We start from the raw sequence: 57,671 nt of genomic DNA, 5'->3' as shown, positions 1-57,671 counted from the left end.
GTGTATTGGATTTAACGATTTTATTCAGATAAAAAGGCATGTCCGAACGGAATCGGGCATAGATCGGCTCCAATAATTGAATGGCCTCTTCACGATCCTCGCAGAGGGTGGATCCCGTTGCCGTATCGATGAGTATTTTCCCGCTTTCCACTCCCGTGACGGTGATGTTCTCATGCGAAATGGGATCCACAATGCTTCTCTTCAAATGATGCCGAATGAGTATTTTCAGTGCACTTCTCATTCCCACTCTCTCCTTGACAATATTTTTATTTAAAATAGAAATAATAACAATATACCAAATTTTTATCACAATTATATTATAATCCTAAGTTATGAAAAAACGAACCATTTAATTCTTTTCAGTAAGAAAATATGCCCGTGCATCTCACCCCGCACGGGCATTCATAAGCATTTCACATGATTTTAAGCTTCCGGTGATTCCAACCCCTCCTGCGCCACCACTCCGTTCATGCGATCGGCGACATACCGGCGCACGTTTGGGTTTTGGTGTGCGATACGGGCGGAAGCCGCCGCCGCGATGCCTGCGACAATGTCATCTAAAAAAACGTGAATCTGTTCGCCATGATTGTTTAACTTTTTCATCAACCCGATTTTGTTTTTATCCAAGTAACCGAAACTCGTAAGACCTATTGTACCATACACATTTGTTATGCTTAAAGCGAGGATTTCATCAATTCCATAGAGGGGTTCGTCTACTTCCATGATCGTTTGAAACGGCTCCGGCAACATCTTTTTTTCGGCCAACATGTCAAGGGAAATGCCTGTGATGATGGCATGTTGCACTTCCCGTTTGCGAAGGACCGCATGCACATTTTTCACACATTCCTCCAGCGTCAATTCTTTATTATAGGGTGCTTGCAACTGATAAACAATATGGGCAATCCCTTCAATCGTCACACCTCGATCGGTTAGCAACTGGACGACGTGATCGTAAAACACGATTCTCACCTTCTTTGGAATTCAACTTGCCGCAGGGTTGTCGAACGGGAGGAGTCTTAGAAGATATGCTTCCTTTCGTTCACCTATGTCATTTTTGCACAACCCGAAAAGTGTTGGCCCCCATAATGGATTCCACTCGTTTCAAGCACTCCGTTGTCGGCGTGATGCGATACCGTTCTTCGGATAAGGCCAACACACGTTTCGTTCGTTCGTAATAAAGGTAAACAGGCGTCTCCCCGCGATGAAGCAACAGCACATCTTGTAAGCGCTTTAACGCATCTTGAGTCTCTCGATCTGCCGGGATGCGTATATAGACTTTTTGCTGGGAACGAGCGGAAGGCTGGCGTCGGGATAGAACCTTTGCGCCCGACAAATCTGACACGGCTTGGGCGATAAGCTTTATCCCTTCATCTTGCACTTGCACCGTCGCTTGAATCAGGACTGGCTTTTCCGCCTGCAAAAAAGTACGAACCGTGCGAAACACTTTCGGGAACACCACCACTTCGCATTGTCCACTGCGATCTTCAATCTTGACAAAGGCCATGGGTTCCCCTTTTTTGGTTTGAATCATTTTGACATCCGTAACCCATCCACCCACCTTCACCTGCTCTTGATCTTGGCATTCGGCTAAGGCGTGCAAACGATGGGTGGCGCGCTCTTGGATCACTGGCCCAAACTGATCCAGCGGATGACCAGATAAAAATAAGCCCAATAATTCACGTTCCCGCTCCAATTGTTCGCGCTTTGTGAACGTTTGGGCCGGTGATTTTTCCAACATCTGCGCAAAGTCAAGCTCTTCATCCACCAAGCCAAGGCTCAGTTGTTCTTTGCCCGCCCGCTTGCGAGAAGCGGATACGTTCTCCAACACTTCATCCAATAAAAACAGATTTTGAGGGCGATCGCCCGGCAAGGAATCACACGCGCCGCATTCGATCAACGATTCCAGCACACGCCGGTTGCACACGCGCAAGTCCACGCGGGTGCATAAATCGAACAAATCTTCAAAAGGCCCGTTCTGCCGCGCCTTGATCAATTCACGAATGGCCAATGTGCCGACGTTTTTAATCGCGGCAAGGCCGAATCGGATCGCCCCGTTTTCCACCGTAAAGGCTTCTTCACTCTTTTGCACATCGGGCAGACGAACCTCAATCCCCATCCGCCGTGCCTCTTCTATATACTCAGCCAGCTTGCCTTGACTCCCCATCACCGATGTCATCAATGCGGCCATAAACTCGACGGGATAATTCGCTTTCAAGAAAGCCGTTTGATAGGCCAGCACCCCGTAGGCCGCCGAATGGCTGCGGTTGAAGCCATAATCGGCGAACCGCACGATCAAATCATAAATCTGGTGTCCCGTTTGCTCGTCATATCCCTTGCCCACACAACCTTCCACAAAAGCGTTTCGTTGTTCATGCAAAAGTTCCTTCTTCTTTTTTCCAACCGCCCGTCGCAACAAGTCGGCTTGACCCAAAGAGAACCCGGCGATTTTCGCCGCGATTTGCATGATTTGCTCTTGATACACAATGATCCCATAGGTATTCGCCAAGATCCCCTCAAGATCAGGATGAGGATACGTCACTTTCTCCAATCCGTGTTTCGCGCGAATGTATCGTGGGATTTGCTCCATTGGACCCGGCCGGTACAGGGCAAGCACCGCAATAATATCTTCAAAATGCGTCGGCTTCAGTTCTTTGAGCACTTTGCGCATGCCTTGAGATTCCATTTGAAACACACCCGTGGTATCCCCTTTGGACAAAAGGGCATAGGTGGCCGGATCATCAAATTCCAACCCGTCCAATGAGAGTTCTTTACCATGCTTCTTCCGCACGAGTTCACATGTTTTCTCAATGACGGTCAAGTTGCGCAGTCCAAGGAAATCCGCTTTCAACAAGCCGATTTCCTCAAGTACCTCCATTGGGTATTGCGTCAAGGGAATCCCTTCATTGCCCGCTTGTAATGGCACATGGGCCGTCAGTGGGGAACTGGCGATGACCACTCCGGCGGCATGGGTGGAAGCATGGCGGGGCATCCCCTCGATTTTGGCCACCGTCCGCATCAACTGTGCCAGCTGGGGATCTCTCATCAACTGCTTCAACTCCGGCTCCAGTTGGAAGGCCTTGGCAAGAGTCATGCCCGGACTGCCCGGAATTATTTTCGCCGCCCGGTCCACTTCCTTATAAGGGAGTCCCATCACCCTGCCCACATCCCGCACCGCCGCCCGCGGCGCCATCGTTCCAAACGTAATAATTTGCGCCACTTGCTCATTTCCATATTTGTCCACCACATACCGGATCACTTCATCCCGCCGCTCATAATTAAAATCAATATCGATATCCGGCATGCTGATCCGCTCAGGGTTGAGAAACCGTTCAAACAACAAATTGTACCTTAATGGGTCAATATTGGTGATGCGCAGAACATAAGAGACCAAACTCCCCGCTGCCGAACCCCGTCCCGGCCCCACCGCAATCCCTTGTTCATGGGCAAAGCGGACAAAATCCCATACGACCAAAAAATAGTCATTAAAACCCATCCGATCGATGACCGACAACTCATAATCCAGCCGCTCCGTCACTTCGGGAGTCAATTCGCCATACCGTTCGAGCGCCCCCTGATAACAGAGGTCCTTCAGGTAAACGCCGGCTTCCGTTCCGCTCGGCACCGGAAACTTGGGCAGGAGACGGCCACCCAAAGGGATCTCCACCCGGCACCGTTCAGCGAGATGCACCGTATTTGCCAAGGCCTCCGGTACGTGGGCAAAACGGCGGCGCATTTCTTCCGCCGACTTCAGATAAAATTCCGCTGTGGGAAAGCGCAGCCGATCCGCATCGGCCAGTTTGCTTCCCGTTTGTATGCAAAGAAGGCAATCATGCACTTCATGATCATCCTGATGCGTGTAATGCACGTCATTTGTCGCAATCATGGGAATGCCCAGCTCTTTCGACCACGAAATCAACTGGCGGTTCACCCGTTCCTGTTCCGGAAGTTGGTGATCTTGCAATTCAAAAAAGAAGTGATCCCGGCCAAAGATGTCCAAATACTCCATGACCAACCGTTTCGCCTCCGCCAGATCCCCTTCAAGTATCGCTTGCGGAATCTCCCCCGCCAAACACGAACTCGTGGCGATCAAGCCCTCCCGATACCGGCGCAGAAGCGCTTTATCAATGCGCGGTTTATAATGAAACCCTTGTAGGTGGGCCTTCGTAGACAGGCGCATCAAATTCCTGTATCCGGCATCATTCTCCGCCAGCAGCAGCAAGTGGTAATTCTTTTGTTCCCTAAGTGGTCGCTTTTCCCGCAATTCCCCTTTCGCCATGTACATCTCACACCCGATAATGGGTTTGATGCCTGCTTCCTTGCATGCTTTATAGAAAGGCACAACGCCGTACATCGCCCCATGATCGGTGATCGCGAGCGCCTTCATGCCCTGCTGTTTGGCCATTTGCACCAATTCTTCTATTCGACTTGCCCCATCGAGCAAACTATATTCCGTATGCACATGGAGATGAACAAAATCTTCTCTCCGATCCACGCCGACCGACCTCCTTTACCCTTTTATTATAACGAAATCACGCATTGCGAACACCCTTTCCCCTCCATCTTTGTCCACATATTTCTTCTTTTCCTTTCATATCCATTAGCAAGATCAACCAACCTTTACCAAATTCCACTCCAAGATGAAGGCGGTTATGGGCTATGGGACAACAGTTTTGGACGACGACCATCCTGGATTTCCTGATTGCGCTGGGCGTTGTGTTGGGTGGGGTGATGCTGGGCGGTCTCGGGGCTTTTCTCACCGATGACTATCCCATGTTTAAAATGCTGCGCCTTGCAGAACAATTAAAGATATGGGCGATGGTCGCGGCAATCGGCGGTACCATTGACATGATCAAAAACATTGAGATCACGATCATGGGTGGCCAAATCAACCTCGCTTTGCAACAACTCAGCTTTATCATCAGCGCTTTCCTCGGGGCGCATACCGGCACGGTCCTGATTCGTTGGCTGATCCAAGGAGATTACTGATGATGATGCGCGGTGTCGTGCAGGGCCTAAAGAAAAATCGACGCGCGCTGGTGATGTTCCTCCTTGGCTTTCTGATCGGCAATGGCCTGTTCCTCCTGATTTATGGCGAGAAAATCGACGGAATGTTATCTGAGCGCAATGCGATGTATTATGCCAACAATCAAAAATACAAAGAAATCCTGAAGCTTCAAGAAGAGATCGTGCGGTTGGCCCGAAAAGGGGAACGTTACCGAGAAAACCAAGACCGCATCCAGAAGATCGTAGTCGAAGTGGACAGTGAGCAATCCGTGATTACCGATTTGGTGAAAGAGCAAATTGAAAAAAAATTGACCCCTTTTCTCGGAAAATCGATGCAATGGATCAGCAATAACCCTGATCTCATTGAAGTAATTTTAGAGAAAGAACAAATCGTTATAGATGAATCACAAAAATTAAAAGTGGAAGTACACTTGAAATATGTATCTTTTTACGACGAAACATTAAAAATATGGATTCAAACGAAAGACATCTCTAGTGATGATGTATCGAATATAGTAAAATAGTCGTATGTAATTACCACTTGACACCATTTCAGGGGAAGGGGGAACCACCATGATTATCAATCGCAAAGAAATGGCTCGTGCCAAATTGGAGAAACTGAAAAACGGGTACTCCGCCTTTGCTGAAACGAAGGAAGTTGCCGATATCATCGAGAAAGAATTGAAGAAGTTGGATATTCCGGTCCATATTGACCGCACAGAGCACGGATGTTGGTTCATCCCGCAAGAGCCCAAGGCGTAATCTTTGTATTTTGGCGCCTCCATCCTCTTGGATAGAGGCGCTTACTTTCAGGAGGTTTTGGAAGCATGCAAGCCATCGGCATCATCTTGGTTTCTGTCATTTGCGTTTCCATCTTTGGCACCTTTTTCAACAGTGTACTCTCACGCAGAAACGAAGGGATATTCAAGCGGATTTATCAAGCGCGGATGAACATGCATATGGGCCTGATGTTCTTGGCGATCGGGTCATTGCAATTCCTGATGCCAAGCGGATCGGGACTGCGCTTGTTCTTCATTTGCCTTATTCTCGCAGTGGGCCTGTTTAACCTTTATTATGGATTGAAACATCATCGTTTTTACAGCAATCAAGTGAAACAAAACAAAGAACAAACCTCCCCCGTCTCATGAAAAAAGCCGATGGACAACCTGTCCTCGGCTTTTTTCATGCGTTTAGCGCTCCATCGTGTAAGCGGTCACCAATGCTTTGGCCACCACGTGTTGGTCAATCAACATCTCCACATCCATCTTGGCTTGTTTTCTTCCGAGATCGAGGATGCGTGGATAGATCTCCACAGCGGTATCAATCTGAATTGGCTTCAGAAAGTATAAGGTGAAATTTTGAATCGCCAGATCCCCGCGCCGTTGCCGCCGCAACATCCGCATCGCCGTCTCGGTGATCAACGTCGTGCACACCCCGGTGCTGAGCCGTCCCAACGCATCCGTCATCTGCGGTGTGATACGCCCGCGGAACATGGTTTGCCCCGCTTTGTCAATCTCCTGAAAACCGCGGAAACTCAGCTCTTGAATCGTTTCCCCTATCTGTGGCTGTTTTTGCATGTATTGCAGCGATTTGATCACATCTTGCCGACTGATCACCCCGATGAGTTTGCGGTGATCATTGACGACGGGCAACAATTCAATTCCTTCCCACACCATTTCATGCGCGGCCGAGGCCAGGGAGGTTTTGGGTGTCACCATAATCGGATTTTTGGTCATCGCCCGCTCGATCGGCTCATTTGACTCATACCCCATCACATCTTTCGCCGTCACCATCCCCACCACCCGTTCATGGTCATCCACTACCGGATAGCGGCTGTGCGCCGTTTCGCGCACGAATTGGTGAAAGCGGGCGATCGTGTCGTTTTGGTGAAGATAAGTGGGCTGATGGTTTTTGGGCAGGACATCTTCCACCATCAAGATCTCTTTTTTGATCAAGCGATCATAGATGGCCCGGTTGATCATGGACGCGACGGTGAAACTGTCGTAACTGCTGGAAATCACGGGTAATTCCAACTCATTGGCTAACTTTTTCACATTGTCCGTGGCATCAAATCCTCCCGTGATCAAGACCGCCGCTCCATTTTCCAATGCGATGCGATGCACATTGTCCCGATTCCCCACAATCAGCAGGTTTCCAGGTTCTATGTATCTCATCATGGCTTCCAGTTTCATCGCCCCGATGACAAATCGGTTCAACGTCTTATGTAGTCCTGCTTTCCCCCCCAATACCGTACCGTCCACAATATTCACCACTTCGGCATATGTGAGCCGCTCGATATCCGATCGTTGCTTTTTCTCCACCCTGACTGTCCCCACGCGCTCGATCGTATGAACAAGCCCTTGCGCTTCCGCGTCTTTGATCGCTCGATATGCGGTTCCATCGCTCACGTTCAAATCCCGCGCAATTTGCCGAACAGATATTTTGTGGCCGATTTCCAGCTTTTCGATATACTGCAAGATCTGTTCGTGCTTCGTTAACAAGTACTTTCCCTTCTTTCTTCCCTATTAGTCTTCAATCATATATTACAATAATTTCCGCTCAAAACCTATCTGTTCACAAAAAACAAGCCAAAGCTTCCCATGCCGGAATGCTTTGGCTTGCACTGGATTGATACTCGCGCATGTCGCTCTTATCTCTGATAAACGGCCAGGCGCCGCTGCCGTTTCCACTGCCGTTCGGCCTCCAGCCACTGCCGTCGGCGCTCCGCTTCTTTTCTCCGCTGTTCGAGACGAATTTGCCTTATCAGGTCATTCAGGTTGGCGATCAGGAAGAATCCCATCATCACCAACCACAACGCCACAAACAGGGAAACGATCCCAGATTGGAAGTGGAGGGGCAATTTGGCCAGTCCCAAGCAAAAGCAAGCCGCCCCGCACAATATGGATAACCCGCGTTGTTGCATCATTGTCACCCCTTCTTAAGACTATCTCTATGAAAAGGGATGTTTGATCATGCGCGGAAAAGTATACCCGCCCGCCGCCGTGAAGGAATAAGTGGAAATCACGGTTCCCCACGGTTTCCGCTCCCGCTCAATCCATCTCTCTAAACATAGCCAATTCCATGTTTTTCTCTCTGATCCAGGCGTTAAGCCGTGAATCAGTCAGGATCGGCTCATCCAAGTATGCCGGATGATACATGATTTCCACCGTTTCATGCGACTCCGCGGCATCAAGGAGGTTTCTGAACAGCTCATGCGTTACCTGGTCATCTTGTCCTAGCGACTTCTAGAAAAGAAAGTTTGTTCGATATCCCCATCTTGGCGATACCGAACAAGTGTCATTCATCCAACCACTTTAGAATCGGGTCATTTATCGCGTAAGTCTGTTAAATTGAATTTTCATCATTTCGCCCCCGCCAGTTCCCTGATTCGCTTCACGATGACTTGTTCTTGACCCGGCAACAAGGGGCGCGGATCAATCTGAAGAATCCCCATATTGGCATAATGATGGCGGGTATAGATAGCTGGATCTCCCCCTTCCAACCGCTTCATCAATTCCGTCGCGCTCCAGCCCAATCTTTGCGCGTCGATTCGCAGCTCGGCCCGGTATATTTCCCTGCCCGCTTCATCCCGCGCCAATCGGCACTCCAGCCCGTTGATGTCGGTTAATTGGTCTATCAGCCAACCCATGCGCTGTTTTTGTGCCTGTGCTGTCTCTTCTCTTGTGCCGTAGCGCTGCAGTGCTGTCAATAGCCCGATGATCGCTTCTTTTCCCACCTTCATGGCTCGGCCAATGCCTTTGTACTGTGCGCGACAAGCTTCAATCAAGTCCGCCCGGCCACAAATCAAGCCGGAGGTGGGACCTTCTATCGCTTTTCCGCCACTGTAAATCACCAAATCCGCTCCCATCGCGGTATACCGCCGCAGATCCGCTTCCGCCGCCGCATCGACAATCAGGGGAATCTTATGTTCTTGGGCTACGGAAAGCATCGTTTCCAACGATTGCATCCCCTTTTGCACGGCATGGTGTGACTTCACATACATTAGGGCGGCCGTGCGGTCGGTGATCGCTTCCATCAGGTGGCGTTTTTCCACATGATTGGCATGTCCCGCTTCCATGGCTTTCCCTCCCCCCAAAGCGATCATCTGCGTGATCGAAGCACCAAAATGAACGGCATGCCCCTTTTGCAGGACAATTTCATTATGAAGTCCCTCCGAATCTGGCAACCTTTCAATGCGGGTCAACTGGGTTCCCGCAATGACGGCCGCAACTGATCGCGATGCCACTGGCCGCTCCCGACGTCACGCAACCATCCTCAGCGCCTGTAACGCCCGCAATCGCCTTGCCCACCGCAACCATGAGTTCTTGCATGTCCACATAATCCATCGAGGCTGCCGACATGGCTTGGGCGATCTCGGGATGAATCGCACTCGCGCCCAACGCTGTCATCTTTCCACTCGCATTGATGATTTGCTTCAAACCAAACTGCTGATAAATCCCCATCACGACCACCTCTTTTGGCAAAGGCTCATTCAGCCCCGGTTATTTTGCGACGATGGGAAAAATCGCCCCCATCACCATCGCGCCTAAAATCGCTCCACCCGCAATCGGCTTTTTATAAGCATAAAAAACAGCGGCTCCCACCGTTGCGCCAATCCCGACCGGAATCGAGGCCATGATGGCGGCAATGACAATCAGCGGGCCCAGGTAGCGCCCGGCGGCATTCCCCGCTCCCATCATGATATCCGCCCCATAGGTGAAGTTGGCTGAGTGGATCGTCACCTTGCGGATGAGAATGATGACAAGGCCAATCACCGCACCGATGAACGCGCCTGTTGCCAGCGAAAGCGGAAAGGAGGTGAGCGGCGCAGTGATTCCCACGGCCAGCATAAGGGCGGGAATCCCGATGCCTACACCTGTTTGCAGGGCGCCACCAATATCCAGAATCCCTACCAACGGACCTTTCAACACACGGGCAAACAAGAAGCTGGCACCAAATGCCGCCGCCGCCCCATAACCGCCTCCCTTCATACCCGCTTCCAACATGGCCACCACGGCAATCTCATTAAATGCGCCAATATGGTAAACATAGTACAGATGAGTTCCCGCAAATATCCTCGCCGACAGGCAAGCGGCAAATAAAATGAACGCCTTCTCCGAATACCAAAATCCTTGGTTCCGCTCATCCAACTCACTTCACCTCCAAGCCAAACAATTGATGCAAATCGATGAGTCCTTGGGGAATTTCCAACTGCATGCTCTCCAGCAACTTCACATCAAACCCACGGAAGAACCCACTGAGAATAAACAGCATGATCACCGCAATCACAAGGGCTTTGGTAATTTTGTTCCAACCGCTGTCATCTACCCCTTTACCGATGAGAATGCCCAAGACGATGCCCGGCACCGCATTCCCCATAATCAAATGGGCCATCCCGCCCAGCACCGTCCCCCAGATGCCTGTCCGTTTGCCGGCATCCATCGCCGCCGTCCAGAATACGATCGGCATGATCGGATTAATCAACCAATCCGCCGCGGGAATGAGAACCGCCGTAGCCACCTTTTGCATCGATTCAGGGATCGAGGCCGCGGTGGAATTGAGCACAGTCACGACGATCACTCCGACAATCGCACCGGCAACCGCCATCTTTTTGGGATGATGCAAGGTTTCTTCAACCTTTCTGTTTCTCCACAATAAGACAGCCGCCGCCCAGTTCGGAATAATCCGGTGCTCCACATCTTGCGTAAAAGCCCCAGCCCCCACAACGGAAGCCCATGAATTGAACAAAAAACCCAACCCGAATGAAAAGTGCGAAATCGGTTCCCCTTCGCAAGCATTCAATTCCCCAAACGTCCGGAACGCACCCATCCCTTGTATGCGTGGCGCATGAAACATCCTGGCCGCCCCGGCCCCCACGCCAAAGCCGACGAGCGCCCCGATAACCATGGATTCCAAGATAACGATCAACGTCTCCATATGCTCTCCCCTTCGATCAGTGGCTTTATTCCATCCGGATCAGATGTTGGACCCGAGTCAGCTGTTCTTCTTCTGTATCAAAGTCAATCTTTGCCACATCAATCACTCGCAATTGAACCGTAAGGTTCACCGTAATCTCATAACGGTTCCGCTTTCTGGGAAACAAGAATCCCAGAAAGCGTTCCGTATGGATGGTTTTCTTGGCATGAACGATGTCCATGCGCTCAGGTTCAATGCGGATGGCCAATCCCTCGATTTCTTGCGCAACCTTGCTTTTCACCTGGGCAAAGATTTGGTTAAAGGCACTTTCCTTTGTTTCTCCCGCTCCCGTCAATGTGAAAGTATGGGTCAAAACTCGCAGCATCGGTTACCCTCCTGTGATGTTGATATACTCTTCAGTCAGCCTCCGCCCCAGCTCATCCGTATCCATAAATCCAAATCCCACCACTTTTTTGCCCTTGCGCAGCGCGGTGATTCCCGCTTCAATCGAACGCAATCCATACTCAACCGGAACCTTGTATTTCGTTTGGGCCGTGATGGCGCCAGCGCCGCCGCTGCCGCAGAAACATATGCCAAAATCGGCATCTTCTTTTTTCATCACATCCCCCACCTTCATGTCCGCCCCCACGCCGGGAATCAAGATGGGAAAACCGCCGGCCTGCTCAACACCCCGCGCCACCTTCTGCCCCTTGCCCAATCGGTCACCAATGACCACTTTCACTGTTCGAGTCACTTCGTATCCTCCTGTTGTTCCAGTTTTGCCGCAGCAAAATGCAAGGCCAGCAATAATATCTCAATATTGGTAATGTTCAAGTTTTTATCCCGGCCATAGGCTTCAAGAACCTTCCGGCTGAGCCCTTTCATTTCCTCGCTTACTTGGTCCCACAATTCTTGCTCGACTGGCGGGAGGCATTCCCCTTCCTCCATCCGCCTCATAAAAGCTAACACATGAACGGCTAGCGCCATCCAACGATCATGCGACAGAGACAACGCCATCTTCTCAGTCTGTTCTTTGATCCGGACAAGCAATGTCTGCAATTCCGTTTTTTCCTGTGGAAGGAGCGGCTTGTGTGTGGCAATCTCTTGAATCAGCTGCTCAATCATGTCTCCATACCTTTCCTGATTTAATCGTGTTTACAGCCCGCAAATAAGGGTTTCCCACCATTTGCTCGGCTTCGGAATCAACCAGCGTGATCGGCTCGGCGATCCATTTTAATATCGTGAGATCAGCCACCGTATCTTTTTTTAGCGTGCCCAATTCATCAGCCAGCCCCAAGATGCGGGCAGGCCTCCAAGTGACCGCCGCGATGACGTCCTCCAAAGGGTAGCCCATGGCCAAGTATTTGTTCATCGTCGTAATCAAGCTGTGTACAGGACCCCGAATGTTTTCGCAGTAGATATCTGTGCTGATCGAAAAAGGAGACAGGCCCAGTTCTTTGATGCGCTTCATTGTTTGAAAGCTGAAACTGGAACTGCCATGGCCCACATCCCACAACACCCCACGCTCCATTGCGCAAACCGCTTCGGGAATCAACTGTCCATTCTCATCCAGAAGCCCACCCTGCTTTCCATGAAACGCATGTGTCACCACATCCCCGCTGTCGAGCAGATCCAATATCTCCCCCAGTTTTGGTGGCGCGTTTCCAATATGAACCATGACCGGCAATCCCACTCTCTGGGCAAGGCGCTTGGCCATGACCAACGGTTGCAAACCGCTATCTTTCACCACTGATCGACTCATGCGCGCTTTGATCCCCCGTATCAGCGGAAATTGCTTGATGAGCCGTTCGGTTTCGTCCGGTTTCAACAGACTGAGATCAGCCAGTTCAGACCGACCATCACACAACCCTTGCGATGCGATATTGATCCACAACAGCACTTGCGTCTGATTAAGCTCCACGACTTCCCTCAGGAAGGCCGGAAAATCGCGGGAACCTGTGCTCCCCGCATCCACAAGCGTGGTTACGCCTTGTCGGATGCCAACCTTATCCGCCTTGATGCCCAATGCGGTCCGCCGTTCAAAAACATGGGTGTGCAGATCGATCAGTCCCGGCACCACAAAACAACCCGCCGCATCCACCACTTCTGTCGCCAACCCCGCCTGAACCGTCCCCGGCGCAAACCAATCGGCTATTTTGCCTTCCGTTACGCCGACATCAAACGGACCACAGATGCCCTGAGACGGGTCCAACACGATTCCATTCACAATGAGCAGATCCATCCGCCTTCTCCTCTTCTCAGACAAAGTAACAAAGGATCGCATCCAGTTCGCTCTCAGGCACAACCAACTTTTTCTCTTGCATGATCCGCACCAATTTGGCGCGAATCGTGGCCAATGGTTCCATTTCCCACTCCGGTTCAACGCGCGGGCTCTCATACGTCAATCCAAACGCCAAGCGATTCACCATCAGCATCAGATGCAGCGTTAACCCTTCCGCCCGTTGCTCACTCAACCCCTCGCCCATTTCGGACAAAACGGTTCGACTCAGCTCAAATCCTTTACAGATCACTTCCTGCATCATTTGCTCCATGGCAGGCCGATCCCCATTTAACGAATCCGCAGTGAGCGAAACAGGCTGATTCATGCGCAATTCCGCAATCACTTGTTCGATCGAAGCAAAGTCTTGCTTGGTGGGGAACCTGTTCACCACCACCGCGGGAACCGTTACTTTGACATTGACGACACTGATCACCAAATCGGGTTCTTGGGACTGGATCTGGTGTTCGAGACCGATGGCTGAACAACACCCGATCACATGTAGGTGCCGAATCTCTTGCTCAAGAATCGTCTTTAGAAATTGTGCGGTTCCCCTGCCCGTCCCACAGACAACCAAAGCCTTGATCCGTTTCATCTCCTGCTTTCGCTTGAGCGACGCGAGAAAATGCAACACGATATAGCCGATATCAGCATCTGCGAGATGCATCTCCCGATTTCCAAACATGCGCCGGCACACCTGTTTGACCACCTTGAACATATCCGGATACAGACGGGTAATCTCCGACATCAAGGGATTGGGTTCGACCACTCCGCGTTGGCGCTTAAGCAATTTATCCGTCATATGGGCTAATAAATGTTCAAGCAAGCGAACATCTTGGCGAAAATCTATCTCCATCTGCTGACTTACTTGGGTGATAAGCTCTAAGGTTAAAGCATAAACATCGACTTGTCCCTGTTTGGTCAGGGAAGCGATTCCCCCCATGGCTGGTCGACTGATAAACAAGACTTCATGTTCGGATATCGCCAAACCGATGGCAGCGGACAACGAGGTGAGCGTCTGTTGAAAAAGGCGAAATACCTCGCCTTTCTTCATGTCAAGCAGTTCGCTCGCCTCATAGGCCACTTCATGATCCGAGCGCAAGCGGTGAATCACGATACAGAGGCGAATAAAGATGCCAATCACGGCGCGATCTGTAAACTCCATGCCCATCGCTTTTTCGCATTGTTCCGCAATCTGCCTGACGGCGTGAAAGACCGATGCAAGATCATCCCGCGATAAGCGGAACTTTTCCATCACGCTGCTCACCCACAGTGGTATCTCACTTTCCTGAATGATGGCTTGCACAATATCAAACATGTCACTGCCACTCAGCATCTCCTGAACCGTATGCTCCAGGGCCAAGCGCCGATTGATTTCCGTGCACTCCAACCGAATGCCCAAGCGACTTCGTTCCACCCGCACATTCCAGTTTTCCAGGACGCTTTCCGCCACGGACAAATCGGAGACGAGTGTATTCCGACTCACATTCAGCTTCTTGGCCAACCCATCGATTTTGAAATAACCGTCATGGGGCAATAACTCCATCATCAAATATCTGACCCGTTCTTGAGGAGGAAGAACCACATCCGTCAGTTCCCTTTTTTCCAACAGGTCCGTTAAACGACTCCGGAGAGTTGACTCTTGATCGATCCAAATCCCTTTGTTCGGTTTTGAGTGCAACTCCACTTGCTGATCCTGCAACCAATATCGAACAGATTCAAGATCGTATTTCACCGTGCGCTCGCTCACTTGCAACTCCCGGGCCATATCTTTGATTCGTATCGGTTCGGGTGAATTTAAAATCATGCACAACAGTTTAACCGAGCGAGATGTTAATAGCATGCTTTTCCTCCTGAATCATTTGCTCGCAAGTGTGTTGATTTATCAGATTTGGGTTGTTGGATTAATGCATAATCAACACTGCTGATTCGCTTGTTTACAGAAATTATATTATAAGTCCCTATATTCCAAAAAGTATGAATTCATTCACCGTGGATTAGTGCAATTTTTGATGGGACCCTATAACCATTCAAAGTTTAAAGCGTTTTTCAAATAAAAAACCTGATTCCCTTCATTTAGGCAAAGGAAATCAGGTTTTGCTTTTGAACAAACATCCTTATGTTGGTTCGCAACTGCCGTCAATTATTTGAAGAATTTCACGCGTTCTTCCAGCGGTTTGAATGTCTTCTCCCCCGCCGGTGCCGTCGGTTTGCCAAATGGCATTTGGGCGATCAACTTCCAACTGTCCGGAATGTTCCATTTTTGTTTCACTTCATCATCGATGAGCGGATTATAGTGTTGCAAGGTGGCTCCGAATCCCTCAAGTTCCAAGGAGGTCCAGATCACAAATTGAAGCATGCCGGAAGACTGCTCAGACCATACGGGAAAATTCTCTTTGTATAAAGCGAATTGTTCTTGCAGGGATTTAATCACTTCCTGATCTTCAAAAAATAAGACGGTGCCGTAGCCGTTGCGGAAGGCGTTCATTTTCTCCTCTGTTGAGCCAAATTGGTCTGCCGGCACGATTTTCCTCAATGTTTCCTTTGTGATGTCCCATAATTGATCATGGTGTTCCCCCAATAAAACGACCACTCTGGCACTTTGGGAATTAAAGGAGGAAGGTGTGTGCTTGACAGCATGATTCACCACTTCTTGAATCCGTTCATCCGAAACGACCGCCTCTTTGCTGATTCCGTAGATGGACCGTCTCTCCGCCACAGCCGTATAGAAATCTTTCACGGTATCTGCCATATGCTTCGTCTCCTTATCAGATGGATTTCCGAATATTTTGTCCAAAAAACCCATTCCAAACCCCACCTTCATTTGATTTCAGTAAAACGTTGTTTTTCAACGCCACTCCTTGTTGGGCTTACTTATCGCCCACTTTTTTGTCGTAAATGACTTTATGTTAGTATGATACCGCGTATAACTTATTATTGTCAACATACTTACTAAAATATAGCAAATGATTTTCGGAGTAAATGATAGGCATTCTTATGGCCTGAACGTTCCGATGCAAAAAAATAACTGCCATTCATGCACTCTCCTAGCTCATCTTCTAAAACCCGCATCTCGGCATACTTTTCAACCGATTTTTTAGGGAAACCTAACATTTCTCCAAGATAATGTGTTTTTCATAATCGTTCTCTGCGATGTCCATACGTTCTAAATACGTCTCTTTAAGTTTGTCGTTTTGAAAGAAGATATAACCGTTAGGCTTTCCCTCATACGGATTGATGTGGGGGTATTGGATAAGTTGTTGGTAGTAAATTTCGTTAAACAGCTTACCTTTCCAACCCAACACCACAGGTTTATACCCGTCTAGAAACGCTTGGTAATAAAATTACCTGTTTGCGCAGGGCATCGCTTACGCTCTGCAATCTATTAATACGAATGTTACTTATTCTTGAATGTGGCATGCTAACTTTTTTCCTAACCGTCCTATAATCCGCGCAAACTTCATTTCATTTGATAGCGCTAAATCTTTCGCCATTTCGGAATAACTAGCGCCTGGATACGCGCACAAATATTCAATAACTGCACGCCGCTGTTCCTTGTATAACTCTTCGGCGTATATCCGCTTATCTCTTAATTCCTCGCGCATACGTGATAACTCCCGGCGCTCCTCTTCGTTTAACTCATCGTGTTTAACCCCGATCGTCACCTTGCCGCCGTTTTTCCGTATCTGTTCCCTTACAATCTCGGTAAACTCGTTTCTTATTGACCCTTCAATATAAATGTAAGTAAGCGCCTTCCTGTTTATATCCGGGCGGATTACACCGTGACAAATGTCGTCAATAATCATGCCCACACGGGCACAAATACGGCATCCCACGTCTTCAACAGCTTGAAGGTAAAGATTAGAAACGAATGATTGATTGTAATATATCATTGTTCTCATTTAGAAAATGGCGTAATTTCTTTAGAATGGCGGCGGATAGCTTTGATTTAGCTTACCGGTTTCAAAGTTTACGTTATCGAACCTATCAAGCGGGTAAAGAAGGCGTTTTAATTCGTATTCATACCAATCGGCGGGAGCGCCTATACATTTATCTAGTTCTTCTTCTACGTCCTGCGCGAATGACTTTTTATTGTTGTACTCTTTAAACGCATTGCTTACCGCTTCGTTTCCGCCGTCTGGCATTTCACCGAAGATAATTTCATACGCTAGATTGTCCAGTGTGATTAAAACCTCCATCATATAACCGGATTTAAAAAAACTCCTTCTATTTAATACTCATTAAACTACCGCCAGTGCATTTTTAGCCAAACTTTTTCGTAGAAAACCACTAATTAATTGGATAAGAAAACAAAAAGACGTAGCTACAAACCACGTCTTAACCAGTGCAATACTTCACCGCCCGAAGTGTTTAAATGCTGATTCCTAACATGTGCCATCGGTAGGAACGATTGGATAAACGTAAACGTTAAAAACGAGTGAAAACGCTATGCGATAAAGAGTAATTTGTATCTGGGCAAAAAAAATACCTTTCATACTTACATGAGAACGACAGTGATTCAATACGACTTTAATCACAACTACCCGCGTAGCCAGATTGACGCATTTACATACTTATCCATTATTCACACTTATGAAAACGATTGGACAAAAGCCGAAGAACGTATTAGAATTGCATTAAAGATAGCACGCGATGTTTCCCAGACTTACCGTTTATCAAAAGTGTTGATTGTATTCGGTAACGTATATTTAGAACAATCCAAATACAGGGAAGCATTTACAAAGAGGCTGAAAAATTATCTGCACAAAACAAACTAAAACAACGGCAATATACCGCCTTATTGCAAATAGAGCATTGTTTTTATCAGTTAGGGCTTAAAGAAGAATGGGAAACATCTGTAATGAACCTCCTAAGCCTTCAACGAGAATTAAACCTAAGAAGTGAGAATGAGATTTATGTTGTTCGTTAACCACTTTATGGGCGATGATGATTTTAACGATTAAACAAAAATATGTTTATTATCTTGGCAGGGAGCCTTAGAAGCATCCCCATGTTGCTTGTTACACAATACGAAGTAAAAGGCGCTACCGGAATATCGGTGCGCCTTTTACTTTGCGGTTTTTCCAAACAAATGAACACAAAAAAAGAGACGGTTTCCGGTGCCGTCTCTACCAAAGGGGGTTTTCATCCTGTAATCATTGTAGATGAAAACCATTACAGGCAGGTTACAGAAAATTTACAAATAGATATCTCACCATGCCAACTCTTGCCCTGGCTTCATGACGCTTCCTTTGATCCCTTTCTTGCTGAGCTCTTCGACAAAACGCTCGCCGTTCTGCTCAATCAGGGGGAAGGTGTTGTAATGCATCGGAATCACATGCTTGGCTCCAAGCCATTCCGCCGCCACGAGGGCATCTTCCGGGCCCATGGTGTAATTGTCCCCGATCGGCAACAAGGCCAAGTCAATGGCTTTGCGCCCGATCAGCTTCATGTCGGAGAAGAGGGCCGTGTCTCCGGCGTGGTAGAGGGTTTTCCCATCCAGGGTCAACACGAAACCGGCGGCGGGCCCCATATAGATGATTTGCCCATCCACTTCATATCCTGAACCATGCAGGGCCGGAACCATTTTCACATGGCCAAACGGAAAGGTGTACCCACCCCCCAACGCCATGCCATGCGCCTTCACGCCCTGCTGTCCCAGCCAACCCGCCATCTCGGCCGAGGCGATGACGGTCGCTCCCGTGCGCTTGGCGATGGCGACCGTGTCGCCCACATGATCCCCATGTCCATGCGTAACCAAAATATAATCGGGATGAAGCGCATCCGCTTGAATCTTGGCTTGTGGATTGCCCGTGATAAATGGATCGATTAACAAACGAGTCCCGTTGTGAGCGATCTCAAAACAAGAATGACCGTGAAAGGTTACCTTCATGAGCCTTTCTCCTCCTTTAATCTTGTTTCTTTTCATTCCACAATTGTTGCACTGGTTCCATGATGATGCGCTGAAGATCGGACAGGAATACGTGGAATCGCTGTTCCGCTTCCAGATACCGCATCAGGACAGGAACCCCTTGGATCACCGTCCCCAGCTTTTCAAGCGCTTCTTTCTGTTCCGGGGTCGGTTCTTTCCCCTCCAGCGCCAGCCGTTCCATTTCCGCTTGTTTCTTATGTAAGTCAGTCAGCATGTCGTGAACCGTCGGATTTTCTTCCACTTGCCGTTTGGCCTCAAGCAAAGCCTGATAATACTCAGAAGCGCGAATGCTCCTGGCCAATTGATGAGCGTGATCGTATGGATTGACCATCAGACGTCCCTCCCATTTCTCATGGTAACATGTTTGGGATTGTCATGCCACACGGTTCAATCCGCCGGATTGCCGGGCGATCCCCAGCGAAGGCCACTTAAGACCAAGCTTGGGTGCCGGACGCACAATTGCAAAATGCCAAGCCTTTTTTATTCACTCTCACATATTAGGTTACATACCATACATTAGTTAATTCAGGCGGAAGGGGATTACCATGGGGCTGGCAAAAGTTCAAATTCAGATACTACCCAACCAACAGTTTCCCGATCACATCAATATCATGATGAGTGATCAATTGGCCAAAAAATTAAATATCCATACCAACACGCTCTGGGTTGCCTTTGGCTCTTCCATCGCTACTGGTTATATTGCCCGGATGAAACGCGCCAATCATAAAATCATCTTCATCAGCAACAACTTGGCCAATAAATTACTGTTACCCGCACAGCCGCTGATTCATGTTCAGTTTGACTCTCGTTCCCTCCGTTTGCGTATCGGTCCCTTATTTGGGATCTTGATCAGCAAAATGCCCCAAACCGAAGACGACCAATTATTCGGCCAAATGACCCGCTTCCTGGGCGAATGTGAGGCCACCGGACAGAACAAGGGAATAAGAGTCGCTGTGGTATTGGCCGATACGATTGATATTGAGCGCCGTGGAATCAAAGGATGGATCAAGGTAAACGACCGCTGGCTAGCTACCACGCTCCCACTGCCTGATGTCATCTATAACCGAATCACGTCGCGAAAGATTGAAGAAAAGGATGCCGTGCAAACGAATTTGGCCCGCTTAAAAAGCCAGTTTCACATTCCCATCTTTAACGAGCGGTTTCTCAACAAACTGGAAGTGTACCAAATCCTGTCCAAAGATGAACGCATGCGCAACTACCTGCCGGAAACCCATCTCTACCAAACGGATAAATGCAAAGAATTTTTAAACCGATATTCCACCATCTACTTGAAGCCGACCAACGGCAGTCTTGGGCAAGGGATCATTCGCATTGTAAGAACCGGACCCGAATGGCTTTATCAATCGGCAACAGCCAGCGGAACGTTCTCCAAAACGACCTCATCCAAAAAAGAGTTGCTCCGTCTCCTTAACAAGAAAATCAGAAACAAACCTTATATTATGCAACAGGGACTCGATTTGATCAAGTATGAGCGGCGTCAGGTCGATTTTCGCGTGCTCGTGCAAAAAAACATCCAAGGCGAATGGCGCATCACTTCTTCCGTCGGGCGCATCGCCAACGACCAACATATCGTATCCAACTTGGCGCGGGGCGGAACAATCCGCAAAACCAGCGAGTTGCTGGATGAATTGGCGCTCAAACACAAACCCAGCGTGAGTGACATCAAGCATGCCGCCTTATCGATTGTAAACACCTTTGAGGAGTTGGTTGGCGGACATTATGCCGAGTTGGGCATCGATCTCGGAATTGATACACAAGGGAAAATATGGTTGATCGAGATTAATTCCAAACCGTCCAAAACGGATGATACCGTCATTAATCCCACCACACATAGGCGACCTTCTGTGTCCAGACTCATTGAATATGTACAATATCTCACTCTTCTCCAGCATAACGCTCATTCCCCTCCTTCAGCGCAACACCAATGGACATTACGAAGGAGGAAACCATGATGGATAAACAGACATTGGGCATTACGGTGTGTCGGGAAAAGGCATTGAAGAAGATTCCCCCGTTTTATGAAGCGCCTTATTTTCTTCAACTCGCACAAGAGGGGAAAAAATGGGGCATCGAGGTTTTTGTTTTCGTTCCGATGGACATCAACTGGCGGGAGCGGACCGTGTCCGGATGGACCGTCCAATCCCACGCAACATGGGTGAAAGCGACCAAACCGCTTCCCTCGTTGATATACGATCGGTGCTATTATTCAAACCAAAAACAATTTAATGAATATCAACCTTATATCAAGCGGCTGCGAACCGATCCCCAGATCCATCTGCTCGGTACCCCGCTGAAAGGGAAATTGCAGACGTTTGACATATTAAAGCGCAATGACAACCTTCATCCATATCTTCCACCCACCATCTTGTACCAATCGGCCAAAGAGGTCTTCCTGTTTCTTGAAAAATACCGCGGAGCCTTGGTGAAGCCAAACGGGGGAAGCCACGGCAGGGGGGTGGCCGCGATCCTTCCCCAGTCAACGGGATATCAAATCCGTGGCCGCGACCAGATGAATCGCCCTATGTCCCGGCACATCAAGAGTAAAGAAGAGTTAACGTCTTGGTTAAACTCATTCATTAACCATTCCCGCTATCTCGTTCAACCCTATCTTTCTTTATATACACCGGATCGACGTCCCTTTGATATCCGCATCTTAATCCAGAAAAACGAACAAATGCAGTGGGAAATCACAGGGATGGCCGTCCGCACAGGCAAACCTCAGTCAATCACTTCCAATTTGCATGGTGGCGGAGAAGCCGTTTCCATCCAAACCTTTTTGGAGACGCACTATTCCCGTCAAGACATTGCCTCTATCCTGTCGCAACTCACCCGGATCAGCCAACAAGTGCCACAAACCATCGAAGCCTATCACGGAAATTTGGTGGAATTGGGATTGGATATCGGAATTGACCAACATGGACGCATATGGATATTGGAAGTGAACTCAAAACCTGGGCGCACCATCTTTATAAAAACAGGCGAATTGGAACTTCGCGAGCGAGCTGTCCAACTTCCGATCCGGTACGCACACGCTTTACTCGAGCAGTAGGAGGGACACTATGAATTCAATCTTGTGCAAAGTAAAAATCTCATCCAAAGGGCTTACCAAAGCGATCGGACTTAGCCAATCACTCATGAAACGATGGGGTTGTACAGACGGACAGTCCATCAAAGTGGAAATAGGAAATCGCACGATCATCATCCAGGCTCGCAGAATCCCTTATCAGGGTGAGAAGATCTTGATCTCCACCGAAGCGGCCAATTATTTGGCCCTCCCTTATTCTGGTGTCTATCGCGCACGTTTTCTGAATCGCTCACTCAAATTGGGACCCGTGATAGGCATTTTCACCACAAGTTATTCCGGAAATACTGAACAGCCTTTTGGCAAACGGTCCACGCTCTTTAAAGAGTTCATTAAAGCCGGATTGGAAGAAAATCCGATCATCTATGCCTTTACCCCCGATATGGTGGATTGGCAAAACCACATCATTTATGGTTGGCACGTCGTGGGGAATCAATGGAAACGGTTTAAAGCCCCTTTCCCTGACGTGATCTATGAACGAATACCCAATCGAACCATTGAAGCGCGCAGCTCCGTGCAGGCCTGTCTCAACCGGTTCAAAAACGAATTCAACTGTCAAATCTTTAATCAAGGTTTTTTCAACAAATGGAAAATCCATCAATGGTTAAGCAGCCATCCCTATACAGCCAGCTTTGTGCCTGAAACGTATCTCTCTCCATCCATCTCCACGATCAAACAAATGTTGGATCGCCATTACATGGTCTACTTGAAGCCGAGTGGCGGAAGCTTGGGTCTGGGGATCTTCCGCATCACACATTCTCCGGGAACGGGTTATTTCTGCCGCTACCGTGAAGGGAACCGAAATGTCCTGCACAAATTCCGTTCCTTAGACAAACTGATCAACCACTATTTCGCCAAAGAACCGGAGCGCTTTAACAAATACATTGTGCAACAGGGCATTCGCTTGATCAAACATGATAAGCGCCCTGTCGACTTTCGGGTTCACCTGCACAAAGACGGTTCAGGGCAATGGACCGTTGTCGCCATCGGATCAAAAGCGGCTGGGCCGGGTTGCGTAACCACCCATGTGCGCACGGGAGGAATCATCATTCCCACCGATCAGATTCTGCAAAATATTTTCGAGGAGCAAGCCGCCCTGATTGAAGCCAATGTCAAACAGGCGAGCATCACCATTGCGGAAACGTTGGAAGATCATGTGGATGGTCCCCTCGGGGAGCTCGGCATGGATATGGGAGTAGACAGGAAAGGCTCTGTATGGTTATTTGAAGTGAATTCCAAGCCAGGGCGCCATATTTTCCACCACCCCAGTTTAGAACAGGCAGGGCGCCAATCGGCCAAACTGGTAACGGAATATAGTTTGAAACTATCCAATTTCATTTAAAAGGAGGAGGTATGTGTGAAACCCCCGCGCAAACGCCAACGCACCACGATGGCATCGAAAAAAAAGAGGTCCTCGCGCTTTCCGGGCATGCTTGAGGCCGCCCATGGATACCAACAATCCGCCTCTTCCCTCCCTTCTGCCCACACCGGCCGAGGGGTGGCAACACTCGAACGCCTATATCAAAGCAAACAATTATTGGGCCCATTCATCGCCATCTTGACCTCTGATGGGGGCAAACCATTCCAAGGAAACCAAGCCAATTTTGCCGACCTGATCCGTACCGGCCGCAAAATGGGGCTCACCGTCTATGTATTGACCCCGAGTGGATTGGCAGCCCGGACAGAAACCACCGTGGTCGGTTACCTGCTTGATCCCAATTCGACTGGCCTGAACTGGATTCGGGCCAAACTTCCCATTCCCAATGTCGTATACAATCGGGTTCCCAATCGCCGCCTAGAACAATCGGAAGAAGTGCAACAGGCCATCCATACCCTCACCAACATGTCAGGCGTACATCTATTTAATCCTTATTTTTTTGACAAATGGACCCTTTATCAGCAACTGGCCGCATCGGAAACACTCAAAAACCTGGTGCCCCATACATTGAAGTGGGATGAGGACATCCCGCTCAGTGACCTGCTCAAACAATATCCGGTCCTATATTTGAAACGAGTGAACGGAAAAGCGGGCATCGGCATGATGCGAATCGCCAACAAGAAAAAAGGTGCCGAGCTCATCTACCAAGACAATAAGGAGAAGAAGAAAGCCACCTTCACCGATTTGCGCCAATTAAGCAAAACGGTACACCAAATGACACAACAACACCCTTATCTGATTCAGCAAGGCATCCCCTTAGCCACCTATAAAGGGCTTCCTTTTGACATCCGCATGCTGCTGCAAAAAAACAATCAGGGCCAATGGGGGCTAACCGGGGCCGGGATCAGGGTCGCGGGACCCAATTCGATCTCCACCCATGTTCCCATGGGCGGACGCATTGAAAACCTGCATCGGGTGATCAATGAGGTCTTCGAGAAGAAAACACCCGATTTATTAGATAAAATCAAACAAACCGGGTTGCAACTGGCCCAGTTCATTGAAAGCAAACAATCCTCTCCCTTGGGGGAAATGTCGATCGATTTGGGCATCGAAGGGAATGGCACCCTCTGGTTTTTTGAAGCGAACGCCAAACCGATGAAATTTGATGAGCCTGATATCCGTCGCCTCTCGCTTACACGGCTTATTGAATATTCCCTTTATTTGAGTGGCTACCAGCTACCACAGAAGGAAGAGAAAGCATGCACATCCAAGACTTGACACCTGCTCAAGTGTCCGCAAACAAACCGACGATTCTGCGCTTCATGAAGCGGTATGGCGACGGACGAATCACCCATCGGGCCTTGCGTTGGTTCAAACAGTTGGGCGCGGAATCGTTTCCCGAGGGCACGCATATCGCGGCGGCTTTGGAACAAAAAAAGCTGATCGGAGTCATCGTCATCGGGCAATACGGTTTGCAAGAAGCCTTTATTGCCGTGCATCCCGATTTCCGGCAACAAAAAGTGGGCGAAGGCTTGGTGCAACACACTTTGGGCAAACTAGACAAACTTTATACGCGTGTCGCTTGCGACAATACCGCCAGCTTAAAATTGTGCTTCAGCTGTGGTTTGGTCGCCTTTAACCTCTTTAAGGGACCGACGGGGAAACCCACCTTATGGTTGGGTGGGGGCAATTTCCAACCGCAGGATATCGAAAACAGCCCTTTGCTCGATTAAGGCAAAGGGCTGTTTTTAAGTTTATTGAATGACGCGCTTAGCGGTAACATAGCTTTCTTGCAACCAACCCGTGGACAGATCGTCGTAACGAACACCACCTTTACCGTAGGTGTGGAGAACCTTGCCATCCCCGACATAAATGGCCACGTGTCCGATATTCGGTGCGGTGTCCCCTCGGGTAAAGAAGACCAGATCTCCTTTTTCGAGTTGGGATTTAGCGATCGTTTCGCCTACCGTTGCCTGTTGGCGGGAAGAACGTGGTAGAGAGATGCCATGTTGCTTGAACACGTACTGAACAAAGGAAGAACAATCAAACGTGGCGGTTTGTCCGGCTGCGGCACCAAATTCATAGGGTGTGCCCAAATATTTGTCACCGGTTTGAATGATTTTATCCGCAAGTGCGAGTCGTTGTGCATCTTCATTTGATTGTTCTAGATTTGTTCCCGTGGCAGGCTTGTCAGCCATGTTGGTGTTTGCCGGATTGACTGCCGTTCCTGTGGCGGGCATGTAAGCCATATCGGTGTATGCCGCATTGACGCTGCTTGGGTTGTCTTGGATGACACGCTTCGCTGTGACATAACCCCACTTTAACCATGGCGCAGACAACGAATCAAAGCGAACGCCGCCTTTGCCATAAGTATGCAGCACTTTGTTATCGCCCGCATAGATCGCTACGTGACCGATTTTCCCACCGGAAGAACGAAGTTTGAAGAAAATGAGATCCCCTTTTTTCAGTTGGGATTTGGCTACCGTCATTCCAACCGTCGCTTGTTGGCGGGATGACCGCGGCAATGAGATGCCATGTTGCTTAAACACATATTGAACGAAGGATGAACAATCAAAATAACGGGTGTCTCCCGATTTTGCGCCAAACTTATAAGGGGTGCCCAAATATTTTTGGCCCGTTTGGATGATCTGGTCACCCGTGGTTTGAATATTTTGAGTTTGCAAAGTGGCGGCATTTGCTGTTTGAATGCTAAAATTCGCTAAAACGTTTTGCCAAAAAGCCTTGTCTTCTGTATTGGTAGTGCCAGTAGGCGCACCATGCGGCGCAACCAACGAAACCATTGTCGCTACTGCCAACGTTCCTGTGATTTTGGTAAGATGCCTCTTGGTTAACATCGAATCCCCCTCTGCATGAGTTGTTGTTGCCAAGGCTTGGCCGACCGAACAACCTCATGTTAACACAAAAGACAAATTCAGGATCATGCAATGATTTCCTTTTCAAAACCAAACAGATCGAAAAAAGCCCCGGAGAATCTCTCCAGAGCTTGATCAGATCTAGCTTTTGAGTTGTTAACCCATCTGTTACATAAACCTTCTTGTGCATTTTTTACCATTGAAGCAAAACACAACATTTCTGCCTTCAATCACCGTCTCCAAATGAACCGAACGCCCCCATAAAGCATAAACATGCGGCAAGGTTTTCTCCAGGTACTTCAAATCGAGCTCAACCCCTTCAAAACGGTGGACAAGATACAATTCGCCATTTTGCAGGTAATCCCCGTCATGGACCAAGATGACCGGATGCCCCCCGTTAACCCGGCTCATCACCAACTCATCCCGCACATGCTCCCAGTTTTTATCGGTGACCGTCCACTCGTTTCCTTGACGCTGAAACACATACAAATCCAAATCTTCCACTAGCTCTTTGGTCAAATAATTGCGCAAGAACGAGAGATCGGACTCCAATTCCCGCACCTCAAACATCTTTTCCCTTCCTTGGCCCGGCACCCTCCCGAGTTCCCGCTGTTCTTCCTCAGTTGGGTGGTCCCAGCGACGCTCAATGTCCTCAAACAACTTGAGCCCCAGATAATAAGGGTTAATCGACGTGCTGGAAGGCATCAAGACGGAAGCGTTTAATTTGGCAAACTCAATCGTTTCTGCTTCATCCAAATCAAGTTCCCGCATGATGCGGATATGCCAGTAGGAGGCCCAACCCTCATTCATGATCTTGGTCTCCAACTGCGGCCAGAAGTACAGCATTTCCCCCCGCAATATCGTCATGATGTCCTGTTGCCAATCCTCCAACATCCGGCTATGATGCATGAGGAACAAGAGCAAATCCTTCTCGGGCTCTTCAGGAAAACGCTTTTTTCGGGGACGGGGACGCTCTTCCGGTTGTCCGATGCGGTCCAACTTCCACAGATCCTCATATGGTGAGCTTTGATTTTGCTTCGTTTTTTCCCTTTTCTCCTGTTCCGGTTGCCGCATCACCCGTTTGGCGTCGAGCAGACTGGGATTGATATGTTCCTGGATGGCCAAAACATGATCCAAGAAGTCCTCGACCACCTTTTTTCCATATTTCATCTCATAGAACCGAATCCGCTCCGCGCTTGCCGACATGCTTTCCACCATGTCGCGCGAAGTGTTGGAAAAGCGGTAATTGTTTTTAAAGAAATCGCAGTGGGCCAAGACATGGGCAACGATGAGCTTGTTCTGGATCAAGCTGTTCCCTTTCAGGAGGAAGGCGTAACACGGATTGGAGTTGATCACCAACTCATAGATCTTGCTTAAGTTCAGATCATATTGCAGCTTCATCTTGTGAAAAGCCTTCCCGAAGCTCCAATGCGAAAAGCGCGTTGGCATTCCGTATGCGCCAAATGTATAAATAATGTCGGCTGGACAGATTTCATATCTCATGGGATAAAAGTCTAACCCAAACCCTTTGGCAATCTCCGTAATCTCTTCAATCGCTCGCTCCAATGCTTTTCCTTCCTGTATCAACTCTCATCCCTTCCTTTCCATCACATCATTCTTGGGCTCCGCCAAAAAAATGAGCGGCTGGCGCTAGATAAGCGAAGGGGAAAATGGTAGGAGCCCATCTCGCTTCAAACACCCAAGCATTCTAGCAAACTTTCTTACTATCTATTACATGCAACAACATGGAGATTGGTATATGCGCTTTGACCAGAGACCAGCTGGTATGTTTGAGATTGGATACGAAGGGAAAGTGAATGATGAAACAAGAATCACTTGAAGTGGTGGAGAAGCGTTCGCGCTATGATGAGGTTTATCATGTGAAGGTAATATAATTATACAGAATTTTCTATAAGGATTCAAGCATACAAGTTATTTCAAACGTCGTTGTTGAGCGGAAAAACCTTTTCCCGATGAGCGCCGATGGACAAGTGAAGCCAATGGGAAAACGGTTTTGGAGCGATCGCCATAGCCCTTTCTCCATCCAAAAGATGGTTTTGAAATAGCTTCTAGCCTTGTCTTCCGCTCCATCTTGTCCGTTCACGTTCCCAATCGTTGGTGGAAGAAACAAACAACTAACACAATTGCCCGCTCCGACATAAAATAAATTGACAATTTGATTTCTTGAGCGTTATACTGACTACGTTGAACAACTATATCCTTTTTTTCTTATCTCTATTAGGTGAGGTTCCTGATCGGAGATACGCTACTGCCCAAAAATGTCGAGAGACACCAATGGGTCAGCAGGAAAGGTCGGAACGAAGGTCTTTTCTAATGTAGCTGGCTTAGCCTATGCCGTTCAGTGCCAAAGCTCAATGAGGGAGATAAGCAAAATGAAGCTCATAGTCCATGGGCTTATTTGCTTTGTACCCCTCTTCCTGATAGAGCGGGTTTTTTTATTATCGTAAAAGGGGGGATAAGCATGAACAATGCCCTGCTCAGAAGCGAAATTGAAACAACACTCAAAGAGCGGCACAACACGGAGCACTTGCTGAATTTGCTTGAACAGCTCCAGCCGTTCGATCTCGCGGAAGTGCTGAAGGAGATGGAAGAGGCGAGCCGTTTGGAACTGATCACCCGCTTGCCCTTGGCTGATGCCGCTGAAGCGCTTGAGTACTTGGAGCCGGAGCTTCAATATGAAATCTTGAACCGGTTGTCCGATGAGGTCGCTTCCCCGCTCCTGAAACAGATGTCAAGTGACATGGTGGTAGACATGTTGCTCGCCGTTCATCCGTTGCAGGCGGAAAAACTGCTCCGTTTGCTTCCGGTCGATTACCGCGAGAAGATCAACAACTTGATGAGCTATCCCGAATACACCGCCGGAAGCTTGATGACGGTTGACTACATCTCCGCCCGCGCTTACTGGACGGGAGAACAGACGATCAACCACATTCGCAAAGTCGGACATGAAGCGGAAATCATCTCCTATATCTATGTAACGGGGACACGTGGGGAATTGATGGGCATCGTTTCCCTAAAAGAAATCATTCTCGCCCCACCGCAAACGCACCTCATTGAAATCGCCACGACGGAGTTCATTTCCGTTCCCGCTGAGATGGAACAAGAAGAAGTGGCCCAAATCTTATCGCGCTATAACTTCTACGCGCTTCCCGTCGTTGACCACCAGAGAAGATTGATTGGGATTATCACCTATGATGATGTGGTGGATGTCATCCATGAAGAAGCCACCGAAGACATCCATAAACTGGGGGGAAGCCAACCGTTGGATGAACCCTACTTCAAAACTTCCATCTTCAGTCTGTATAAGAAGCGAATCGTCTGGCTCATGATCTTGTTCATCGGTGGAGCCTACACCGCAACCGTGCTGGAAAGCTACCAAAACACTTTGGATAAAGTCGTCGCCCTTTCCTTTTTCATCCCCTTATTGATTGGGACGGGGGGAAACACGGGCTCCCAGATCGTCACCACTTTGGTTCGCGCGCTCGGCATCAATGAAGTGAAATTTAGCGACATCTTCCGGGTGATGCGCAAAGAAATGTTAACCGGCCTGTTCTTGGGACTCTCCCTGGGCGTCATCGGACTCATCCGCGCCATGATGATGGGAGTAGATACGTCAATCGGTTATGTGGTCGCGTTATCCGCTCTGTTTATCGTGTTGTGGTCATCCATCGTATCGGCGATCTTGCCACTCATCCTCCATCGGCTCAAAATCGATCCCGCTGTCGTCTCGGGGCCGCTCATCACCACATTGGTCGATGGCACAGGGTTAATCATTTATCTCAGCATTGCCAAAGTGATTCTCAACATATGAAACTTTAACGAATTGAGGTTGATGAACCTTTGAGTACTGAGCAGAAGATAAAGGCAGGTGCCGCTTGATCTTTCCGGTATCGACGGAAACGATTCAAGCCGTACCTGCCTTACCTGCATTTAAACGGTCAAACACATGAGACAAATGCTAGCTATTAGGTTGGACTTCCTTCTTTAGAGGTAATTTATTTATATTTAAAATGATAATTCTTTATTTTCAGAAGGATTAATTCAAATCATATCGAATTCATTTTTTATCCACTGCAATCTCCGTGCTTATCTTCTCAACAATCCAATCAGCTCCATCCCATTTTCTTCTTTCCCAATCCCGCAAGAAAGGAGTGAATTTTCAACTTTTCCTTTGCATCTCTTCAAATGAATATAGGAGGACGAACCAATGGGAAAAAAATGGCTTTCCTTATCGTTGGTGCTTGTGCTGATCATCGCTTGCGTTCCAGCGCTTGGATTTAGTCAAAACATTGAAAATCCGTCCATCTTTGATCTGGGGATCCAGTTTTATGAAATCAGCGGAGTGACCACCAAAGAACAACGTACCGCCATCGCATCCACCGGGGCGGCGATTGAAGAAGTGGGCAAAGATCACGTGAAAGTGCTGGCCACCCCGCAAGAAGCCAAAAAAATCAAACAAAAAGGCTTCACCCCCATCGTGGATTCCACCATGACAACGGAAGATTTCCCCTCCGGCGATTCGGCCTATCACAACTATAATGAAATGGTCAGCAAAATCAACACGGCCGTCTCCAGCTATCCCGGCATCGTATCCAAATTCAGCATAGGCAAATCGTATGAAGGACGCGAACTCTGGGCAGTGAAAATCAGTGACAATGTGGGCACGGATGAGGCCGAACCAGAAGTGCTCTACACCTCCCTCCACCATGCCCGCGAACACCTCACCGTCGAAATGGCCCTGTACACGCTCGACTTATTCACCAAAAACTACGGGAGCGACTCCCGCATCACCGATCTGGTAAACAACCGCGAAATCTATATCGTCTTCAATCTAAACCCGGATGGGGGCGAATATGACATCTCCACCGGCTCTTACAAATCCTGGCGCAAAAACCGCCAGCCCAACTCCGGTTCCAGCTATGTCGGCACGGACCTCAACCGGAACTACGGATACAAATGGGGTTGTTGCGGCGGTTCCAGCGGAAGCCCATCCAGTGAAACGTACCGCGGCCCTTCCGCCTTCTCCGCCCCGGAAACTGCCGCGATGCGCAATTTCATCAACAGCCGCGTGATCGGCGGCAAGCAACAAATCAAAACATTGATCACATTCCACACGTATAGCGAGTTAATCCTGTACCCATACGGTTACACCTACACCAATGTTCCAAGCGACATGACCACCGATGATTACAATGTGTTCAGAACGATGGCTGACGCCATGGCAAACACCAACGGGTATACCCCGCAGCAGGCAAGCGACCTCTATATCACCGACGGGGACATGACGGACTGGGCATATGGGCAACACAAAATCTTCGCGTTCACCTTTGAAATGTACCCAACCAGTTCCAATCCCGGTTTCTACCCGCCGGATGAAGTGATCGGGCGCGAAACCAGTCGCAACAAAGAAGCCGTCTTATACCTTGCCGAAAAAGCGGATTGCCCGTACAGCGTCATCGGGAAATCTTGCAGCGCCAACTGAGAAGGATGAAACAAACCGCGACTCTTGCTGACCAGGGTCGCGGTTTTCCTGTTCCCCAGACAAACAAAGGGGGGGGACAAGAAATTTGCCGACGCGCTGATCCAAGTCAGCGCCAAGGTCACCATTTTTCAATGGTATGTTCGAAGGCCATTAGTCCCTTTGGTATGCTATAGTGAAAGAAAACACAACCGAGGAGGGCTCATCTTTGCGCGCATATGTCATCAACCGATTCGGCAAACCGGACGTATTTGAGGAAATGCAGTTGGCTCGACCCACCGCGGCACCCGGAACCGTCTTGATCCGCGTCGCCGCCACCAGCGTCAACCCGATTGACACCAAGATTCGGGCGGGACTCGTCCCCAATCTGGCTCCCTCTTTCCCTGCGGTACTGCACGGGGATGTCGCTGGCATCATTGAAGAAGTGGGACCCGGCGTCACGGACCTGCAAGTGGGTGATGAGGTGTACGCCTGTGCCGGAAATGGCGCACTGGCCGACTATCTTCTGGCTCCCGCCGCTTTGGTCGCCAAAAAACCGGCTTCCCTGTCCTTTCAAGAAGCGGCCGCCCTCCCCTTGGTGACGATTACCGCGTGGGAGGCCTTGTTTGACCGCTTAAACCTGCAATCGGGCCAACATATCCTGATCCACGCGGGGACGGGGGGGGTGGGCCATGTCGCCATTCAATTGGCCAAATCGGCCGGCGCCGTGGTGTACACCACCGTTTCCACAGCTGAAAAAGAGAAGCTTGCCCTGGAACTTGGCGCCGATGCGGTGATCAACTACCGAAATGAAACCGTAGAGGAGTATGTCGCCAAACACACAGGTGGTCACGGCTTTGACCTCGTCTTTGACACCGTTGGTGGAACCAATCTCGACCGTTCGTTTGCCGCGGTGAAAACCGGTGGCGCGGTGGCCGCCATTGCCGCACGATCCACCCATGACTTAACCCCTTTACATAACAAGGGACTTACTTTGCATGTCGTATTTATGATCTTGCCCCTGTTATCGGGCAAAGGGCTGGAACGGCATGGGCAGATTTTGCGCGAGCTCACTCGCCTGGTGGACCAAGGCAAGGTGAAGCCCCTGCTCGATGCTTCCTCTTTTGCCTACCGCGATATCGCCCAAGCGCACGAACGCCTAGAAAGCGGGCAAGCCGTAGGCAAAATCACCTTGCTCAATGATCGTTTCTCCCTGTAAAAAGAAGCGGAACCCTTGGCACCAAGGCGTTCCGCTTCTTTTACCCTTATTTTGCCCGGAGCACCGCCCGAACCGGACTGCCATCCCCATCCACAATCGGCAACGGCAAAGCAATGAGTTCATAATCCCCCTCAGGGACATGGTTGAGCACAATCCCCTCCAAAATATGGATCCCATGTTGATGCAAAGCATGATGCGCCGCCAATTCTTTACTGTCAATCGGGTCAATGGAAGGAACATCGACCCCCAGCAAACGAACCCCGATCTCCTGCAACAGCGGAACCGCATCAGGACTCAAATGGGGGATCGTTTGGGGAAATTCCTCCCTTCCTTGCCATGCGTCCGTGCGAATAAGCAAGCGCTCCACGCCGCGCAAACCATATGGGAGCAGATCCGCTTGGCTGATGGTTGTGCGTCCCGGAAGATGGATGACCCTTGCAGGACCCATATAGGTGCGCAAATCAAGTTGGTGCACTTTTTTTCCCGTTTCATCAAAATGATAAGGGGCATCGATATGCGTGCCTGTGTGCGTGCTTAAGGTCAGCCGCCCAACATTCACTGAACCGCTCTGGTCGATGGTCCATTGGAGGTTGAACTGATACGGGGTATCTCCAGGCCATACGGGCATGCCCCTGACAAGGGGAGCCGTGATGTCGAACACGTCCATTTAGGCGACCACTCCCCTCTCGTTGGAATATTGTTCATAGATTTTGTCCGTCATGATCCGTTTCAGCCGTTTGATCGCTTCCCATACCTCCACAAACGAGGTGTACAAAGCCACCGGCGCCAGACGAATCACATCCGGGGCCCGGTAATCGGGTACAACCCCCTCTCCTTTCAACGCTTTGCAGATCCGAACAGCCTCCTCATGAATCAGCGAGACATGGCCTCCCCGTTGCTCATCGGCACGGGGATTGCCGATCTGAAATCCCATTCCCGCGAGTTCCGTATCCACCAGATCCATTAAGTACTGGGTGAGTCGCAGGGATTTGGCCCGGATTCGCTCGATCCCCGCTTCCCCAAACATTTCGAGGGAACCCACCAGCGGCGCCATGCTCAGCACATGGGGTGTGCCGATTTGAAACGCCCCCGCATCTTCCGCCGGAACAAACGTGTGCGTCATGTCAAACTGGCGCTGTTTGTCTGAGCCAAACCAACCCGCCAGGCCTGGCGTGGCCGGCAAATGCTTCTCATGCACAAACAATCCCCCAACGCCACCGGGACCCCCATTCACATACTTATACGAACACCAAACAGCGAAGTCGACTCCCCATTTGTGAAATTGATGCGGCATCGCCCCGATGGAATGGCAGGCGTCCCATCCCACGACAATCCCCCGCTCATGCGCCAGGTTGGTAAGTCCCTCGACGTCCAGGCGTTGGCCGCTTCCGTAAAGCACCGTGGGCAAAAGAACAAGTGCCACCTCTTCCGTCAAATGGCGGGCGATCTCCCCTTCATCCAAACAACGCCCATCCGCGCTCGGAATTCGGATCAGATGGGTGTCGGGATCAAAGCCGGAGAGCCGCAATTGACTTTGCAGCGCATAAATATCTGAAGGGAAATTAAGCGCATCCGCCACGATTTTGGTCCGGTTTCCTTGCGGTTGGTAAAATGTCGCGACAAGTTGGTGGATATTCACCGTCGTCGAGCCGGTCACAATCACTTCATGCTCTTCGGCGCCAATGAGGGGGGCCAGTCTTACCCGCAATTGCTCCGCCAAGAAAAACCATGGACGCTTCCCTTGGGTCCAGCCATCGATACCATAGTGTTTCCAGGATTCCATCAGCGTGAACAAAGAAGCTTCCGCACGCTTGGACATAAGCCCCAATGAATTGCCATTGAGATAAATGGTGCCTTCTTGCACATAAAACTCTTGGCGGAAGCGGGCCAACTCATCCTGCCGATCCATCTCCTCCGCCCATTCGCGCGTGAGCAAACTGTTATGCATGCCATCACCCCACTCATTAAAATCGCGTGCGAATTTCCCATAATTCCGGGAAAAACCGTTGATCCATCACCCCTTTTAGATAGGGAACCCCCGATGATCCGCCGGTTCCCCGCTTAAAGCCGATGATCCGTTCCACCGTCTTCATGTGGCGAAACCGCCATTGTTGGAGCCAGTCTTCGATATCGATCAGCTTTTCGGCCAACTCATACAGATCCCAGTATCGTTTCACATCCCCATATACGGTCAGCCAAGCCGCTTCGACACTCTGATGCGCTTGATATGGCCGGCTGACATCCCGCTCCAAAATATCGCGGTCGATCGGAAAGCCCGCCCGCGACAAGGCCCCAATCGCCACGTCGTATAGGGATGGAGCATGAAGGGCCTCGGTTAACTGGCTCAGCAACTCGGGGTCTTTCTCATATATTTGCAAAAGTTGAGGATTTTTGTTGCCCAGATAAAACTCAATCATCCGATATTGAAAAGACTGAAATCCTGACGCTTGGCCCAATTGATCACGAAACTCCATATACTCCGCCGGCGTTAAGGTTGCCAACACGTCCCAAGCTTGGATGATTTGGGCTTGGATTTTTGAGACGCGGGCCAACATCTTAAACGCGGTGGATAAGTCATCTTTCACAATCCGTTCGATCGCCGCCTTCAACTCATGAAGGAGCAGCTTCATCCATAACTCGCTCGTTTGATGGATGATAATGAACAGCATTTCGTCATGGTGGCGCGATAAAGGGGTTTGACTGGATAATAACCGATCCAATTGCAGGTAGTCCCCGTAGGTCATCCGTTCCTTAAAATCGGTCACAATGCCTTCATCCAACCCATGCTGCCAGTCGTGTGCCATATCCTTGTCCCCCACATCGATCTCTCTGCTTCCACTTCGCTCTTCGTTCTGCACCAGCTTCTCTCCGCTACACTCTCCCCCATTTTACAATATTGGCAACTTTCCCTCCATGAAGCGCGATAACGCGTTAAACGCCAACAAAGCCCCTGTTAAAACAGAGGCGAGCTTGCTGAATAAGTGCTCGATTTCTTCCTTCTTAACGAAGCTTGATTAACAGCTCCCAGTCACTCCGCTTTCACCCACAGGGTACAGGCAAAAATCCCCCTCCTATTGGGTTTGTCATTATCCTGGCTCCTGTTGGAAGAAGAGGTGCCCTTCTTCACTTGATTCCCGAATCCAAGAGCGTGATTTTGCACTGCCCCACGGGGAAGAGCTGAATCCTTAGAGTGTCGGGATCGCGCAAGGCCAAAAAGTTCCCGTCATCGGAAAAATTGACGATGTATCCTTGGACAACGGATCCCGCAAATTCAACGGCCACCATATCATAAGGCTTTACCAACTCCGCCAGGGCAAACGATGATTTCTCCAATGGCGTATCCAGCGCAAATTGCAACTGGTAGCGCTTATCGTACATCTCCATGCACCTGGCCGAGCCGCTGATCCGGTAAAATTCTTGCGTCACGCAGGCGACCGGCAACTTGAACTTCTCTTGCTGTTGCAACACCGTTTGGGTCCGATCCGTCACTTCATCCAATAACACTTCAATATGTCCCGACCGTTCCTTGTAGTCATAAATCAATTGCGCGAACAAAAAGGGGATCTCCACATCTGCCACAAACAACCTGCGTAAAAGATACGCTTCCTTCCTCCACACAGTATCACTTCAACTTCCTGTTTTATCATTTTTTTCATCATTAGGACAAACCAGACCAAAATGTCTATACAAGAGTTGGGTTCGTTCCCTTTCCGACGTCAGCAATTTCTTCCGCTTGATCCCTTCTTCCGTCACCGCCAAACACTCATCCGACAACGTCACGCGCCCATTCACCGTCGCGATCGTGCAGATCCTCTTCTGCTTAAATATGGAGTCAGGCGAGGTTTGCAACTCTTCGCACACCTCGGTAAAATCGGACAAGACTCTCGGCGCCAAGGTGAAGAGAAATTTCGCTTTCCATCCCCCCTCCCCTTTGTGTTGCAACAAAAAGCGGCCTTCCTCCTGTTTCACAATGCGATACGTTCCACTCACATCGCGCCTTTCCTCCCCAGTCAAAGGAAGCGGTTGCCGAAAAGAATCCCCAAACCCCACATCAACCAGATAAGGCTGATCTAATGAAACCAATAAAGTGAGATGATCCGGCCGCGGCGGCAAGGTTCCATCTGGCTTAAACACACTGGCCGCCAATAACGTCACCCTAAAACCCAATTCTTGCAACAACCACGCAAAGAGACCATTTAACTCAAAGCAAAAACCCCCTCGTCGGTTGATGACCACCTTGCGGTAAAGCTGGGACAATTCCAAGCGAATCGGACACCCCCAGTGGATATCCAAGTTTTCAAAAGGAACCGTCAACAAGTGCTGAGCCTGCAGCAAAGCCAAACCGGAAGCATCGATGGGCAAGCCGGCCTTCCCTACGCCAATCCGCTCTAAATAAGCATGGGCCTCCATCCTTTCCACTCCCTTTCTCCCTATCGGGAACCGTTTTACACTTGCAGTGATACCACAAAAACAAACTTTATAAACATTTAAATTAACAAATAGAACCGCCGGTCATTTCCTTTTGGCCAACAAACGCCGGATTCCCCATAAGCCCCCGATCATCAAGATGAGAGTAAGAAACAAGAATGCGCCCATGCGCAACAACTTCATAACCAAAACGAGCAATATTAGCAAAACCACCATCGACCAAGTTAAAAATCTTCGCTCCATTCCATCCCTCTCCTTCGCTTGCTTCCCCCAATTACATTGTAGCGGATTCCTTATTTGTACAAAATAAATTGAATAATTTGGACGATATCACTTAAAATAGGTATAGAGACATATCCATCCAATGATAGGACGGGGAGACATGAACAAACTTCTCTTATTCACCACCTGGGACTACTGGAAAAGCTGGAATACCCAAGAATCGGCGATCCCGGCTTGGACCGAGGATCATGCTAGTCCCTATGAAGTGCTGGTGGAGTTTGACGCCTTCAGCATCGGGGAAATGACCGATAAAGGCCTCTTCATCATCAGCAAAAAAAGGCCGGATGCGACTAGCCTGATCTATCTCTACACCAGATGGGACTTATTGAACCTTTGGCAACGAGGGGAAATCTTTCGCTTGGATTGTTGGACCAAAGACCATGTCACCCGGTTTGAAGTGTTGACAAGCTTCACCTTTGATGAGATCCATGAACATACATACGGTGGCATGTTTATTGCCAAACGACAGGAAACCGTCTTTACCTATTCCAAATTAGAAGAGGTTTAGTATGTCCGTTTACCGCTTTGAACAAGAAATTCTGCACATTAAACGGGACATCCAAGAATGCGAACGGCAGATCTACTTTCATCAGGACGAAATGCAACGCGCCCATCGTCACGGTGAGTCCAATATCGAACGATACCACCGGCAGGAGCAATTGCGTTGGGAACGCAAACTCCGCGACTATACCCATGACCTCATTCAAGCCGAACAGCGCCTGGAACGGGCTGAACAGGAAGAAGCCACCCTTCTTGCGCGTGAGTTGGATGCCAAACAAGATGGGCGAAGCCGTAACACCTGGAGTTGACAAAACCCCCTTCACCAAGCAAGTGAAGGGGGTTTTGTCATGGGAGGCGTGAGGCTGCCCCTGGCTCAAGCATCGCAGACTGAAATGATTCTATTCTTAGGCAACGGATGGGAGACGTCACCCCTTTCGATATTTGAACGCATCTCAAGGTCTGTGGACCACTTGAATGAAAAGCAACAAGAGGGGGATCACCTCCCCCCTGATTAATTCGCAAACGGATGCTTTTCCCTTCCGTGTTTTTGGAAATGTCTATGCAGAAAAAGGACCTTTGCGATCCATTCTTTCAAGTTAAATGAAATCCAATTCCTCTTCACTCATCACACTCTCACATACATGGCACAACCACTGTTCTTCCACTTTTTCCACCTGCCCTCCCGGCACGTGGCAATGCGGGCAAATGTCGACTTTTTTCTTCTGTCCCCCACCGCGACCCCCAAACGCAATAACCAATGGTTTGAATAATAAACCTGTCATTACGTTTCCCCCTTTACGCTACTTGTCATAATAATAACATTCTGACAATTGCCGCTTCAAGTGGAAATTGGTATTTTTTGTAAAAAAATGCAAGATAAACGGATCAGGAAGGGGCGCCTTGATTCCCGTCAAACATCAACCACAACGAAGGTCCCTGCTCTGGATGGATCCGAGTTGTTTCAGCATGGTTTGTGATAGAATCGAAAAAGAAAAAGAGAATCCATCCAACGGAGGAACCAGTTATGGGTATGGCTTTGATTACCGGAGCATCTGAGGGAATCGGGAAAGAGCTGGCTCATTTGTTTGCCGCGGCGGGGCATGATGTGATCCTGGTTGCGCGCAACCGAGCCAAACTGGAGGCGTTGGCGCAAACATTAATCACACGCCATGGCATCCAAGCCAACATCATCGTCAAAGATCTGGGTCATCCCCAAGCGGCGGATGAGATTTATCACATCTGCCAAACGGAACAGTGGCCGATTGATTATCTGGTCAATAATGCGGGATTCGGTTTGTTGGGCTCTTTTGTCGATACCGAGTTGGCCACAGAAACCGATATGATCGCAGTCAATGTGACCGCCTTGACACAGCTGACCAAACGCTTCTTGCCACACATGGTGGAGCGCCGGTCTGGCCGCATCCTGCAAGTGGCTTCCCTGGCCTCTTTCATGCCCGGCCCGCTCATGTCCGTGTATTATGCGACAAAAGCGTATGTGTTGTCTTTTTCCGAAGCCTTGCAACAAGAATTGCGGGGAACGGGCGTAACGGTAACTGCCTTGTGTCCGGGCCCGACCAATACGGCTTTCAAACACCGTGCCAATATGAACAATCCCCCCCATGTCGAGAAAAGTTCATTGGATGTCCGCCATGTCGCGCAAGCGGGCTACGCCGGCATGATGAAAGGGAAAACCATCGTCATCCCAGGCTTCCCCTACCGAACCTTTGTCTTTCTCTGCCGTTTTCTGCCACGCGCATGGGTGAGCCGCTTTGTCCATTTCAATCAAAAGCAACGCCTCTAGGATGGAACACGACGCTTCCATCCTTGTTTTAAATAATACTATGTACTTCTATTCGAAAATATTAGATAATAACATTAGTTCTTGTCCATATACCATTTACTTAATACCGAACGACAAGGAGGGTACTCATTTGCGTAAGGAATGGTCAACACTCGCTCTTCTGTTTGCCCTCATGTTGGTTTTAACCGCTTGCAGCCAATCTTCTGCCATCTCTGAGCCATCCGATCCCAAGCAGGCAAACCAGCTTGAAATATTCAGCTGGTGGACAGGCGCGGGGGAAGAAGCGGGCTTGCAAGCACTGTTAAAGGTGTTTACAGAGAAGCATCCCGACATCGCAGTGGTCAATGCGGCAGCCGCTGGCGGCGCTGGAACCAATTTCAAAACCGTGTTAGCCACCCGCATCCAAAAAAACAAGCCACCCGATACCTTCCAAGTCCATGGTGGAGCTGAACTGAATGAACAATGGGTGGCCGCTGGCAAGATGGAACCTCTCAATGATCTCTTCACACAACAAGGCTGGATGGACAAATTCCCGGCTTCACTCGTCCAAATGGTAAGCAAAGACGGCAAAATCTACTCCATTCCCGTCAATGTTCACCGCAGCAACGTGCTTTGGTACAACAAGAAAGTTTTTGACCAATACGGCCTCAAGCCGCCAGCCACCTTTGACGACTTCTTCAAGGCAGCCGACACGCTCAAAGCGAAAGGCATTACGCCACTCGCCTTGGGAGATAAAGAGCCTTGGGCCGCCACCCATTTGTTTGAAAGCGTTTTAGCTGGAACCCTTGGGCCCATCGATTACAACAAGTTATGGAGTGGCCATGTCCATTTTGACGATCCCCGGATCAAACTGGCCTTTGACACATATAAAAAGATGTTGACTTACGTCAATCAAGACCACGCCAACCACAATTGGCAGGACTCCGTGCAGATGGTGGGCAAAGGGGAAGCCGCCATGACGGTGATGGGCGATTGGGCGAAAGGTTATTTATCCAATGATCTGGAACTGAAACTGAACCAAGACTTTGGATTTGCCCCCGCCCCCAATACGAAGGGGATTTTTATCGCCGTCACCGATACGTTTGGTTTGCCAAAAGGGGCAAAACATCCTCTTGCCACGAAAAAATTCCTTGAAGTGATTGGTTCGGCAGAAGCCCAGGATGCGTTTAATCCCATCAAAGGTTCCATTCCGGCCCGGCTTGATGCGGATGTGAACAAATATGACGAATATGGCAAAACAACCATCGAAGACTTTAAAAAAGACTTCATCACTCCCAGCCTCGCGCATGGGTCGGCGGCTCCCCAAGGATTTGTGGCCCAGTGTAACCAGTTGATCCATACCTTCGTCGCCCAAGGCGATGTGCCTTCCGCTTTAACCGCCCTCAAACAGGCGGCCACCGCGAACCACATCGGATCAAAGAAATAGGGTTCAACCATGGCGACCTCACAATGGGTCGCCTCATTTCATAGTCGTCTCTCTTTTCCTTCCGGCCACCTTTTTGTATGATTATATACATTTATAAAATATAATCCTTTGCATACCCTTGCATGGGCATCAGAACTCGAAGTATACTGAATGTACTTAAAGGGGGATTATCATGCAAAAAATTGCTGTTGTGACGGATAGTTCGGCAGATCTATCGGCAGAATTTGTTGGAAATTTCAATATACAAATCGTCCCATTGCGCGTCATCTACCAACACGGCGAATACCGTGATGGCGTCGATATCTCACCTGAAGAAGTGGTGGAACGGTTAGACCAAGAAACCCCCACCACCTCCATGCCGTCGCCAGAAGATATGGCCAATCTGTTCAAACGGCTGGAACAAGACGGGTTTACTCATTGCATCGTCATTCCCGTGTCCTCTGGATTGAGTGGCACGTATAATACTTTTCGTTTAATGGCTGAAGATTTTTCGATGAAAATCGATGTAATCGATTCCAAAGGCGTTTCGTGGATCCTCGGCTTTCTCGTATTGGAAGCGGCAAAATTGATCCAGGAAAACTGGAACTACCAAGACATCCTGAACCGCTTGGAAGAGGTAAAGGAACGGATCAAAGGATTCTTTATCGTCGACACGCTTGAATATATCCAAAAAGGGGGCCGCATCGGCAAAGTGGCCGCCGCTTTAGGCTCGATGCTCAACATTAAGCCGATCATCACCCTGGACGGAGAAGGAAAACTCTCCCCACTCACCATGGCGCGCGGCAAAAAGCAAGCACTGAAAAAAATGCTGGAACCGATTATCGAGCAAATCGAACAAGCCAAAGCGAGCATTGCGATCGTGCACAGCAAAGCCGAAAAAGAAGCCGAAGCCTTGAAGAATCAGTTGCAGGAATATGAGAATGTCCTCCAGTTGCACATCAGCTCCATCAGCCCGGCTTTGTCCGTTCATGCTGGACCAGGATTGCTCGGCATCGTCATCAAAGGGGAAAATTGAAGCAAACCATCCACTTTCAAAAGAGAAGTGGATGGTTTTTTTATCACGCAGATCCCCCGCCCCTTGTCAGCGTTTGCAACCGTGTGCCAAACCAATCTCCTTACCCGCAATCCCCCTCCTATGATTTGATCATATACTTCCGTTCCGGTCGACCCACACTCCCATAAGACAGGTCCGCTTTCAAGCGGCCACTTGACACCAAAAATTCCAAATACCTCCTTGCTGTCGTACGGCTCACGCCCACCTTGACAGCCACTTCCTCTGTCGTCACGCCCTTGCCGGACATTGAGGTGACCGTCCGCAACACCTTCCCCAATGTCACCGGATCAATCCCTTTGGGAAACACTTCCGCCGACCGCTTCTCCTCGCTTTCGGCTCGCCATAACCATCGGTCCAGTTCCGCTTGGTTCAGGCGAGTGCGATCAGTTAAGCGCATCTGTTCCCGATAACGTCCCAGGGTCTGGGCAAAACGCTGAAACATGACCGGTTTGATCAGATAATCGACCACCCCTCCCCGCAATGCTTCCCTGATCATCTCTCCTTCCCCGGCCGCGGTGATCATGATGATGTCCATTTCTTTATGGTATTGCCGAATGTACCAGATCAGGTCCATTCCTTTCATGTCCGGCAAATAGACATCCAGCAGCACCAATTGCGGTTTCAGCACATCTAAGTAATCCTTGGCCTCTTGCCCGCTGTTGGCGATCGCGGTCATTTGGAAACCGCCTACTTTATCCAGAAATCGCCGATGGATCTCAGCGATGCGAACATCATCCTCCACAATCAGCACTTCAATCGCGCTCGTCACTTAAGACCTCCCCCTCTCTTTCGGCAGAACGACAGTAAAAACCGCTCCACCCCATTCGCCCTTTTCCACCGTCACATAACCCCCACACTCCGCGGTCAACTGCTCCACCGTGGCCAGACCATAACCCCGTTCACCGGGATGACTGACTGGTTTCGTCGAGTAACCTTGTTGAAAAATCAACGCCAACTCTTCCTCAGCAATGCCATGTCCCGCATCTTCCACTTCAAACAAGAGACTGTCTCCCATATCCGTGAAAAACAAACGAACATGACGCCGTTCCGGAGGCTGGGCCTCTACCGCCTCCAACGCATTGCTGATGAGATTGCCCAAAATCGAAATGAGGGATGAACGAGGGATCACGGCGGGAAGCGGATCGGTCAGTTCACTTTCTTCATCAATGGTCAAGTTGATTTTCATTTCCGCAGCGCGGTGATAAAAACCCAACAGCACAGCCCCCAACCAAGGATCGGGAATCTGGTGGAGCGTGCGCTCGATATGCGACTGATTCGCGCAACTCTTCTCGCCGATCAAATCAAGCGCCTCTTGGTAGGAACCCAATTGAATCAATCCCGATAACGTATACAAGGTGTTATGGAATTCGTGGGTTTGCGCCCGCATCGCCTCCACCACTTGTTTCACTTGCGATAATTGTTGATTTAACTGGTCCAGTTCAGATTTCAATCGGAAACTGGCGACAGCCCCCACCACATTGCCTTTGTCATGGATCGGGAAACGATTCAACACCAGTTCTTTTCCCTCTACCACCAACTCACGGTCCAATTCTGCCACGCCCGTATGGAGCACATGGCCCAACCGCAAATCGGGAAAGACACGGTCGATGGGTTGGCCCAGCCATGACCCATCCCGCTCTTTTTCCAAGATGTGCAAGGCTGCCTGATTCATCAGGGAAATCTCCTTTTTCTGATTAATCATCACAAACCCTTCGAGCACACTTTCAATCAAGGCATGGCGCTCTTGATACATCTGCGAGATCTCTTCGGGCTCCAAGCCCAAGATCGAACGCTTCAACCGGGCGGCCAACCTTTTGGCCCCCACGATCCCCACACCCAGCGCCAGCAAGGCCAGCCAAACAAACTGAGATAGATAGTCGGACGTCATCCGTTCCACATCGCTGAGCAGGATCCCGACGGACACCAGGCCAATGATCCGTCCCGTGTCATCGCGGATCGGCGCTTTGCCCCGGATCGAAGCCCCCATCGATCCCACCGCCTTGGATACATAGGCTTCTCCTTTGCGCAAGGCCCTGTCACTATCCCCGCCAAGCATTTTTTTTCCGATCATTTGGGGGTTGGGATGGGAGTAGCGAATTTGCTCCCGATTGCCCACCACAATAAATACCGCGCCCGTCTCTCGCCGAATCCGCTCGGCTTGCGGCTGGATCACGCGCCAAGGTTCTTCTGCGGCAAACGCTTCCCGGATCTCTTTCATCTGGGCCACGGTTTTGGCAATGCCGAGCGCCCGTTTCCCCACTTGCGCCTCCACTTGCTCTAAAGCCAGCACATAAAATACGATGCCCAGCAAAGCAACAACGGAACATAACAGGATGCTGATCCACCAAACCAACTTCTGCTCCAATGACCACTTGATCGCGGGAATCGCCTCCTTTCAAACGGCTAACGCTTGTCTTGATTGCTCATAGTCTATTTATTTTATAATAACTTTTCTATTAAACACAGACAAAAAGCCGGTCACATCAACCGGCTGAGCTTGCTGACAAAGTAGCCCCGGAGTCGATTTTTGAGTCTGCGTTCCTTGGTCGCCTCATCGGGAAGGTGCTCCGTCGCCGAACTTCGGCGCGGGCAAAGTCACTGTCGTTCTTACGGTTGCCCGCTTTCTTCCTTCGTTCGGCACTCCGCTTCATGAACAGCTCCCAGTTTACTCCGCTTTCAAAAATCTTCCTCCTTTAGGTTTGTCAAGATTCTGAGCTGGTCGCATCAACCGGCTTTCCGATCTGTCATCCTCAGTCGCCCCATTTTTTCCTATAATGGAGCAACGTCTGAAGCGGCCAAACGGTGGGATAACTATGATAATAAGCATAAAATTGGCCTGCCAACCCCGCTCCGACCGGATACCGCCATTGCCAAGAATCGGGTTGTTCCAACAAAGAGAGCAAACAACTCATCCCGCGTTCAATCGCCGGTATGGGGCGATCATGGTAAGCGATCAAGGCATCGAGCGCCCAAGCCGTTTGCACGACGGTCGATTGGGACAATGGAATATACTTGCGTTTCACATCACTTGCACAGGATTCACCCCATCCGCCATCCCGGTTTTGCCTTGCCAACAACCATTTGAGCGCTTTTCCGATCATCGGCTGATCGCGCGGCACCCCCACCGCAGCCAGTCCTGTCAACGCCGTCCATGTGCCATACAGGTAGGCGACTCCCCAGCGTCCGTACCACGAGCCATCTATCCGCTGATGATGATACAGCCAGCTCCAGGCCCGGCGCACCTCAGGCCGGTCAATCGTCCAACCGACATGCTGGCCGAGAAAGCGCAATACACGCCCGGTCATATCCGCACTGGAAGGATCACCCCAGACTTGTTTGCCTTCTTTAAAGGGAATCAATGATAACCAGCGCTTTTGTTTATTCCTCTCAAAAGCGGACCAGCCGCCATCATCGTTTTGCATGGACAAAAGCCACGTCAGCCCGCGTTGCCACGCTTCCCGATCGCTTCCCTCCGCCTTCAATGGGGTTAAGGCACTCAAACAGGCCAAGGTGTCGTCCACATCGGGGTGGATCGTGTTGCTGCGTGAAAACCCCCAGCCCCCTGGATGAATGCCGGGATTATCCCGCGCCCAGTCACCGACCCGCTCTTGTTGTTTGGATAGCAGAAAGCGGGCACCGCGCCGCCAAATGAAGTCCGTCGGCGGCAACCCAGCCATCCCCAAGGTTTGCAGTATCAACGCGCTGTCCCATATCGTCGATGTGGCTTCTTGGATATGCATCCCCTCCGAAACAGGGCAAGCGAAAGTAGCGATTCCCCTCATCGCTCGTTGCAACAAAGGATGATGTTTGGGATAACCCAAAGCGAGCAGAGCAAAAATCATCAAAAAGGTGCTGGTTGTATAGCTATATAATGTTCCATCCTCCTCAAGCCGGCTCAACATGAAGTCGCGCCCCCACTGCACCCCCTTCTGATGCCACTCTTGCCGATCCAGGGCCTGCAGATGGATATCTTCCCATTCCGCTGCCAAACTCCACCCGTCTGGAGAGGATTCCTGGTCCAACCGAAGATCAGACAGTGCGGGCAACCATTCATCAATCTCCTTTTTTCCCGGCAAATGAACGCAAAATTGCCGGTCTGCTGCCAAGATGACCGGCGCGACATGCACACGGGAATAGCTGACAAGGTCAAAAAAGTGGACTGGGCTCCATGGCGGCAACAGAAAAAATTCCACAGGCACCCGCGTGCGCAGTCCCCAGCGTTTATGGCCCAACAGGCAGAGCGCCACTTGGGTCAAACTCCCTGATCGACTGATCCCCCCTTGCTCCAACAAAAACTGGCGCGCCCGTTTCATCAAGGGATCACTTGGATCTTTGACTCCCGTATAAAAGAGGGCCAAGCATGCTTCCAAGGTCGCGGAGACATTCCCCTCTTTTTCGTCCGGATAGCATTTCCACGTGCCCTCATCCGTCTGTCTGGCCAAGATTCGCTCAATCAAGGCCTGTGGCAACCCATCCGCTTCCATGCCCAGCACTTTTAACAACAGCAGGTAATACGCATCCGTCATCGGTCCGCTTTCAAAACAAAAATTCCAACTCCCGTCGGCAGCTTGAGCGGCAATCAGCTTCTGTTTCAACTTGTCGACCTGTTCACTGATCCGGTCCATGAGCATTCTCTCCATCCCCTCTCCTCTGCCTGCTCCCTTCTATATCAACTTATTCGCGGAACGCAAAAAAACCACTCCATCGAGCGGTTTGACCCCCTTTTGCTTGGGAATCATCCATGTTGCCACGGCTCCCGCACCATCCGCCAACCCCCCACCATTTCCCAAAACATGGGGCAATTAGCAAAAAAACGACACACTCAAAGGATGAAAAACATCCACCATTCCTGATAGAATAGAACATGCACACGAAAAATGGAGATGGCATGCCCATCGTCATGCCAATCATGGGATGCCATCATGAACGAAGACCCAACTGAGATCATCCTCACCTAAGCCGTTTGTAAGGAGGTGGCAAGTTGAAACGCATAGATGAGGTGCATGTCCTTTTAAATAAAAAGCTGAAAAGAGCCGTTGACAAAGAAACTCAACTTAAAGTCTTATTGAAATTCCCCCTGTTGCAAGAGTTTATCAGCAAGCATCCGGACCTGCCGCATGAGGTATATGTTCGTTCTTTTTCTTACTTGCAGCAATTCGTGATGGAGCGGACCCATTGCAGTCGCTGTCCCGGTTTGGAGCGGTGCCCCAACATGATGCAGGGTCACTATCCGGAACTCTATGAATATAGTGGCATCATCGATTTGCAGATGCACGAATGCAGTAAGTTGCGCGCCCATAATGAAACCAAGCGCAACCAATCCTTGATACGCTGTCACCACATTCCCACTGAAATCCGCGCCGCCACCTTTGATACGATCGATTGCGACAGCGGCCGGGTCGAAGCGATCCATTCGGCCATCGACTTTTGCATTCATGTCACCAGCGGCAAATCCGCACGGGGCCTTTACCTGTATGGCGCCTTTGGGGTGGGGAAAAGCCATATTGCCGGAGCGATTACCAACTACCTTGCCCAGTATGGCATCTCTTCCCTCATGGTTCATCTGCCGGCACTGACGGAAGAAATGAAAAGCGCAATCAATGAAACCAATGGAAGCATCAGCGAAAAGATAAGCGCTTTGAAAACGGCGCCTGTTCTCATCCTGGATGACATCGGTGCAGAATCACTCACTCCTTGGATCCGTGATGACATATTATCCGTTGTGCTGCAATTCCGCATGACGGAGCAACTGCCGACCCTTTACACTTCCAACATGACACTGGATGAATTGGAAGAACATTTTTCCCACACCGCCAAAGGGGGTTGGGATGTCTTAAAGGGCAAACGACTGATGGAACGGATTCGCCCGTTTGTCCAACCGATTCTTGTGCAAGGCAAAAACCGGCGTTACCAATGAACGGACTAAACCCAAGCGCATGGCTTGACAGCCCAAACGCTTGGGTTTTTCATTCCCCTAATCAACAGTGAGCCTCTCCAACCCGCTTAACCATTGTCCAATTTGCATCATCCACAAAATCTCGTCCCACAATTGCATGCGCTTCCGCCCATCCTCCCACCACTGGATCAGCCGATCGGGATCGATCCATTGCCACTCCGCCAGATGGGGGTGCTCGTGAAGCCACTGCCTGCCAGTCCACTCCCACTCATACGGCGGGACTCGTTGCTGGAATCTGCCCCAGGGCGCAGGAGATGTGGCCAGTGGGGCGGGCAGGGCAGATGAATGACCGTTCCATCGCTGAAGGAGTTGTAAGGAAGAGACGTGTTTTCCCGGAATGGAAATCGCCACTTCCAACCACTCCCGGCTTAAAGCAGGATAAAAAAACCGCAATCCTTTCTCCAACCAAAACGGGGCATAGAACAGGGCATCCTCTTCGTTCAGCCAACATTGAAGCGGCCAAAGGTGCGGATCCTGTTCCTGCAATTCCCTTTCACGCACCAGAAGCCGTTCTTTGGCTTCCTTGGTAAACAAAGTGGAAGCGGAAAACATCCCCCGCCACCAACGCTGTTTGTTTTGCCACCCTTCCCAATAAAGCCGGAGCGCACTTTTTCTCCTCCGCAAACCACTCACGGTAAAAACGGCGTCGTAACATAACCGGGTCACTTCATCCCGCACACAATGCTCTCGCCAATAGTGCAAATACGGCGCGGCGAGATAAAAAGAGGGAAGCCACGTTGCCGGGACAGAGGGATGGGGAACCGTCCCATCCCATTCCAAAATGACACAGGGCACCTCTTCCCCATGGGCAATTCGCCGCGCCAACGCAATTTCGGCAAGGGAGCGCTTTTCCTTGATCATATATGCAACCAATCCGCTGGCAAAGGGCTTTAACAGGGAGACCGTCGCCGCGCCTTGTTCCCCGTCACTAAGCAACACGCCGACTTTCTCCTCCTGGCGACCTGATTTTCGCCATATCAGCCGTTTCACCATCGTATCGTGCAAAAAGGACATGAGATCTTCCGTGCGCCACTTGTTAAGATGCGGTTGTGGCAAAGGCACATCGAAAACACTGACTTGAATTCGTTCATCTTCATAGCGGGCCAACCCCCCAGCCGGAACGCGGTGAATATCGCGATAGAAAGAAGCCGTTTCCGGCAGTCCCCCTTGCAAATAAGAAATAAGCACCCGGTCTGGCTCCACTTGGGCCAATGCCGAACGATCGGCTTCAAGCAGATCAGGCAAAGCCATGGACCACAACCACTGCCGTCCGCGCTTTCGATAATACAATGGGGCTTTGCAAAGCAAACTGCGATATAAAAACCCTTTTTTTCGTTTGCGGTCAAAATAAACCAAAATAAACGGACCATCTAGTTTTTTTAAAAAATCCAGCCCATTCTGCAACAATTCATCCAGTTCTTGCCTTGCCCGCGTCATATCACGCTCGATTAAAAATTTTAAAAATAAACGCGCTTCAGGAGCCTGATTATTCCATACTTCGCCAAAAAACTGCAAATCACTCCGGAAAAAGATGGGGTCGACAATTCCCTTTATCGTTTGCTCACCGCACACTGCGACTCAACCCTTTCGCTCGCGACCGTCTCCCCTTATCTCTATTATGAAAGCATCCTTTTCGCCACAAGCACTGCCAAAAGTCGTTGATAAGCGAAAATGTCTTTCCCTGGTGGGATCATCACAACAAGTAAAGCGAATAAGAATACGGTGTGGAAACGTCGCCATCCGTCATTGTGATCTTCCACGCCATAAAAAAAGCACAGCCTGATCTTCGACTGTACTGCCACTCTCTCTTCTATTATACCAATAATACCAATAGACCACTCCCCCACCACCAGACAGGGGAGGCTTGGGTATCTTTTCGGGCAAAGGGTATCGCATTGATATAAAAAAAGACCTTTGAAAAAGGTCTGCAAACGATTCACTCTATTCTCATTCACCTTCTCTATGTAACAAACCGCCATCTTGCAAGCTCACTGGGATGTTGATTGCCGCTAATTTATATCAAGGGATTCTGTCACTCTTTCATGTTGTTCACTGTAGAAGAGAATCAATCTTGTCTCGGGTAAATGGGTGAACTGGTTGTCGAACCGTTTTTGAGTCCCTTACGGGTCAGTAGTGGAATTTGGTAAAACATCACTGATCTCGTAAAAAATCAACCAAAAATGTCAAACGATCTGCCGGCGAAGATCTTCACGCCGTCTTGAACTTCCGCCTCAATTAAATCCATCAAAGGCAAATCGATCACTTGGCCATTTTCCGCATGGATTTGCAGGGTTTTGACAATTCGGCGCGAATGGTGATGTACATAGCAAGTTACCTTCACATCTTCACATTGGCTTTTTTTCTCGGAAACTTGCTGATTTTCAAGTAATTCAATTTGAGAACGCTGTTTTAAATCGGACAGAAATGGTTGGATCTTTTCCATTTGACCCTCTACTTGTATTTTTAACATGATAGACACCCTCCCAGAATATTCTCTCTCTTTCTTATCGGAAACCTTTCAATGACCATCTACTGATATTAGTTTATAAATCTCTAAGACAATTTGCAAATTAATATAAAATTACGAATCGTGGCAGGGTTTATGAAGATATGTGCCTAATTAAATAAATATCCCTAACATGTGACAAACATATTCATATGCACTTTGCACATTTGCATAAAAAGCAATGGAATTTCCTCCTAATCAACAAAATAATTTTTTTTAAAAACCGGGAGGTGAGCCTTTGTTACCACTTGATCATGAAAATGCCGCACGGCTTATCAAGAAAAAGCGGAAAGAACTCGGTTTGAGACAAAGCGATTTGGTCGATGACACCGTAAAGCTTCACGCCATCAGAAAAGTGGAAAAAGGGGAAATTGTGAGTGATGATATCCTCATTCGCATATGCAATAAATTGGCCTTGGACCCTGAACATCTCTCCGAATCGTATGAAGATGTGCGCGATGGTGAGGAACAATTAAAGTTTAAGTTATTCGCCATCGAACATGACATGGACATGGTTGGTCCGGAGGAAGGCTTGGAAGAATTGCGCAAGGTGGACATCGATAATGATCATCCGCTGCAAGCATGGCACCTATTTTTAAAAGGCAAATATAATGACCGCAAAGGCCACTGGAAAAAAGCCCAAGCCCAATATTTAAAAGCGCTCAGCATTATCAACCAGTATCCGGAATTGGAAATGGACAACTTAAAAGCTTCCACCTACAACGAATTGGGACGCTGTTGTTACTACCAAAACGATTTGGAGCAAGCGTTGGCTTATATCGAAAAAGGATTGGAAGCGTATAACCCTGGTGGCGATCGAAATTATATTGTGTATCACTTGAAAATGTCGAAGACGATTTATTTGGAAAAACTTGACCGCAATGAGGAAGCGGTGCGCACATTGGAAGAGATGTGGGAAGACATCGGAAAGATTGACAGCATGGAAATCCGCCTCATCATGTACGAAACGCATGCCCAACTCCTCATTAAACAAGAGCTTTTCGAAAAAGCCATTGAATATGCCACCAAAGCCATTCGCATGGCGCGGCTTGACCAAAACGTGGACCGTTCGTTCGAATTGTGGACAACCCTGGGTGAGAGTTTTAAAAATAGCAGGGATTACAACAAAGCCGAAATCTGTTTTCGCACGGCATTAAAATTAGAGAAAAAAGTCAGAAAAAAAAATGTGCTGGTATCTACCTATACCAAATTGGGTGTGCTATACTTAAAGACAAAAAAAATCACCCTCGCGCAAAACGCTTTACTCAAGGCAGTTCAACTTGGACAACGCACCAACGACGCGCTGAAATATTGTACCGCCCTTGCCGCGTTAGGCGACTGTTACATGTTGCAAGAGCAGACGGCGGAAGCACGTCAATGCTTTCAACAAGCTCTCACCCTTGCTGAAAGACACGCGTTAAATATCCATTTGCCCGAAATCCTGGTAAAGCTGGCCAAATGTTGCGAGAGGGATGATCCAGCCACTTACGAAACCTACAAAAACCGTGTATTTCAATTTTATGTCAAGTACTATGCGAAAGGAGGGGATTCCACATGAAACGCATTGGTTTTGGCGAACCACCTCAGGCATAACCCAAATGGAACACAACTTTTCCTGCAAGTGAGCAGTCATTCATTGATGACTGCTTTTTTTATTTACATAGATTATAACATTAATTCTAACAAAAAATGAACCAACCTTGGGAAAAACAGTGTGTCTTTTTATTGCGAACCCGCTTTGCAACCCCCGGAAAAAACCAGCTCCTTCTTGCAGAGCTGGTGTGCCGCTGCCACTATTTCTGTTTGGCCAACTCGGACCACTTCGTTTGCAAAGCGGGGGGTTGATATTGTTCCATTTTGCTGAGCAATCGCTCGGGATCACTCTCGGAAATCACGATTTGCCCATGATCCTTCGGGAAAAACCCTTCGCTGACCGCTTTTTGGATCATGCTTAACACGGGCTCATAGTAGCCATTGACATTCAGCAAGCCAATTGGTTTCCGATGAATGCCAAGCTGTCCCCAACTCAATACTTCAAATACCTCTTCCAGCGTGCCATACCCGCCCGGAAGGGCGACAAAGCCGTCTGACAGCTCCATCATCTTCGCTTTCCGTTCATGCATGCTACTCACTTCGATCAGTTCAGTCAGCGCCTGGTGCACCATCTCTCCCCGGAATAAGGCCGTCGGCATCACACCAATCGCTTTGCCTTTTCGCTCCAAGACAGTATCGGCCACAGCTCCCATCAATCCAAGGCGTGATCCCCCATAGACCAACTCCATTCCCCGTGCCGCCAAACTCACTCCCAATTGTTGAGCCGCTTCGCGATAAAGTGGTTGATTGCCCGGATTGGAACCCGCATACACACAAACTCGTTTCATTCCCATCCTCCTCCATTGCGATTCATTTTAAGGCTGCTACCATCATACCGATTTCTAAATTTTACCAAATGACTTGTTGGGTGACAACACAAAAATGGAGAGAAACCTCTCTCGCCAGGCGAATTTGACCGATGCAAAAGCTGTCTCACTCCGCTGTCATCCTTATGTAGCTTAAACCAACCTCCGAAAGAGGCGGGCAAAGACCCGCCTCTTAGCCATGCTTCCGCACCATCTTCTCCACCTCACGGTACTGAGAGTAATCCTTCTTCCGCAATTGTTCCATAAACGAGGGAAGAGATGGCTTCGGATAAGCCTCCAGCAACCATACCCACCCCGACGGATCGATTGCGAAATCAAAGCCCAGCATGCGATGGCGCGGAAACGTTTGCCCCAACCTCTCCGCTGAGCGGATCGAGAGCGTGGCGAACGTTTCTGTCGTGCGCTTCAAATCGAGATGATTAACATTGGAATCTCTCAACGCTTCTGTCAAACTGAGGCAATCTCCCTTGAATTTCTTAGGGTCCACTCCCTCTCCTTCCCCCATCACCTTGGCCAGCATCCCCAGCACCCGCCATTCTGCCCGCTTCGGTTCCACCCGATACACCAGCACCCGCACTTCAAATGGCAGTCCAAGCAGCTCCGCCCGTGGGACCGCTTGTTGCAACAAGTAAGGGGTTTTCGCTTTTTTCGTCATTCGTTGCAACCGCGGAAACAATTCACCCGTTGGCATGCGAAAGCCCTTCATGTCCACTTGGATTTCCGCCCGATGTTGATCCACTCTGCGCAATTTGATCTGCCCGGCACCGTCTCTTTCCCCTGTCGGTTTCAACACCAATTCTGGATATCGTCCCCACATCCAATGAAAGCTCTCCCTATTAAACAACCAGGTCTCCGGCAAATGTTCTTCAATGATCTCGTCATGAAGGAGGAGCTGATGAATCCCATCCCATTGAACCCCGACCTTTTTCAAACGCATCCTCCTTTTCTCCCAATCTATTCATAGGATATGCGACCGTTTGATGGCGGCAACGGACAGGCTCCCAGAAAGAAAGTCTAAATCGGCGGATTCGCGCGCAAAGAAGGCAGCATGGTCAAATCCACATTTCCCCCACTGATGATCACGCCAACTCGCTTGATGTCAGCAGGCACTTGATGATGCAGCAATGCCGCAAGCGCAACTGCCGATGAGGGTTCAATCACCAACTTCAGCCGGGTGAAAGCGAATTCCCAAGCAGCCCTGATCTCCTCCTCCGTCACAAGAAAAAGGTGATCCACCAACCGCTGGATAATCGGAAAAGTGAGTTTGCCAGGACTGGTCGTTCTCAACCCATCCGCCACCGTTTCCGGCGCCGAAATGGTAACCCGCTTGCCCGCTTGGATCGACAGATAAACATCGTTGCCTCGCGCCGGTTCCACTCCTGCCACTAATGTCTCCGGCGCATGCCCTTTGACAGCCAAAGCCGTCCCGGAGATCAAGCCTCCACCACCCACCGGAGTGATCACCGCATCAAGGTGGGAGACCTCTGTCATCAGTTCCAGCGCCGCGGTGCCTGCCCCGGCGATGATCCGCGGATCATCGTATGGCGGGACCAACACCATATTTTCCTCTTCCACCCATCGCCGCGCCACCGCTTCACGGTCTTCGCGCTGGCGGTCATAAAAATGAATGTGGGCCCCATAGCCCCTTGTCGCCTCCACTTTTACCGGAGGGGCATCTTGCGGCATGCAAATCACCGCCCGCAAATTCCACATGCTCGCAGCCAACGCCACTGCTTGCGCATGATTTCCGGATGAGAAGCAGACCAGGCCCCGTTTCTTCTCCGCGGGGGACAATCGGCTCACGGCATGATAGGCACCGCGAAATTTAAAAGCGCCACCCCTCTGGAAATTTTCGCATTTCAGAAATATTTCCTTGCCCGTCAGCCGATTTAAGGTGCGCGAGGTAACAACAGGCGTTTGATTCACCTCGTCACGAATCCGCTCATGGGCCCGTTTCACATCATGGAAAGTGGGTAAGAACATCTAGGCATTCTCCTTGATCAACCAGATTTTCGCAATCCGCCCCTCCTCCGCTTCATAAATGGCAATCGCTTCAAACGGTTCCGTCGTGCGCGCCCGACAATCCGTTCATGATCTATCACCTTGTTCCCCACACGCATCCGACTCACCAACTCCGCTTTCATGGCGGGATATTTGGCAAACAATACCGCATAGTGCCTTGCGAACGCGTCCATTCCTGACAAGACCAAGGTATTGAGATGGTCATACACTTGCACGCTTGGAGCAAAAGCCGCCAAAAATCGTTCCAACTCTTTGGCATTATATGCTTCCAATTGCTGCTGTACAGGAATGATTGCCTTGTGCATTTCATCACCTTTTCTCATCACACTTGTCCTGCCAACGCCAACATCGCCCCCAATGTGGTAAGCAGTGCTTGGGGTTGCTGAATGGAAATGGTGACCGTCGTCTCCCGATCCAACTCAGCCTGTGGCAGGAGGGCCGCCATCTCCGCTTGCCCCCGGTGGCTAAACTCGACTTTCATTTCCAGTGGGTGTGAAGTCTTCAATGGTCTTCCTTCGCCTCGCCTTTGGATGGCTTCTTGCGTGCGCCGTCTCAAGACGGCCCGGCTTTCCTCAAGCGGCAAGCATTTGGCCGCTTGCCAGGAAACGGTTTCTTTGACCACTGCTGTATGGACTGTGGGCACCAGCTGTTTCGCTTCCAACGCAAGTTGGTCATCACCCGACACCAACCAGACGGGGACATCGAAAAGTCCCGCATAAATCGCATTGAGGCCAAATTCACCCACCACTTGGCCATTGATGCGGCAGTTCCGAACAATCGGGGTCATGGTGTGGCTCAGTAAGCCAGACGCCCCGCTGCGTGCATGATAACCGAGAAGCAACACGCCATCATAAGAGCCATCTAAGCCGTGCATCATATACCCTGAACGCTGAAAACCGGATATTAAGCGAGCCTGGGGATGCAACCGCTCGATCAGCAAGTTGTTTCCTTCAAAGTGGCTATCCGCCACCACGATTTCCCTTGCCCCGCATGCGAGCGCCGTCTCCACCACCACATTGACGTCTTCCGTCATCAGTTGGCGACCACGTTGATAATTCAAGCGATCCGGGAGAATATACGAACGGTCATGAATGCCAGAGATGCCTTCCATATCGACTGAGATGTACAGTTTCACCTTCACTCCCTCCTCGCTCTCTCCTTATTCCCGCAACAGGGTGGCCTTCACACATCTTTTTGACGATCCCCCCGCCATCTTAAGAGAACCGGCATCTCTTTGCCCGTGATGCGCCGATAATATTTGATGATGAGCGAGTCCAGCTCTCGTTCGCGCGCCATCTGCAATACGGCCGGATTGGCAAAGATCACCTCTATCCGCTTGTCATCGACCCGCCACTCCGCTTGGCCAAACCAAGTGGCCGCCGCAGGGGTGTGGGTTTGTTCGATCCACTTTTGAATCCAGAACCGATACTTGGCCAAGACCACCTCATGGTTCAGGCGGTCATATTGAAAAAAAAAGAGACCTGCACCTCTGGATAAAAGTATTGTCTCACGCGCTGCTGCAAGGATTGCCAGATTTCCGGATCAAGCGGTTCCGCCAAGTGGAGATGCACATTCCACTTCCGTTTTTGCCGGTCCACTTGCACTTCCTTGACATAGGCATGTGCCAACTCCCGTTCCAGCCATTCTTGTGGCAGTCCCACTTCTCGAAACAGTTGACTTAACGCTTTGCGCCCCTGATCCATGCTCATTCCTCCCACAAGCAACTCTCACCTTTATTCTAACATATGTTCGCATCAATCCGTAGCAAAAACGACCTGACAAACAGAGTGTACACCACTTTAAAACGTTAAACCGGACCACTCGATCATGTTAATGTGTTTTAAATTTTTTAAAAATTGTGGATATGTGGATAAGTTTGTTGATAAACTTTTCATTTTGTCGAATTGAGTCGGGGAATTTCGCGTATTCAAAAGGAGATTGGCATGTTCATTTTTAAAAAAAGCCGCCCCAACCGGAGACTGATGCAGAAAGATTACTTAAAAATGATTATTCTACAGTTTTTGGAACCAAAACGGCTCATATGAAAAAATAAAGAAGCACTCCCTGATCTTGTAAAGCAGGAAGTGCTTCTT

At 49.6% G+C, this 57,671-nt stretch carries 60 protein-coding genes and 1 riboswitch (1 of these 61 running past the window's edge); of the genes, 19 read left to right on the top strand and 41 right to left on the bottom strand.

Features of this window, described 5'->3' with window-relative positions; genetic code table 11:
* From ACFQNG_RS17330 to ACFQNG_RS17320, 3 genes are all read right to left on the bottom strand, one after another.
* Positions 1-241 carry the 5' portion of a hypothetical protein gene (locus tag ACFQNG_RS17330; protein ID WP_379866992.1) on the bottom strand. 227 nt of this gene lie to the left of the window's left edge, so the window shows 241 of its 468 coding nt (coding positions 1-241); its start codon is at positions 239-241; its stop codon lies beyond the left edge, outside the window.
* 182 nt (positions 242-423) lie between these two features.
* Positions 424-960 carry a phosphatidylglycerophosphatase A family protein gene (locus ACFQNG_RS17325; protein ID WP_379866990.1) on the bottom strand — a complete coding sequence of 179 codons (537 nt, stop codon included), beginning with the start codon at positions 958-960 and terminating at the stop codon, positions 424-426.
* 88 nt (positions 961-1,048) lie between these two features.
* Positions 1,049-4,492: a DNA polymerase III subunit alpha gene (locus ACFQNG_RS17320; RefSeq protein WP_379866988.1), complete on the bottom strand. Its 3,444-nt coding sequence runs from the start codon at positions 4,490-4,492 to the stop codon at positions 1,049-1,051.
* A 164-nt stretch (positions 4,493-4,656) separates the two neighbouring features.
* On the opposite strand from ACFQNG_RS17320, the gene ACFQNG_RS17315 reads away from it, so the two are divergent.
* From ACFQNG_RS17315 to ACFQNG_RS17300, 4 genes are all read left to right on the top strand, one after another.
* Positions 4,657-4,986, top strand: a complete 330-nt coding sequence (locus tag ACFQNG_RS17315) for a YtrH family sporulation protein (protein WP_379866986.1) — start codon at positions 4,657-4,659, stop codon at positions 4,984-4,986.
* On the top strand, positions 4,986-5,528 hold the full coding sequence (locus tag ACFQNG_RS17310; RefSeq protein WP_379866985.1) for a hypothetical protein: 543 nt from the start codon (positions 4,986-4,988) through the stop codon (positions 5,526-5,528). The genes ACFQNG_RS17315 and ACFQNG_RS17310 overlap by 1 nt, the downstream gene beginning before the upstream one ends.
* A gap of 49 nt (positions 5,529-5,577) precedes the next feature.
* On the top strand, positions 5,578-5,766 hold the full coding sequence (locus tag ACFQNG_RS17305) for a hypothetical protein (RefSeq protein ID WP_379866983.1): 189 nt from the start codon (positions 5,578-5,580) through the stop codon (positions 5,764-5,766).
* 65 nt (positions 5,767-5,831) lie between these two features.
* On the top strand, positions 5,832-6,152 hold the full coding sequence (locus tag ACFQNG_RS17300; protein WP_379866980.1) for a YtpI family protein: 321 nt from the start codon (positions 5,832-5,834) through the stop codon (positions 6,150-6,152).
* A gap of 42 nt (positions 6,153-6,194) precedes the next feature.
* Here the strand turns inward: ACFQNG_RS17300 and ACFQNG_RS17295 are convergent, their stop codons facing one another.
* From ACFQNG_RS17295 to ACFQNG_RS17220, 16 genes are all read right to left on the bottom strand, one after another.
* On the bottom strand, positions 6,195-7,505 hold the full coding sequence (locus ACFQNG_RS17295; protein WP_379866978.1) for a DRTGG domain-containing protein: 1,311 nt from the start codon (positions 7,503-7,505) through the stop codon (positions 6,195-6,197).
* Between the two features lie 149 nt (positions 7,506-7,654).
* Entirely contained in the window at positions 7,655-7,927 is a 273-nt protein-coding gene (locus ACFQNG_RS17290; RefSeq protein ID WP_379866976.1) for a hypothetical protein, read from the bottom strand.
* Positions 7,928-8,365: 438 nt separating this feature from the next.
* Complete coding sequence (locus tag ACFQNG_RS17285) at positions 8,366-9,250, bottom strand: DgaE family pyridoxal phosphate-dependent ammonia lyase (RefSeq protein ID WP_379866974.1); 885 nt, start codon at positions 9,248-9,250, stop codon at positions 8,366-8,368.
* Positions 9,195-9,467 (bottom strand): PLP-dependent aminotransferase family protein, encoded by a 273-nt coding sequence (locus ACFQNG_RS17280; protein ID WP_379866972.1) that lies wholly within the window; start codon positions 9,465-9,467, stop codon positions 9,195-9,197. Before ACFQNG_RS17280 ends, ACFQNG_RS17285 begins: the two co-directional genes overlap by 56 nt.
* Positions 9,468-9,506: 39 nt before the next feature.
* Complete coding sequence (locus ACFQNG_RS17275; protein ID WP_379866969.1) at positions 9,507-10,154, bottom strand: DUF4310 family protein; 648 nt, start codon at positions 10,152-10,154, stop codon at positions 9,507-9,509.
* Between the two features lies 1 nt (position 10,155).
* A complete protein-coding gene (locus tag ACFQNG_RS17270) occupies positions 10,156-10,941 on the bottom strand; it encodes a DUF4311 domain-containing protein (RefSeq protein ID WP_379866967.1) in 786 nt (261 codons plus the stop codon).
* Positions 10,942-10,966: 25 nt separating this feature from the next.
* Positions 10,967-11,305 (bottom strand): DUF4312 family protein, encoded by a 339-nt coding sequence (locus ACFQNG_RS17265; protein WP_379866965.1) that lies wholly within the window; start codon positions 11,303-11,305, stop codon positions 10,967-10,969.
* A 3-nt stretch (positions 11,306-11,308) separates the two neighbouring features.
* Positions 11,309-11,674, bottom strand: coding sequence for an SFCGS family glycine-rich protein (locus ACFQNG_RS17260; RefSeq protein WP_379866963.1), 366 nt, complete (start codon positions 11,672-11,674; stop codon positions 11,309-11,311).
* Positions 11,671-12,045 carry a PRD domain-containing protein gene (locus tag ACFQNG_RS17255; protein WP_379866961.1) on the bottom strand — a complete coding sequence of 125 codons (375 nt, stop codon included), beginning with the start codon at positions 12,043-12,045 and terminating at the stop codon, positions 11,671-11,673. Before ACFQNG_RS17255 ends, ACFQNG_RS17260 begins: the two co-directional genes overlap by 4 nt.
* Positions 12,038-13,162: an amidohydrolase/deacetylase family metallohydrolase gene (locus tag ACFQNG_RS17250; RefSeq protein ID WP_379866959.1), complete on the bottom strand. Its 1,125-nt coding sequence runs from the start codon at positions 13,160-13,162 to the stop codon at positions 12,038-12,040. Before ACFQNG_RS17250 ends, ACFQNG_RS17255 begins: the two co-directional genes overlap by 8 nt.
* Positions 13,163-13,178: 16 nt before the next feature.
* Positions 13,179-15,041 carry a BglG family transcription antiterminator gene (locus ACFQNG_RS17245; RefSeq protein WP_379866957.1) on the bottom strand — a complete coding sequence of 621 codons (1,863 nt, stop codon included), beginning with the start codon at positions 15,039-15,041 and terminating at the stop codon, positions 13,179-13,181.
* 300 nt (positions 15,042-15,341) lie between these two features.
* Complete coding sequence (locus ACFQNG_RS17240) at positions 15,342-15,950, bottom strand: nitroreductase family protein (RefSeq protein ID WP_379866955.1); 609 nt, start codon at positions 15,948-15,950, stop codon at positions 15,342-15,344.
* A gap of 649 nt (positions 15,951-16,599) precedes the next feature.
* Complete coding sequence (locus tag ACFQNG_RS17235; protein ID WP_379866953.1) at positions 16,600-17,004, bottom strand: hypothetical protein; 405 nt, start codon at positions 17,002-17,004, stop codon at positions 16,600-16,602.
* A 117-nt stretch (positions 17,005-17,121) separates the two neighbouring features.
* Positions 17,122-17,397: a hypothetical protein gene (locus ACFQNG_RS17230; protein WP_379866952.1), complete on the bottom strand. Its 276-nt coding sequence runs from the start codon at positions 17,395-17,397 to the stop codon at positions 17,122-17,124.
* A 1,013-nt stretch (positions 17,398-18,410) separates the two neighbouring features.
* Positions 18,411-19,091, bottom strand: a complete 681-nt coding sequence (locus tag ACFQNG_RS17225) for a metal-dependent hydrolase (RefSeq protein WP_379866951.1) — start codon at positions 19,089-19,091, stop codon at positions 18,411-18,413.
* Between the two features lie 16 nt (positions 19,092-19,107).
* Positions 19,108-19,461, bottom strand: a complete 354-nt coding sequence (locus tag ACFQNG_RS17220) for a YlbF family regulator (protein WP_379866949.1) — start codon at positions 19,459-19,461, stop codon at positions 19,108-19,110.
* A 214-nt stretch (positions 19,462-19,675) separates the two neighbouring features.
* On the opposite strand from ACFQNG_RS17220, the gene ACFQNG_RS17215 reads away from it, so the two are divergent.
* From ACFQNG_RS17215 to ACFQNG_RS17195, 5 genes are read left to right on the top strand one after another with little or no spacing between them, the layout of a single operon-like run.
* On the top strand, positions 19,676-21,103 hold the full coding sequence (locus ACFQNG_RS17215) for a YheC/YheD family endospore coat-associated protein (protein WP_379866947.1): 1,428 nt from the start codon (positions 19,676-19,678) through the stop codon (positions 21,101-21,103).
* The gene (locus ACFQNG_RS17210; protein WP_379866946.1) at positions 21,103-22,200 is read left to right on the top strand and encodes a YheC/YheD family endospore coat-associated protein; all 1,098 of its coding nucleotides are present in this window, start codon (positions 21,103-21,105) and stop codon (positions 22,198-22,200) included. Before ACFQNG_RS17215 ends, ACFQNG_RS17210 begins: the two co-directional genes overlap by 1 nt.
* A 10-nt stretch (positions 22,201-22,210) precedes the next feature.
* Positions 22,211-23,575 carry a YheC/YheD family endospore coat-associated protein gene (locus ACFQNG_RS17205; RefSeq protein ID WP_379866945.1) on the top strand — a complete coding sequence of 455 codons (1,365 nt, stop codon included), beginning with the start codon at positions 22,211-22,213 and terminating at the stop codon, positions 23,573-23,575.
* A gap of 15 nt (positions 23,576-23,590) precedes the next feature.
* Positions 23,591-24,889 carry a YheC/YheD family endospore coat-associated protein gene (locus ACFQNG_RS17200; RefSeq protein WP_379866944.1) on the top strand — a complete coding sequence of 433 codons (1,299 nt, stop codon included), beginning with the start codon at positions 23,591-23,593 and terminating at the stop codon, positions 24,887-24,889.
* Positions 24,871-25,344: a GNAT family N-acetyltransferase gene (locus ACFQNG_RS17195; protein ID WP_379866942.1), complete on the top strand. Its 474-nt coding sequence runs from the start codon at positions 24,871-24,873 to the stop codon at positions 25,342-25,344. The genes ACFQNG_RS17200 and ACFQNG_RS17195 overlap by 19 nt, the downstream gene beginning before the upstream one ends.
* A gap of 21 nt (positions 25,345-25,365) precedes the next feature.
* Here the strand turns inward: ACFQNG_RS17195 and ACFQNG_RS17190 are convergent, their stop codons facing one another.
* Together ACFQNG_RS17190 and ACFQNG_RS17185 are read right to left on the bottom strand one after the other, a co-directional pair.
* Positions 25,366-26,466 (bottom strand): C40 family peptidase, encoded by a 1,101-nt coding sequence (locus ACFQNG_RS17190; RefSeq protein ID WP_379866940.1) that lies wholly within the window; start codon positions 26,464-26,466, stop codon positions 25,366-25,368.
* Between the two features lie 186 nt (positions 26,467-26,652).
* Positions 26,653-28,068 carry a SpoVR family protein gene (locus ACFQNG_RS17185; RefSeq protein WP_379867120.1) on the bottom strand — a complete coding sequence of 472 codons (1,416 nt, stop codon included), beginning with the start codon at positions 28,066-28,068 and terminating at the stop codon, positions 26,653-26,655.
* A 643-nt stretch (positions 28,069-28,711) separates the two neighbouring features.
* Positions 28,712-28,874: riboswitch (M-box (ykoK) riboswitch) on the top strand.
* A 92-nt stretch (positions 28,875-28,966) separates the two neighbouring features.
* Between ACFQNG_RS17185 and mgtE the strand changes: the two genes are divergently transcribed.
* The 3 genes from mgtE (at position 28,967) to ACFQNG_RS17170 (ending at position 33,182) form a co-directional block, all read left to right on the top strand.
* Positions 28,967-30,316: a magnesium transporter gene (mgtE, locus tag ACFQNG_RS17180; protein WP_379866939.1), complete on the top strand. Its 1,350-nt coding sequence runs from the start codon at positions 28,967-28,969 to the stop codon at positions 30,314-30,316.
* A gap of 396 nt (positions 30,317-30,712) precedes the next feature.
* Positions 30,713-31,987 (top strand): M14 family metallopeptidase, encoded by a 1,275-nt coding sequence (locus ACFQNG_RS17175; RefSeq protein ID WP_379866937.1) that lies wholly within the window; start codon positions 30,713-30,715, stop codon positions 31,985-31,987.
* Between the two features lie 205 nt (positions 31,988-32,192).
* Complete coding sequence (locus tag ACFQNG_RS17170; RefSeq protein ID WP_379866935.1) at positions 32,193-33,182, top strand: zinc-dependent alcohol dehydrogenase family protein; 990 nt, start codon at positions 32,193-32,195, stop codon at positions 33,180-33,182.
* A gap of 46 nt (positions 33,183-33,228) precedes the next feature.
* On the opposite strand, the gene kynB is transcribed toward ACFQNG_RS17170, so the two are convergent.
* The 6 genes from kynB to ACFQNG_RS17140 form a co-directional block, all read right to left on the bottom strand.
* On the bottom strand, positions 33,229-33,849 hold the full coding sequence (gene kynB, locus ACFQNG_RS17165; protein ID WP_379866934.1) for an arylformamidase: 621 nt from the start codon (positions 33,847-33,849) through the stop codon (positions 33,229-33,231).
* Positions 33,850-35,130, bottom strand: a complete 1,281-nt coding sequence (gene kynU / locus ACFQNG_RS17160; protein WP_379866932.1) for a kynureninase — start codon at positions 35,128-35,130, stop codon at positions 33,850-33,852.
* Between the two features lie 16 nt (positions 35,131-35,146).
* On the bottom strand, positions 35,147-35,986 hold the full coding sequence (gene kynA / locus ACFQNG_RS17155) for a tryptophan 2,3-dioxygenase (RefSeq protein ID WP_379867119.1): 840 nt from the start codon (positions 35,984-35,986) through the stop codon (positions 35,147-35,149).
* Between the two features lie 319 nt (positions 35,987-36,305).
* Positions 36,306-36,761, bottom strand: coding sequence for a hypothetical protein (locus ACFQNG_RS17150; protein WP_379866930.1), 456 nt, complete (start codon positions 36,759-36,761; stop codon positions 36,306-36,308).
* 48 nt (positions 36,762-36,809) lie between these two features.
* Complete coding sequence (locus ACFQNG_RS17145) at positions 36,810-37,592, bottom strand: arylamine N-acetyltransferase family protein (RefSeq protein ID WP_379867118.1); 783 nt, start codon at positions 37,590-37,592, stop codon at positions 36,810-36,812.
* 102 nt (positions 37,593-37,694) lie between these two features.
* Positions 37,695-37,853, bottom strand: coding sequence for a hypothetical protein (locus ACFQNG_RS17140; RefSeq protein ID WP_379866928.1), 159 nt, complete (start codon positions 37,851-37,853; stop codon positions 37,695-37,697).
* A gap of 139 nt (positions 37,854-37,992) precedes the next feature.
* Between ACFQNG_RS17140 and ACFQNG_RS17135 the strand changes: the two genes are divergently transcribed.
* Positions 37,993-38,400, top strand: coding sequence for a hypothetical protein (locus ACFQNG_RS17135; protein WP_379866926.1), 408 nt, complete (start codon positions 37,993-37,995; stop codon positions 38,398-38,400).
* A 1-nt stretch (position 38,401) separates the two neighbouring features.
* Positions 38,402-38,701: a hypothetical protein gene (locus tag ACFQNG_RS17130; protein ID WP_379866925.1), complete on the top strand. Its 300-nt coding sequence runs from the start codon at positions 38,402-38,404 to the stop codon at positions 38,699-38,701.
* Between the two features lie 288 nt (positions 38,702-38,989).
* On the opposite strand, the gene ACFQNG_RS17125 is transcribed toward ACFQNG_RS17130, so the two are convergent.
* A complete protein-coding gene (locus ACFQNG_RS17125; protein WP_379866923.1) occupies positions 38,990-39,175 on the bottom strand; it encodes a hypothetical protein in 186 nt (61 codons plus the stop codon).
* Between the two features lie 242 nt (positions 39,176-39,417).
* On the opposite strand from ACFQNG_RS17125, the gene ACFQNG_RS17120 reads away from it, so the two are divergent.
* The 3 genes from ACFQNG_RS17120 to ACFQNG_RS17110 all read left to right on the top strand — a co-directional run bounded on the left by ACFQNG_RS17120 (position 39,418) and on the right by ACFQNG_RS17110 (position 42,635).
* Positions 39,418-40,194, top strand: a complete 777-nt coding sequence (locus ACFQNG_RS17120) for an SDR family NAD(P)-dependent oxidoreductase (protein ID WP_379866920.1) — start codon at positions 39,418-39,420, stop codon at positions 40,192-40,194.
* 130 nt (positions 40,195-40,324) lie between these two features.
* Positions 40,325-41,620, top strand: a complete 1,296-nt coding sequence (locus ACFQNG_RS17115) for an ABC transporter substrate-binding protein (protein ID WP_379866918.1) — start codon at positions 40,325-40,327, stop codon at positions 41,618-41,620.
* A 172-nt stretch (positions 41,621-41,792) separates the two neighbouring features.
* Positions 41,793-42,635, top strand: coding sequence for a DegV family protein (locus tag ACFQNG_RS17110; protein WP_379866916.1), 843 nt, complete (start codon positions 41,793-41,795; stop codon positions 42,633-42,635).
* Positions 42,636-42,753: 118 nt separating this feature from the next.
* Here the strand turns inward: ACFQNG_RS17110 and ACFQNG_RS17105 are convergent, their stop codons facing one another.
* The 3 genes from ACFQNG_RS17105 to ACFQNG_RS17095 all read right to left on the bottom strand — a co-directional run bounded on the left by ACFQNG_RS17105 (position 42,754) and on the right by ACFQNG_RS17095 (position 47,299).
* Positions 42,754-43,443, bottom strand: a complete 690-nt coding sequence (locus ACFQNG_RS17105; RefSeq protein ID WP_379866914.1) for a response regulator — start codon at positions 43,441-43,443, stop codon at positions 42,754-42,756.
* Positions 43,444-45,027 (bottom strand): ATP-binding protein, encoded by a 1,584-nt coding sequence (locus ACFQNG_RS17100; RefSeq protein WP_379866912.1) that lies wholly within the window; start codon positions 45,025-45,027, stop codon positions 43,444-43,446.
* A 397-nt stretch (positions 45,028-45,424) separates the two neighbouring features.
* The gene (locus tag ACFQNG_RS17095; protein ID WP_379866910.1) at positions 45,425-47,299 is read right to left on the bottom strand and encodes a terpene cyclase/mutase family protein; all 1,875 of its coding nucleotides are present in this window, start codon (positions 47,297-47,299) and stop codon (positions 45,425-45,427) included.
* 356 nt (positions 47,300-47,655) lie between these two features.
* Between ACFQNG_RS17095 and dnaI the strand changes: the two genes are divergently transcribed.
* A complete protein-coding gene (gene dnaI, locus ACFQNG_RS17090) occupies positions 47,656-48,591 on the top strand; it encodes a primosomal protein DnaI (protein ID WP_379866908.1) in 936 nt (311 codons plus the stop codon).
* A gap of 57 nt (positions 48,592-48,648) precedes the next feature.
* On the opposite strand, the gene ACFQNG_RS17085 is transcribed toward dnaI, so the two are convergent.
* From ACFQNG_RS17085 to ACFQNG_RS17075, 3 genes are all read right to left on the bottom strand, one after another.
* On the bottom strand, positions 48,649-50,202 hold the full coding sequence (locus tag ACFQNG_RS17085) for an asparagine synthetase B family protein (protein ID WP_379866905.1): 1,554 nt from the start codon (positions 50,200-50,202) through the stop codon (positions 48,649-48,651).
* Positions 50,203-50,246: 44 nt separating this feature from the next.
* The gene (locus tag ACFQNG_RS17080; RefSeq protein ID WP_379866903.1) at positions 50,247-50,570 is read right to left on the bottom strand and encodes a hypothetical protein; all 324 of its coding nucleotides are present in this window, start codon (positions 50,568-50,570) and stop codon (positions 50,247-50,249) included.
* Positions 50,571-50,800: 230 nt separating this feature from the next.
* Positions 50,801-51,100: a hypothetical protein gene (locus ACFQNG_RS17075; RefSeq protein ID WP_379866901.1), complete on the bottom strand. Its 300-nt coding sequence runs from the start codon at positions 51,098-51,100 to the stop codon at positions 50,801-50,803.
* A 274-nt stretch (positions 51,101-51,374) separates the two neighbouring features.
* On the opposite strand from ACFQNG_RS17075, the gene ACFQNG_RS17070 reads away from it, so the two are divergent.
* The gene (locus ACFQNG_RS17070; RefSeq protein WP_379866899.1) at positions 51,375-52,694 is read left to right on the top strand and encodes a helix-turn-helix domain-containing protein; all 1,320 of its coding nucleotides are present in this window, start codon (positions 51,375-51,377) and stop codon (positions 52,692-52,694) included.
* Between the two features lie 235 nt (positions 52,695-52,929).
* Here ACFQNG_RS17070 and ACFQNG_RS17065 read toward each other — a convergent pair whose 3' ends face one another.
* The 7 genes from ACFQNG_RS17065 to ACFQNG_RS17035 form a co-directional block, all read right to left on the bottom strand.
* The gene (locus ACFQNG_RS17065; RefSeq protein ID WP_379866897.1) at positions 52,930-53,517 is read right to left on the bottom strand and encodes an LOG family protein; all 588 of its coding nucleotides are present in this window, start codon (positions 53,515-53,517) and stop codon (positions 52,930-52,932) included.
* Between the two features lie 211 nt (positions 53,518-53,728).
* A complete protein-coding gene (locus ACFQNG_RS17060) occupies positions 53,729-54,493 on the bottom strand; it encodes a YheC/YheD family protein (protein WP_379866895.1) in 765 nt (254 codons plus the stop codon).
* A gap of 77 nt (positions 54,494-54,570) precedes the next feature.
* A complete protein-coding gene (locus ACFQNG_RS17055; RefSeq protein ID WP_379866893.1) occupies positions 54,571-55,539 on the bottom strand; it encodes a threonine ammonia-lyase in 969 nt (322 codons plus the stop codon).
* Between the two features lie 17 nt (positions 55,540-55,556).
* The gene (locus tag ACFQNG_RS17050; protein ID WP_379866891.1) at positions 55,557-55,901 is read right to left on the bottom strand and encodes a nuclear transport factor 2 family protein; all 345 of its coding nucleotides are present in this window, start codon (positions 55,899-55,901) and stop codon (positions 55,557-55,559) included.
* Entirely contained in the window at positions 55,901-56,713 is an 813-nt protein-coding gene (locus tag ACFQNG_RS17045) for a M55 family metallopeptidase (RefSeq protein WP_379866890.1), read from the bottom strand. The genes ACFQNG_RS17050 and ACFQNG_RS17045 overlap by 1 nt, the downstream gene beginning before the upstream one ends.
* 47 nt (positions 56,714-56,760) lie before the next feature.
* On the bottom strand, positions 56,761-57,015 hold the full coding sequence (locus ACFQNG_RS17040) for a hypothetical protein (RefSeq protein WP_379866889.1): 255 nt from the start codon (positions 57,013-57,015) through the stop codon (positions 56,761-56,763).
* Positions 57,016-57,029: 14 nt separating this feature from the next.
* Positions 57,030-57,281, bottom strand: a complete 252-nt coding sequence (locus tag ACFQNG_RS17035; protein WP_379866887.1) for a PolC-type DNA polymerase III N-terminal domain-containing protein — start codon at positions 57,279-57,281, stop codon at positions 57,030-57,032.
* Between the last annotated feature and the right edge of the window lie 390 nt (positions 57,282-57,671).

The sequence above is a fragment of the Laceyella putida genome (assembly GCF_042665195.1).
Taxonomy (GTDB): Bacteria; Bacillota; Bacilli; order Thermoactinomycetales; family Thermoactinomycetaceae; genus Laceyella; species Laceyella putida.
This window is presented reverse-complemented; position numbering and strand designations above follow the sequence as displayed.

Bases quoted from the DNA above. Each gene is read 5' to 3' on its own strand.
- ACFQNG_RS17265 (WP_379866965.1), bottom strand. From the start codon at position 11,305: ATGCTGCGAGTTTTGACCCATACTTTCACATTGACGGGAGCGGGAGAA.
- ACFQNG_RS17280 (WP_379866972.1), bottom strand. From the start codon at position 9,467: ATGGGGATTTATCAGCAGTTTGGTTTGAAGCAAATCATCAATGCGAGT.
- ACFQNG_RS17255 (WP_379866961.1), bottom strand. From the start codon at position 12,045: ATGATTGAGCAGCTGATTCAAGAGATTGCCACACACAAGCCGCTCCTT.
- ACFQNG_RS17145 (WP_379867118.1), bottom strand. From the start codon at position 37,592: ATGGAGGCCCATGCTTATTTAGAGCGGATTGGCGTAGGGAAGGCCGGC.
- ACFQNG_RS17120 (WP_379866920.1), top strand. From the start codon at position 39,418: ATGGGTATGGCTTTGATTACCGGAGCATCTGAGGGAATCGGGAAAGAG.
- ACFQNG_RS17250 (WP_379866959.1), bottom strand. From the start codon at position 13,162: ATGGATCTGCTCATTGTGAATGGAATCGTGTTGGACCCGTCTCAGGGC.
- ACFQNG_RS17210 (WP_379866946.1), top strand. From the start codon at position 21,103: ATGGATAAACAGACATTGGGCATTACGGTGTGTCGGGAAAAGGCATTG.
- ACFQNG_RS17095 (WP_379866910.1), bottom strand. From the start codon at position 47,299: ATGGACCGGATCAGTGAACAGGTCGACAAGTTGAAACAGAAGCTGATT.
- ACFQNG_RS17140 (WP_379866928.1), bottom strand. From the start codon at position 37,853: ATGGAGCGAAGATTTTTAACTTGGTCGATGGTGGTTTTGCTAATATTG.
- ACFQNG_RS17220 (WP_379866949.1), bottom strand. From the start codon at position 19,461: ATGGTCAATCCATACGATCACGCTCATCAATTGGCCAGGAGCATTCGC.
- ACFQNG_RS17055 (WP_379866893.1), bottom strand. From the start codon at position 55,539: ATGTTCTTACCCACTTTCCATGATGTGAAACGGGCCCATGAGCGGATT.
- ACFQNG_RS17225 (WP_379866951.1), bottom strand. From the start codon at position 19,091: ATGAAGGTAACCTTTCACGGTCATTCTTGTTTTGAGATCGCTCACAAC.
- ACFQNG_RS17215 (WP_379866947.1), top strand. From the start codon at position 19,676: ATGGGGCTGGCAAAAGTTCAAATTCAGATACTACCCAACCAACAGTTT.
- ACFQNG_RS17175 (WP_379866937.1), top strand. From the start codon at position 30,713: ATGGGAAAAAAATGGCTTTCCTTATCGTTGGTGCTTGTGCTGATCATC.
- ACFQNG_RS17190 (WP_379866940.1), bottom strand. From the start codon at position 26,466: ATGTTAACCAAGAGGCATCTTACCAAAATCACAGGAACGTTGGCAGTA.
- ACFQNG_RS17035 (WP_379866887.1), bottom strand. From the start codon at position 57,281: ATGGATCAGGGGCGCAAAGCGTTAAGTCAACTGTTTCGAGAAGTGGGA.
- ACFQNG_RS17205 (WP_379866945.1), top strand. From the start codon at position 22,211: ATGAATTCAATCTTGTGCAAAGTAAAAATCTCATCCAAAGGGCTTACC.
- ACFQNG_RS17050 (WP_379866891.1), bottom strand. From the start codon at position 55,901: ATGAGAAAAGGTGATGAAATGCACAAGGCAATCATTCCTGTACAGCAG.
- ACFQNG_RS17075 (WP_379866901.1), bottom strand. From the start codon at position 51,100: ATGTTAAAAATACAAGTAGAGGGTCAAATGGAAAAGATCCAACCATTT.
- ACFQNG_RS17125 (WP_379866923.1), bottom strand. From the start codon at position 39,175: ATGACAGGTTTATTATTCAAACCATTGGTTATTGCGTTTGGGGGTCGC.
- ACFQNG_RS17245 (WP_379866957.1), bottom strand. From the start codon at position 15,041: ATGCTATTAACATCTCGCTCGGTTAAACTGTTGTGCATGATTTTAAAT.
- ACFQNG_RS17270 (WP_379866967.1), bottom strand. From the start codon at position 10,941: ATGGAGACGTTGATCGTTATCTTGGAATCCATGGTTATCGGGGCGCTC.
- ACFQNG_RS17240 (WP_379866955.1), bottom strand. From the start codon at position 15,950: ATGGCAGATACCGTGAAAGATTTCTATACGGCTGTGGCGGAGAGACGG.
- mgtE (WP_379866939.1), top strand. From the start codon at position 28,967: ATGAACAATGCCCTGCTCAGAAGCGAAATTGAAACAACACTCAAAGAG.
- ACFQNG_RS17315 (WP_379866986.1), top strand. From the start codon at position 4,657: ATGGGACAACAGTTTTGGACGACGACCATCCTGGATTTCCTGATTGCG.
- kynU (WP_379866932.1), bottom strand. From the start codon at position 35,130: ATGCATAACAGTTTGCTCACGCGCGAATGGGCGGAGGAGATGGATCGG.
- ACFQNG_RS17290 (WP_379866976.1), bottom strand. From the start codon at position 7,927: ATGCAACAACGCGGGTTATCCATATTGTGCGGGGCGGCTTGCTTTTGC.
- kynB (WP_379866934.1), bottom strand. From the start codon at position 33,849: ATGGACGTGTTCGACATCACGGCTCCCCTTGTCAGGGGCATGCCCGTA.
- ACFQNG_RS17060 (WP_379866895.1), bottom strand. From the start codon at position 54,493: ATGCGTTTGAAAAAGGTCGGGGTTCAATGGGATGGGATTCATCAGCTC.
- ACFQNG_RS17235 (WP_379866953.1), bottom strand. From the start codon at position 17,004: ATGATTATTGACGACATTTGTCACGGTGTAATCCGCCCGGATATAAAC.
- kynA (WP_379867119.1), bottom strand. From the start codon at position 35,986: ATGGCACACGACTGGCAGCATGGGTTGGATGAAGGCATTGTGACCGAT.
- ACFQNG_RS17110 (WP_379866916.1), top strand. From the start codon at position 41,793: ATGCAAAAAATTGCTGTTGTGACGGATAGTTCGGCAGATCTATCGGCA.
- ACFQNG_RS17230 (WP_379866952.1), bottom strand. From the start codon at position 17,397: ATGGAGGTTTTAATCACACTGGACAATCTAGCGTATGAAATTATCTTC.
- ACFQNG_RS17195 (WP_379866942.1), top strand. From the start codon at position 24,871: ATGCACATCCAAGACTTGACACCTGCTCAAGTGTCCGCAAACAAACCG.
- ACFQNG_RS17310 (WP_379866985.1), top strand. From the start codon at position 4,986: ATGATGATGCGCGGTGTCGTGCAGGGCCTAAAGAAAAATCGACGCGCG.
- ACFQNG_RS17305 (WP_379866983.1), top strand. From the start codon at position 5,578: ATGATTATCAATCGCAAAGAAATGGCTCGTGCCAAATTGGAGAAACTG.
- ACFQNG_RS17065 (WP_379866897.1), bottom strand. From the start codon at position 53,517: ATGAAACGAGTTTGTGTGTATGCGGGTTCCAATCCGGGCAATCAACCA.
- ACFQNG_RS17135 (WP_379866926.1), top strand. From the start codon at position 37,993: ATGAACAAACTTCTCTTATTCACCACCTGGGACTACTGGAAAAGCTGG.
- ACFQNG_RS17300 (WP_379866980.1), top strand. From the start codon at position 5,832: ATGCAAGCCATCGGCATCATCTTGGTTTCTGTCATTTGCGTTTCCATC.
- ACFQNG_RS17130 (WP_379866925.1), top strand. From the start codon at position 38,402: ATGTCCGTTTACCGCTTTGAACAAGAAATTCTGCACATTAAACGGGAC.